We start from the raw sequence: 48,059 nt of genomic DNA on the forward strand, positions 1-48,059 counted from the left end.
TACCAGGCGCGGATGAACCGCTACATGGAGGCGCGCGGGATCGCGGACACGTCGAACTCGCACGTGTGGGCGTTCCTCGGCGACGGCGAGATGGACGAGCCGGAGTCGCTCGGCCAGCTGTCGATCGCCGCCCGCGAGGGCCTGGACAACCTGACCTTCGTGGTCAACTGCAACCTCCAGCGGCTCGACGGCCCGGTGCGCGGCAACGGCAAGATCATCCAGGAGCTGGAGTCGCAGTTCCGGGGCGCCGGCTGGAACGTGATCAAGCTGGTCTGGGACCGGACCTGGGACCCGCTGCTGGCGCAGGACCGGGACGGCATCCTGGTCAACAAGCTGAACACCACGCCCGACGGCCAGTTCCAGACGTACGCCACCGAGTCCGGCCAGTACATCCGCGACCACTTCTTCGGCGACGACCAGCGGCTGCGCGCGATGGTCGAGAACATGACCGACGACCAGATCCTGCACCTGGGGCGCGGCGGCCACGACCACCGGAAGATCTTCGCGGCGATGTCGGCGGCCAAGGCGCACAAGGGCCAGCCGACGGTGATCCTGGCGCAGACGGTCAAGGGCTGGACCCTCGGCCCGAACTTCGAGGGCCGCAACGCCACGCACCAGATGAAGAAGCTGACGGTCGACGACCTCAAGCACTTCCGTGACCGGCTCCACCTGCCGATCTCCGACCGCGAGCTGGAGTCCGGCGCCCCGCCGTACTACCACCCGGGCCGGGACTCGGAGGAGATCCAGTACATGCACGACCGGCGCAAGTCGCTCGGCGGGTACGTCCCGACGCGCCTCGTGCGCTCCGAGCCGCTGGAGCTGCCGGACGACAGTGCGTACGCGAGTGTGAAGAAGGGCTCGGGTCAGCAGTCCATCGCCACCACCATGGCGTTCGTACGGCTGCTGAAGGACCTCATGCGGGACAAGGAGATCGGCAGGCGGTTCGTGCTGATCGCGCCGGACGAGTACCGCACCTTCGGCATGGACTCGTTCTTCCCGAGTGCGAAGATCTACAACCCGCTCGGTCAGCAGTACGAGTCGGTGGACCGCGATCTGCTCCTCGCCTACAAGGAGTCCCCGACCGGCCAGATGCTGCACGACGGCATCTCCGAGGCGGGCTGCACGGCCTCGCTGATGGCGGCGGGCTCGGCCTACGCCACCCACGGCGAGCCGCTGATCCCGGTGTACGTCTTCTACTCGATGTTCGGTTTCCAGCGCACCGGCGACCAGTTCTGGCAGATGGCCGACCAGTTGGCGCGCGGTTTCGTCCTGGGCGCGACCGCGGGCCGTACGACCCTGACCGGTGAGGGACTCCAGCACGCGGACGGCCACTCCCAGCTGCTCGCCTCGACCAACCCGGCGTGCGTGGCGTACGACCCGGCGTACGGCTACGAGATCGCGCACATCGTGAAGGACGGGCTGCGCCGGATGTACGGCGGCGACGCCGAACACCCGCACGGCGAGGACGTCTTCTACTACCTCACCGTCTACAACGAGCCGATCAGGCACCCGGCCGAGCCGGAGAACGTGGACGTCGAGGGCATCCTCAAGGGCATCCACAAGCTCAAGGACGCCGACTCCGGCGCGATCCCGGCGCAGATCATGGCGTCGGGCGTCGCGGTGCCGTGGGCGCTCGAAGCGCAGCGGATTCTGGCCGAGGACTGGAACGTACGGGCCGACGTGTGGTCGGCGACCTCCTGGAACGAGCTGCGGCGCGAGGCGGTGGCCTGCGAGGAGCACAACCTGCTGCACCCCGAGGAGGAGCAGCGGGTGCCGTTCGTGACGCGGAAACTCGGGACCGGTGAGGGGCCGTTCGTGGCGGTGTCCGACTGGATGCGGTCGGTGCCGGATCAGATCGCGCGGTGGGTTCCTGGGCCGTATCAGTCGCTCGGCGCGGATGGGTTCGGCTTCGCCGACACTCGGGGGGCTGCTCGGCGGTTCTTCCATATCGACGCTCAGTCGATCGTGGTCGCTGTGCTGACCGAGCTGGCGAAGGAGGGGAAGATCGATCGGTCTGTGCTGAAGCAGGCGATTGATCGGTACCAGTTGCTCGATGTGAAGGCTGCGGCCCCTGGTGCAGCTGGTGGAGATGCCTAGGTGCTGATGTCTGTGGCCGCGCGATCGCCGTTATTGGTTCGGTGATCGCGCGGCCTCGGGCCCGTGGTGGCTTGTCGCGCAGTTCCCCGCGCCCCTAAAAGCATCACCAGCCCGACGAACTCAGATGTGGCCCACTCCCGCGCCCGCCTCCGCGTTCTCTCCTCGGCGGGTCAGCAGGGCCACCAGGATCGCCACCGCTGCCACGCCTGCCGCCACCAGGGAGGCGAGGCTCATGCCGGAGATGAAGGTGTCGTGGGCGACGTCGGTGATCTTGGCGATGAGGGCCGGGGGCATCTCCTTGGTCACCGGGGGGACGCCGACCTGGACGGCCTCGGAGGCCTGGCCGAGCTGGGCGGGGGTGAGCTTGGGGAGGCCGGCGGCGGCCCAGTTGCCCGCGAGGTCGTTGTCGACCTTGGAGGCCATCACGGCGCCGAGCACGGCGGTGCCGAGGCTGCCGCCGATCTGCATGGCCGCCTGCTGAAGGCCGCCCGCGACGCCGGACAGCTCCATGGGCGCGTTGCCGACGATGACCTCGGTGGCGCCGACCATGACCGGGGCGAGGCCGAGGCCGAGCAGGGCGAACCAGATCGACATGGTGGCGCTGCCGGTGTCCGCCTTCAGGGTGGACATGCCGTACATGGCGACGGCGGTGAGCGTCATGCCGCCCGCGAGCGGGATGCGCGGGCCGAGCTTGGTGATGGCGAAGCCCGCCAGCGGGGAGCCGACGATCATCATGCCGGTGAGCGGGAGCAGATGCAGACCGGCGTCGACCGGGCTGAGGCCGTGCACGTTCTGGAGGTAGAAGGTCACGAAGAACAGGCCGCCCATGAAGGCGATGGCCATGAGGACCATGAGCACCACGCCCGCCGACAGCGGGACCGAGCGGAACAGCCCCAGCGGGATCAGCGGCTCGGCGACCCTCGTCTCCCACCAGGCGAAGGCCACGAAGAGCAGCGCCGAGGCGGCGATGAAGCCCCAGGTGCGGCCGTCGCCCCAGCCCCAGGTCGGGGCCTTGATGAGGGCCCAGACCAGGCAGAACATGGCTCCGGAGAGCAGTGCGATGCCGAGCAGGTCGAAGGAGCGTGGCGCGTTCTCGGCGCGGTGGTCGAGCAGGATCAGCGTGCCGAGCAGCAGGGCGATCAGGCCGACCGGCACGTTGATGAAGAAGACGGACTGCCAGTTGACGTGCTGGACGAGGACGCCGCCGAGGATCGGGCCGCCCGCCGTGGAGGCGCCGATGACCATGCCCCAGATACCGATGGCCATGTTGAGCTTCTCGGCCGGGAAGGTGGCCCGCAGCAGGCCGAGCGCGGCCGGCATCAGCAGCGCGCCGAACAGGCCCTGGAAGACCCGGAAGGTGACGACCGCCGGGATGCTGTCGGACAGTCCGATGGCGCCGGAGGCGAGCGCGAAGCCCGTCACGCCGATGAGGAAGGTCTGCCGGTGGCCGAAGCGGTCACCGAGCTTGCCCGCCGTGATCAGGGACACGGCGAGGGCGAGGAAGTAGGCGTTGGTGATCCACTGCACGTCGGAGAAGCTCGCGTGCAGGTCCTTGGCGATGGCCGGGTTGGCGATGGCCACGATGGTGCCGTCGAGGGCCACCATCATCACGCCCACGGCGACGGTGATCAGGGTGAACCAGGGATGGCCGCGAAGTCCCGCCGGAGTCGGTGCAGACGCGTCCGCGGAGGCACCGTCCCCCGGACCCGCCTTGTCGATGGTGGTCTGACTAGTCATGAGATCGAGGCTAGTGACAGTCACTGACAGCTGACAAACCGATTCGCCTACCGGTCATCGGCGTGTCTCCCAGCGCATAGGCTGAGCTGGAAGGACGTTCACAGGAGAAGGCCCATGGAGACGCTGCGCGAGCGCAAGAAGCGGCGTACGCGCGAGGCGCTGGTGCGCGCCGCCCTCGAGCTGTTCACCACGCGGGGGTACGAGCAGACCACCGTCGACGACATCGCCGAGGCCGTCGACGTCTCGCAGCGCACCTTCTTCCGCTACTTCGCGGGCAAGGAGGACGCGGCCTTCGCGGTGCAGGACATGACCGAGGCGCACTTCGTGGCGGCCGTGCGCGACCGCCCGGCGCACGAGCCGCCGATGGTCGCGCTGCGCCAGGCGATCCTGGAGAACTGGGACGCCATCCGGGAGACGGTCGAGACGTCCGTGCCGGTCGAGCTGTATCTGCGGATGTACCGCATGATCGGCTCGACGCCCGCCCTGCTCGCCGCCCATCTGCGCCGCTCGGCGGCCACCGAGCAGACCCTCGCCCGGGTGCTCGCCGAGCGCGAGGGCGTGGACATGGACGCCGATCCCCGGCCCCGGCTGGCGGTGGCCGTGTTCTGCGGGGTGATACGGGTCACCGAGCAGCAGTGGAGCACGGGCGAGGACTTCAGCCTGGAGTCCATGCGCGAGCTGACCGCGTCGTACCTCGATCAGGTGGGACCGGCACTGGTCGGGAACTGGGCGACCGTCTGAATTCGTTTCCGGATCACCGAGATCGTTCCGGGATTTCGATCTCGATCCGTCCTACGATCCGCGAAACCCGTCCCTCGACTCGCGAAACGTGATCCCTGCCACTCGGTTCCCCCGAGACCGTCCCGTTCTCCTAGTGTGTCCTCCCAGTGACTTCCTTCGGCACCTCCCCCCAGCTCAATGTCTGGCGCGCGCTGCTCGCGCTGGCCGTCGTGTTCGTGATGCTCGCGACCACCGGCTGGACCGCGCTGCACACCCACCGGGACTCGACCGCGCTGCGGTCCTCGCTCGCCCGGTGGGAGCGCGACAGCATCGGCGGCCACCGGCTGCCCGACCCCACGGCCTCCTCCCCGGCGCGGCTCGCGGCGTTCTTCGCCTCGCTCACCGCGGCGGACCGCCTGATGCTCGCCGACCGCTATCCACTCGCGGTCGGCAACATGAACGGCGCCCCGGTGACCCTGCGCTACCACGCGAACCGTGTCGCCCTGGCCGAGGCCGGTGAGGCCGCGCGGCAGCGGATGCACGACAACCGGCTGAGTACGTACGGCCAGCAGGACGCCGCCCGCCGTATGCAGCGCTACGAGGCGCTCGCGCAGCCCGACCGGCACATCCTGGCCTTCGACCCCGACGGCTCCGGCCGGGTGGCCGAGGTGTTCGGGAACCTTGACCGGGCCCAGCGGATCTCCGTGGTGGTGCCCGGTGTGGACACCGATCTGTTCACCTTCCAGCGGACGAACCGCAAGTACAGCGCCCCGGTCGGCATGGCGCAGGCGCTGCACGCGGCCGAGCGCCTGGCGAGCCCGGGGACCCGGACCGCCGTGATCGCCTGGGCCGACTACACCTCGCCCGACGGGATCGGCGTGGACGCGGCGACCGCGATGCGCGCCGAGGACGGCGCCGTCCGGCTGAACGCGCTGCTCGACGCCCTGCCCGGCCGGTCCCCGGTGTCGATGTTCTGCCACAGCTACGGCTCGGTGCTGTGCGGCGTCGCCGCGCACGGCATGCCCAAGCGGGTGAGCGACGTGGCGGTGGCCGCGAGCCCCGGCATGCGGGTCACCAAGGCCGCCCAGCTGGGCACCCGGGCCCGGGTGTGGGCCATGCGGGACGCCACCGACTGGGTGCGGGACGTGCCGTATCTGGAGGTCGGCGGCCTCGGGCACGGGGCCGACCCGGTCTCCCGCGCCTTCGGCGCCCGCGTGCTCTCGGCGAGCGACGCGCAGGGCCACGCCGGTTATTTCCAGCCGGGCACGGACAGCCTGCGCAACCTGGCCAAGATCGGCGTGGGGGCGTACGACGCGGTCACCTGTGCCGGCGGGGACGCCGGGTGCCGGACCGGTCTGCCGGAGAAGTCCCCGGACGGACGCGCGTAGAAGACAGCAGGAAGTGCGGTCTGCGCGGATGGCGACGGAGAAGCACGTGCCGCATACGATGAGCCGCATGGGTGACGTACTGGCGGGTTTTCATGCCGTATGGGAGTTCGAGTCCGACTCCGTGCTCATCCGTTACGAACGGGGGATACGGACACCGAAACTGTTTCAGGCCCTGGGTGAGCGGCGCGTCCCGCTGGCTGCCCTTGAGGGCGTGACGCTGACGCGGGGCAGACGCGGCACGGTCGCGCTCCAGCTCCAGCCGCGCGCGGGCGCCGACCCGCTGATGGAGGCGGCCGCGGGCCAGCTGCCCGAGGACACCGATCCGTACCGGCTGGTGCTGCCCGCCGAGCGGGAGACCCTGGCCGAGTACTACGCGGACGAGCTGAAGGTGCTGCTGACCGAGTCCGGTCCCGCCGACGGCTACCTGGTCGCCGCGCCCGAGCCGCCGCTCCAGTTCAAGGCGTACGACGGCAAGGCGTCCTTCGACGGTACGAGCGTGCGGTTCCGCTGGTCCTGGACCGGCGCGTCCTCGGCCAAGTGGAAGGCGGGGGACCAGAAGTTCGCGGTGTCCGAGCTGACCGGGGTCGAGTGGCGTTCGCCGGAGGTCTTCGAGGGGCATCTGCGGCTGCTGCGGCCGGAGAGCGCCGGTGCGGCGCCCGCGCAGGCCGACCAGGACCCGGCGGCGGTCGTCTTCGGACTCGGCTACGGGCCGGTGCACGAGTCGCTGCCCTTCGCGGCGGCCGTGCTCGCGGCGGTCCGGGAGCACGGCACCGCGTCAGCGCCCGCCGCCGTGACGGCCCGGGCGGTGGACCCGGCCCGGCGCGACCCCGCCGACATCGCCGAACGCATCCGGCATCTCGGGGAGCTGCACCAGGCAGGGCTGGTGACGGACGAGGAGTTCGCGGCCAAGAAGGCCGAGCTGCTGGCGGAGCTGTAGGGGCCCCGCCGGGGCTCACCGGTCCTCGCGGCCCGCCGAGGTGAACGACATGTCCGCGTACCGGTCGCCCGCCACCCGGCCGGCGATCGGCTCCAGGAGGGCCAGCTCCTCCTCGCTGAGGACGAGGTGCGTGGCGGCCACGTTCTCGGTGATCCGGCTCGGCTTGCGGGTGCCCGGGATCGGGACGACCGGCAGGCCCCGGACGGCCGCCTGCTGCTGGACCCAGGCGAGGGCGACCTGGCCGAGGGAGACCCCGTGCGCCTCGGCGACCTTGCGCACCGGCGCCAGCAGGGCCGCGTTGGCGGCGGCGTTGTCGCCGGTGAAGCGGGGCTGGGCGCGGCGGAAGTCGTCGGTGGACAGCTCCTTGCCGGCGTCGGTGAAGGCGCCGGTCAAAAAGCCCCGGCCGAGCGGGGAGTACGCCACCAGGCCCACGCCCAGCTCACGGGCGGCGGGCACCACGTGGGCCTCGATGTCCCGGCTGAACAGCGACCACTCCGACTGCACGGCGGCTATGGGGTGGACGGCGTGCGCGGCGCGCAGCTCGTCGGCCGTCACCTCGCTCAGGCCCAGGTGCTTGACCTTGCCCTCGCGCACCAGCTCCGCCATGGTGCCGACGCTCTCCTCCAGGGGCACGTTCACATCGCGGCGGTGCATGTAATAGAGGTCGATCTCGTCGACGCCGAGCCGCTTCAGGCTCGCCTCGACGGCCTGGCGGATGTAGGGGGAGTCGTTGCGGATGATCCGCTTGCTCGGGTCGTCCGCCGGGATCGAGAGGGCGAACTTGGTGGCGATGACCACCTCGTCGCGGTGGGCCTCGAAGAAGGGGGCGAGGAAACGCTCGTTGTCCCCGGCGCCGTAGGCGTCCGCCGTGTCGTACAGCGTCACCCCCAGCTCCAGGGCGCGGTCGAGGGTGGCCCGCGAGGCATCGGCGTCGACCGGGCCGTAGGCGAAGCTCATGCCCATGCAGCCCAGGCCCTGGACGCCGACCTCCGGCCCGTCCGTGCCGAGCCGTACGGACGTCATCCGGTCGTCGCTCATCGGTTGTTCCCCTCCGTCGTGTAAATGCTGATCTTCAGGTCGAGCACGGCGAGCGTGTCGCGCAGTTCGGCGATCCGGCTCAGCACGTCCCTGCGGGTGTCCTCCAGCAGGGCCTTGCGCTGCGGATAGGTGTCCTCCCCCTCGCGGACCATTTCCGCGTACCGCACCATGTCGGCCACCGGCATCCCGGTCAGGCGCAGCTTGGTGACGAGGTCCAGCCAGTCCAGGTCGGGGTTGCGGTAGCGGCGCTGGCCGGTGTGCGACCGGTCGACGTGCGGCATCAGGCCGATCCGTTCGTACCAGCGCAGGGTGTGCGCGGTCAGTCCCGTGAAGGCGACGACCTCGCTGATCGTGTAGCGGTCCTGGCCGTCGGGCCTGGGATGGCGCCGCTGGGCCGCCGGAGCACAGATGTCGGGGGTGGTGACTTCCTCGGTGGCCGCTTGCATGGTCTGCATCACCGTCATGCCCCCACGCTATGACCTTCGAGCGCACTCCAGGCAAGCGCGCCCGGCCACAAATACCGGGACGGCGGCGGGAGTCGGCGATTAGCGTGCGGTGCCATGAGTCTCGTACGACGGGCCGGGCCCGAGGACGCGCGGGAAGTGCTGCGCCTGCGCCAGGTGATGATCGACGCCGTTTCCCCGCATCCCGCCGCCGGGTCCTGGCACGACCGGTCGCTGCCCACGCTGCGCGAGCGGCTGGCCGATCCGACGGGACCGTTCGCCGCCTTCGTGGTGGACCACCCGGAGCGACCGGGCGCGCTGGCCGCGCTCGCGGCCGGGACGGTCGAGTACCGGATCGGCCACGCCAACAACCCCACGGGCACCGTCGGCTTCGTCTTCAGCGTGGCCACCGACCCCGGCACCCGGCGCCGGGGGTACGCCCGCGCCTGTGTGGTGGACGGGCTGCTGGAGTGGTTCCGCGAGCGCGGCGCGGGCAAGATCCAGCTGACCGCCTCCGCCGAGGCCCTGCCGCTGTACGCGTCGCTGGGCTTCCGCCCGAAGCCGGACCCCTTGATGGAGCTGGTCCTGTGACCCGCATAGGCTCCTCGGCATGTCGTCGCAGAGCTTGGCATTGATCGAGAACTGGCCCGTTCCCACCGCCGCCGCGGGTGTCGTCCGCGCCGACGGGACGGTCCTCGGCACCCACGGCCCGGCCGGGCACCGCTTCCCGCTGGCCTCGGTGACCAAGCCGCTGGCCGCCTACGCGGCGCTCGTCGCGTACGAGGAGGGGGCCATCGAGCTGGACGAGCCCGCCGGGCCGCCCGGATCGACCGTCCGCCATCTGCTCGCGCACACCTCGGGCCTCGCCTTCGACGAGCACCGCAGCCTGGCGGCGCCCGGTGAGCGGCGGCTGTACTCCAACGCCGGTTTCGAGCAGCTCGGGGACCACATCGCCAAGGCGGCCGACATCCCCTTCGCGGAGTATCTGCGCCAGGCGGTCCTGGAGCCGCTGGGCATGACCGCGACCTCGCTGGAGGGCTCCCCGGCGAAGGACGGCGTCTCCACAGTCGAGGATCTGCTGCGTTTCGCCGCGGAGGTCCAGGCGCCCCGGCTGCTCGACCCACGCACGGTCGCGGAGGCGATGAGCGTGCAGTACCCGGGCACCAAGGGCGTGCTGCCGGGCTACGGCCACCAGAACCCGAACGACTGGGGCCTCGGCTTCGAGATCCGCGACGGCAAGTCCCCTCACTGGACCGGCAGTTCGTCCTCGCCCCGCACCTTCGGGCACTTCGGCCAGTCCGGCACCTTCCTGTGGATCGACCCGGACGCGGGCCTCGCGACGGTCGCCCTGGCCGACCGGGCCTTCGGACCGTGGGCCGTCGAGGCGTGGCCGCCCTTCACGGACGCGGTGCTGACGGAGTTCAGGGGCTGACCGGCTCCAGCTGCCACAGCAGGACCTCGGCCTGCGTGACCCCGGCCAGCTCCACGCCCCGCGCCTCGGTGATCCGCGCCGAGTCGCCGGGGCCGAGGGTGTCGCCGGGGCCGGGGGTGTCGCCGGGGCCGGGGGTGTCGCCGGGGCCGGGGGTGTCGCCGGAGCCGGGGGTGCCGTCCGCGAGCCGTACCTCGCCGCGTACGACATGGACGTAGCGCAGCGGAGCGTCGGGAAGCGCGGTCCGCTCCCCCGCCGCAGGACGCAGCACCCGCAGGGTCGCGCCCGCGCCGGGCACCGCGTACGGCCCGGCCAGGTCCCGGACGACCTCGTACGACGGCTCCCCGCCGGAGTCCCGGGGTGCCAGCCACATCTGGACGAAGGCCAGCGGCTCCGCGCCCTCGTTGCGCTCGGAGTGCCGCACCCCCGCCGCCGCGCTCAGGTGTTGTACGTCACCGGGGCGGACCACGCTCGCCCGGCCCGTGGAGTCGCGGTGGGTCAGCTCCCCCTCGGTCACCCACGTGACGATCTCGGTGTGGCTGTGCGGGTGTTCGGCGAAGCCCGCGCCGGGGGCGAGCCGTTCCTCGTTGCAGGCGATCAGCGCGCCGAAGCGCAGGTTGTCCGGGTCGTAGTGCGGGCCGAAGGAGAAGGCGTGCCGGGAGTCGATCCCGGCCTCCGGGTCGCCTCCGCGATGCCGCTCGTCCGCGCGCCGTACCTCGATCATGGGCCCCACGGTAGTCCCCGGTACAAGCGCCCCCGGCCCCGGTTCCGCGCCCTCGGCGGGACCCGGCGACGCACGGCCCCCGCCGGATAAGGCACTCTTGTCCCCGTGCCCGAACCCGAATCCCACAGCAGCGATCCCGCACGTCATGCCGCCCACCCGCACTCCGCGACCCTGAAGCGGCTGGAGAAGTCCTCCGGGCATCTCGCCGCGCAGGCCATCGCGCGCATGGACGACACCCTGCCGTGGTACCGGGCGATGCCACCGGAGAACCGCTCCTGGATCGGGCTCGTGGCCCAGGCGGGCATCGCCGCCTTCACCGAGTGGTTCCGGCACCCGGACGCACCCCAGGCGATCTCGACCGACGTGTTCGGCACCGCGCCCCGCGAGCTGACCCGGGCCATCACGCTGCGGCAGACCGTGGAGATGGTGCGCACCACCATCGAGGTCATGGAGAGCGCCATCGACGAGGTGGCCGCGCCCGGCGACGAGCGCGTGCTGCGCGAGGCGCTGCTCGTGTACGCCCGGGAGATCGCCTTCGCCACCGCCCAGGTGTACGCCCAGGCCGCCGAGGCACGCGGTGCCTGGGACGCGCGCCTGGAGTCCCTGGTGGTGAACGCGGTGCTCAGCGGCGAGGCCGACGAGGGCGCCGTCAGCCGGGCCGCCGCGCTCGGCTGGAACTCCCCGGACCATGTGTGCGTGGTGCTCGGCACCGCGCCCGAGGGCGACAGCGAACTGACCGTGGAGGCGATCCGGCGGGCCGCCCGGCACGCCAAGCTCCAGGTGCTCACCGGCGTGCTCGGGGACCGGCTCGTGGTGATCGCGGGCGGCAGCGCCTACCCGCTCGCGGTGGCCAAGTCGCTGATCGGCCCGTTCGCCGCGGGACCCGTGGTCGCGGGGCCCGTGGTGTCCGACCTCCAGGCCGCGACCCGCTCCGCGCAGGCGGCCGCGGCGGGCCTCAAGGCGTGCTCCGCCTGGCAGGACGCGCCCCGCCCGGTGCTGGCCGACGATCTGCTGCCGGAGCGCGCCATCGCGGGTGATCCGGGTGCGCGCGAGCAGCTGGTGGAGGAGATCTACAGACCGCTGGAGGAGGCCGGCTCCGCGCTCCTGGAGACGCTGAGTGTCTACCTGGAACAGGCGAGCAGCCTGGAGGGCGCCGCCCGGATGCTCTTCGTTCACCCGAACACCGTCCGCTACCGGCTCCGACGTGTGACTGACGTCACCGGCTGGTCACCTTCCGATGTACGATCCGCGTTCACGTTGCGGATCGCCCTGATCCTGGGGCGGCTGACCGATGGAGACGCCCAGCTCTAGCTTTTTGTCCAGGGTCCACAAAAGCCCCTCGTGTTCTTCGTCCCTGTCCTCACGGGCGGCCCGGGCCGTCCCCAAGAGAGAGTGTGAGAGTGCTCGTACTCGTCGCTCCCGGCCAGGGCGCCCAGACGCCCGGCTTCCTGACTCCCTGGCTCGAACTGCCCGGTGCCGCCGCCCGTGTCGCCGCGTGGTCGGACGCCATCGGCCTGGACCTGGTCCACTACGGCACCGAGGCCGACGCGGACGCGATCCGCGACACCTCGGTGGCGCAGCCGCTCCTTGTCGCCGCCGGAATCCTGTCCGCCGCGGCACTGGGTGACATCGCGTCGATCGCGCCGGGCGCGGTCGCGGGCCACAGCGTGGGCGAGATCACCGCCGCCGCCATCACCGGCGTGCTGGACGACACCGAGGCGCTGCGCCTGGTCCGTCAGCGGGGTCTGGCCATGGCCGAGGCCGCCGCGATCACGGAGACCGGCATGTCGGCGCTGCTCGGCGGCGACCCGGAGGTCTCCGTCGCGCACCTGGAGAAGCTGGGCCTCACCCCGGCCAACATCAACGGCGCGGGCCAGATCGTCGCCGCGGGCACGCTGGAGCAGCTGGCCGCGCTGAACGAGGACAAGCCCGAGGGCGTCCGCAAGGTCGTCCCGCTGAAGGTGGCCGGCGCCTTCCACACCCTGCACATGGCGCCCGCGGTGGAGAAGCTGGCCGAGGCGGCCGCCTCCCTGACGCCCGCCGACCCGGCGTTCACCTACGTCTCCAACAAGGACGGGCAGACCGTCGCGACGGGCACCGAGGTGCTCCAGCGGCTGGTCGGCCAGGTCGCCAACCCGGTCCGCTGGGACCTGTGCATGGAGACCTTCAAGGCACTCGGCGTCACCGCCCTGATCGAGGTGTGTCCGGGCGGCACCCTGACCGGTCTGGCCAAGCGGGCCCTGCCGGGCGTGCGGACGCTGGCGCTGAAGACCCCCGAAGACCTCGACGCGGCGCGCGCGCTCATCGCCGAGACCGTGACTCCTGCCGCCGACGCGGCGGGTGTCTGAGAAGGAGCCCATGGCAATGGCGAAGATCAGGCCCAGCAAGGGCGCCCCGTACGCGCGCATCCTCGGTGTCGGCGGTTACCGGCCGACCCGGGTGGTGCCCAACGAGGTGATCCTGGAGAAGATCGACTCCTCCGACGAGTGGATCCGCTCCCGCTCCGGCATCGAGACCCGGCACTGGGCGGGCCCCGAGGAGACGGTCGCCGCGATGTCGATCGAGGCGGCGGGCAAGGCCATCGCCGACTCGGGCATCGACGCCGACCGGATCGGCGCCGTGGTGGTCTCCACGGTCTCGCACTTCAGCCAGACCCCGGCCGTGGCCACCGAGATCGCGCACAAGCTGGGCACCGACAAGGCCGCCGCGTTCGACATCTCGGCGGGCTGCGCGGGCTTCGGCTACGGCCTGACCCTCGCCAAGGGCATGGTGGTGGAAGGTTCCGCCGAGTACGTGCTCGTCATCGGCGTGGAGCGGCTCAGCGACCTGACCGACCTGGAGGACCGCGCGACGGCCTTCCTGTTCGGCGACGGCGCGGGCGCGGTCGTGGTCGGCCCGTCCGAGGAGCCCGCCATCGGCCCCACGGTGTGGGGCTCGGAGGGCGACAAGTCCGGCACCATCAAGCAGACCGTCCCGTGGGACCGGTTCGCGATCGGTGACGTCGCCGAACTCCCCCTGGACAGCGAGGGGAACGTCAAGTTCCCCGCGATCACCCAGGAGGGCCAGGCGGTCTTCCGCTGGGCCGTGTTCGAGATGGCGAAGGTCGCCCAGCAGGCGCTGGACGCGGCCGGGATCACCTCGGACGACCTGGACGTCTTCATCCCGCACCAGGCCAATGTGCGGATCATCGACTCGATGGTGAAGACTCTCAAGCTGCCGGAGCACGTCACGGTCGCCCGTGACATCCGCACCACCGGCAACACCTCGGCCGCGTCGATCCCGCTCGCGATGGAGCGGCTTCTGGCGACCGGCGAGGCCAAGAGCGGCGACACGGCGCTCGTCATCGGATTCGGGGCGGGTCTGGTCTACGCCGCCACGGTCGTTACCCTCCCCTAGGCACTCCGTGCCGGACCAACCGGTCCGATACGGGGACTACTGCCATCAACCGTCTGAACATCGAAGAAGGAGAGCGCCTGACATGGCCGCCACCCAGGAAGAGATCGTCGCGGGCCTTGCCGAGATCGTGAACGAGATCGCCGGTATCCCCACCGAGGACGTCCAGCTGGACAAGTCCTTCACCGACGACCTCGACGTCGACTCGCTGTCCATGGTCGAGGTCGTCGTCGCCGCCGAAGAGCGCTTCGACGTGAAGATCCCGGACGAGGACGTCAAGAACCTCAAGACCGTCGGTGACGCCACCGACTACATCCTCAAGCACCAGGCCTGAGACTCGTAGGTCTCAAGGCCACCGGGCCCTGAGACCGCAAGGCCCCGCCACCCGGCGGTGGCGCCGTACATTCCCGCATCGTTGGAGAAAGAATTCCCGTGAGCCCGACCAATCGCACCGTGGTCGTCACCGGTATCGGCGCAACCACACCGCTGGGTGGCGACGTGCCCTCCACCTGGGAGGCCCTGCTCGCCGGCCGGTCCGGCGTCGGCCGTCTTCAGGAGGACTGGGCGGAGGAGCTGCCGGTCAAGATCGCCGCGCGTGTCGCGGTCGAGCCCGGCGAGATCATCCCCCGCCCGCAGGCCCGCAAGCTGGACCGCTCGGCGCAGTTCGCGCTGATCGCGGCCAAGGAGGCCTGGCAGGACGCCGGTTTCACCGCCAAGGCGGGCGAGGACCAGGCCGTCAACCCCGACCGGCTCGGCGCGGTCATCGCCTCCGGCATCGGCGGTGTGACGACCCTGCTCGACCAGTACGACGTGCTCAGGGAGAAGGGCGTACGCCGCGTTTCCCCGCACACCGTGCCGATGCTGATGCCCAACTCCCCGGCGGCCAACGTCGGTATCGAGCTGGGTGCCCGCGCCGGTGTGCACACCCCCGTGTCGGCCTGCGCCTCGGGCGCGGAGGCCATCGGGTACGCGATCGAGATGATCCGCACCGGTCGTGCGGACGTGGTCGTGGCCGGTGGTACCGAGGCCGCCATCCACCCGCTTCCCATCGCCGCCTTCGGCAACATGATGGCGATGTCCAAGAACAACGACGACCCCCAGGGTGCCTCGCGCCCCTACGACGCGGGCCGTGACGGCTTCGTGCTCGGCGAGGGCGCCGGTGTGATCGTGCTGGAGTCCGAGGAGCACGCCAAGGCGCGCGGTGCCCGGATCTACGTCGAGGCGGTCGGCCAGGGTGTCTCCGCCGACGCCCACCACATCACGCAGCCCGAGCCCTCGGGCAACGGCATCGCGCACGCCCTGCAGAACCTGCTGGACTCCACCGACCTGAAGCCGTCGGAGATCGTGCACGTCAACGCGCACGCCACCTCGACGCCGCAGGGCGACGTGGCCGAGATCAAGGCGCTGCGCAAGGTGTTCGGCGACGACGTCGACCACATGGCGATCTCCGCCACCAAGTCGATGACCGGTCACCTCCTGGGTGGCGCGGGCGGCGTCGAGACCGTCGCGTCGATCCTGGCCCTGGTCAACCGCACGGCCCCGCCGACCATCAACGTCACGGAGCTCGACCCCGAGGTCAACGCGGACGTCGTCGTCGGCGAGCCCCGTACCCTCCCCGAGGGCCGTATCGCCGTGCTGAACGACTCGTTCGGCTTCGGCGGCCACAACGTGGTCCTGGCGTTCAGGACCGTCTGACGGCGGGACCGTCCGACGGCAGGTGAAAGGGCCCCCACCGGCTGGTGGGGGCCCTTTCACGTGTCCGTGGGGATCTCGGGCCGACGCGGGCCCGTACGGCGCTCAGACGACCTGGTGCAGCCAGCGGACCGGGGCACCCTCGCCCGCGTAGCGGAAGGGTTCCAGTTCGTCGTCCCAGGGCTTGCCGAGGAGCTTGGAGAGTTCGGACTCGAGGTCGGTCTCGCCGTGCTTGCTGCGCAGCAGGGCCGCGCGGAGGCGGTCCTCGGGGATGAGGATGTCGCCGTGGATGCCGGTGACGGCGTGGAAGATGCCGAGGTCGGGGGTGCAGCTGTAGCGCTCGCCCTCGGCAGTGGCGCTGGGCTCGGCGGTGACCTCGAAGCGGAGCATCTGCCAGCCGCGCAGCGCGGAGGCGAGCTTGGAGGCGGTGCCGGCCTCGGCCTTCCAGGAGAACTCGGAGCGCCAGGTGCCGGGGGCGGCGGGCTGCCGGATCCAGTCGAGGTTGACGCGCGTGCCGAGCACCCCGGCGACGGCCCACTCGACATGCGGGCACAGCGCGCGCGGCGCGGAGTGCACGTACAGAACTCCACGTGTCGTCACCGGAACCTCCGGGCTGAGCGGGACATCTTGCGGACTGACTGGGCGGCAGTGGGGCGACGGCCGCGTTGATGGCGAGGCTACCGTGCGGCGGTGCAAGGAGTGTGACGTACCGTCGGTCCCGGTGCCAGGAAACCGTCGCCATTCACCCAGGGGGACGCCTGTACGGGGGTGTGCCGTTCCCCGGGGGCGGGGCGGGAACTCCGGCACGTTGTCAGGAGAGGGGCACACCTGCCGGAGCTGCGTCGACGAGCGAGGGGATCAGCCAGGATGCGGAAGCGAGGCCACCGGGTGCGGGCCGCCGTCGTGGTGCTGACGGCGGCCGTGCTGGCGACGGGGTGTGACTCCATCCGGGGTGATCACGCGGGTACGGGCGTGTCCCGGGCCCCCGCGAAGCCCGCGCCGGTGTGGGACCGCAGCCCCGGTTCGATCGCCGCGGTCGGGGACTCCATCACCCGGGGCTTCGACGCGTGCGCGGTGTTCTCCGACTGTCCGGAGGTGTCCTGGGCGACGGGCAGCGACGCCGGGGTGGAGAGCCTCGCGGTGCGTCTGCTCGGGCCCGTGAAGGCGGCGAAGTCCAGCTGGAACTACGCGGTGACCGGCGCCCGGATGGCCGACCTGCCCGGACAGCTGGCCCAAGCTGCCTCCCACAGGCCCGAGTTGGTGACGGTGATGGCCGGGGCCAACGACGCCTGCCGGGCCTCGGTGTCCGCGATGACCCCGGTGGCGGACTTCCGCGCGGACTTCGCGAAGTCCCTGCGCACGCTGCGGACGGCACTGCCGAGGACGCAGGTGTACGTCGCGAGCGTGCCCAATCTCCAGCGGCTGTGGTCGAAGGGCCGCACGGACCCGCTCGGCAAGCAGGTGTGGAAGCTCGGCATCTGTCCCTCGATGCTGGGCGGCGCGGACGACCTGACGGCGGCGGCCACGCGGCGGCGCGAGACGGTCCAGCGGCGGGTGGAGGACTACAACACGGCGCTGAAGGAGGTGTGCGCGACCGACGTGCGCTGCCGCTTCGACGGCAACGCGGTCTTCGACTACCGGTTCGGCACCGGCCAGCTCAGCCGCTGGGACTGGTTCCACCCGAGTCGCAGCGGTCAGGCCAGGCTCGCGGAGATCGCGTACCGCACGGTCACGGCGGAGCGACCTTGACCTAAGGTTTCCCACATGGGCGAACTTTTCGGCACACTTTCCGACGGAGCCCCGGTGCACCGCTGGACGCTGGAGCGCGGCGGGACGCGGGTGCGCGTGCTGTCGTACGGCGGGATCGTGCAGTCCGTCGAGATCCCGGACCGGGAGGGGCGCCCGGCGGACGTGGTCCTCGGATTCCCTTCCCTGGACGGCTATCTGACGCACCGGGGGCCGTATCTGGGCGCCCTGGTCGGGCGGTACGCCAACCGCATCGGGGGCGCCCGCTTCCCGCTGGACGGCCGGACGTACGCGCTGGCGCCCAACAACGGCCCCAACTCGCTGCACGGCGGCGAGTACGGCTTCGACCGGCGGGTGTGGGACGTGGCGCCGGTCGAGCACGGGGTGCGGCTCAGCCGGGTCAGCCCGCACGGCGAGGAGGGCTTCCCGGGCCGCCTGGAGGTGACGGCCACGTACACGCTGGACGCCTCGGGCGGGCTGCGGATCGCCTACGAGGCGGTGACCGACGCGCCGACGGTCGTGAACCTCACCAACCACACGTACTGGAACCTCGGCGGTCCGGGCTCCGGGCACGCGGGCGGCCATGAACTGCGGCTCGCCGCCTCCCGGTACACACCGGTGGACGCGGACCTGATCCCCGAGGGCGAGCCGCTGGACGTGACCGGCACCCGCTTCGACTTCCGCGCGGCCCGCAAGACCGGCTCGGGCTACGACCACAACTTCGTGCTGGACAAGGGCGTCACGGCCGCCGCCGAGGAGGTGGCCGAGCTGCACGACCCGGCCTCGGGCCGCACGCTCACGGTGTCCACGACCGAACCCGGCCTCCAGCTCTACACCGCCGACCACCTGGGCGCCCCCTTCGCCCCCGGCGGGGGCATCGCCCTGGAGACCCAGCACTTCCCCGACTCCCCCAACCGCCCCGACTTCCCGACCACCCGCCTCGACCCGGGCGAGGTCTACCGCTCGGAGACGGCGTACGGCTTCTCGGCGCGCTAGGCCGTGTCCGGGGCGGCGGGATGCGACGAGCCCCGGTCCAGTTGTCAGGTTCCGGACCGGGGCTGCTCGTCGAGGGGCGTGCCCCGGTTCCGACGGTAACCGGCGGGGGCGGCTCGGGGGCCGCCGGGAGGGGGTGCGGGCGCGGTTCCGTACGAACCTTTCACACACCCGCACGACTTCACCGTGGGCCGCTCAGGCGGTGACCGGGCGGTCCGCCTCGGGCTGCTCCGCTTCCGGGCGGTCCTCCGTGGTCTCCTCGCCGAGGAGGTCGCGGGCGAGGAGGGTGGCGCCGGCGACCGCGCCCGGCATCAGGAAGACGGCGACGACCGGCACCAGGAAGGCGAGGCCGAGCGGGACGCCGAAGCCCCAGACCAGGCTCTTGCGGGAGCGCAGCAGGGCGAGCCGGGAGCGCAGGTCGACGCCCCGGCGCTGGAGGGCGACGGAGGCCAGTTCCTCGGTGAGGAAGAAGCCGGTGACGAAGAAGCCGACGACCGGGACCACGGTCTGGCCGACCACGGGCAGGAAGCCGAGCGCGAAGAGCAGGACGCCCCACACACAGGCCCGGACCAGGATGCGCAGGCTGTCGCGGGCCGAGATCCACAGCTCGCGCCACAGGGGCAGCTCGGAGCGGGGCGCGGTGCCGTCGGGCGAGACGTCCGCGTCGCACCGCTCGGAGAGGCTCTCGTAGAAGGGCTGGCCGACGAGCAGGGTGACCGCGGTGAAGGTGAGGACCGCGAGCAGCAGGGCGAGGGCGAAGAGGACGACGGCGAGGACGTCGCGGAACAGGTCCTGCCAGGGGCTCGACCAGTCGTCGGCGAACGGGGTCGCCCAGGCGACGGCGTCGTATCCCCACACGGCGAGCGCGACGAGCGCGGCCGAGTAGAGGACGAGGGTGATCAGGCCGGGCAGCAGCCCGAAGCCGTACCGTCCGCCGTGCCGGGTCACCCAGCGCTGGCCGCGCAGCAGATGACGGAACCCCACCCCGAGATCGCGCATGACGAGGACTTTACCCAACCCGGGCCGCGGGGCCACGCCCGGATCGGGCCGTCGGGAGATCGGGGGCCGCGCTCCGGTCAGGCCGAGAGCATCCGGCGCAGCAGGTCCCGCAGGGAGCCCCGCTCCTCGTCCGAGAGCCCGGCGAGCGGTTCGCGGGCGAAACGCAGGCCCTCGCGCAGGTCGCGGGCGACGCTCAGCCCCTCCTCGGTGGCGGCGGCGAGCTTGACCCGGCGGTCGCCGCTGTCGGGGCGGCGCTCGACCAGGCCGCGCGCCTCCAGGCGGTCCACGATCCCGGTGACGTTCGACGGCTCGCACTTGAGCTTCTGCGCCAGGCGCCGCATCGGCAGCGGCTCCAGCGCGAGCAGGCTCAGCAGACGGGCCTGCGGCCCGGTGAGGGCGTGGGCGGCGGCCGCTTCCTCGTAGTCCGCGTAGAAGCGGGCCACGACGTCACCGATCAGCTCGACGACCTCCATGGTCAGGGGGTCGGCGGCGCGGTTGCCCGGGGCGGGCGGCGGGGTGGACATGCGCTCCAGGATACCTGGTTACTTGACATCATGAAATATTCAGGAGCATGGTTATTTCAGGTTCTGAAACATCCTGGAAGGTCAGCCCCATGCCCGACTCCCCCGCCCTGCCCGCCATGAGCCGCGAGTGGCACCTGCTCAGCCGTCCGGTCGGCTGGCCCGAGCCCGAGGACTTCGCGCTGGTCGAGGTCCCCATGCCGGTGCCCGGCGAGGGCCAGGTCCTGGTACGGAACGAGTACCTCTCGGTGGACCCGTACATGCGGGGCCGGATGAGTGCCGCCAAGTCCTACTCCGAGCCCTTCGCCCTCGGCGAGCCCATGCAGGGCGGCGCCGTCGGCGTGGTCGTGGCCTCCAACGCCGAGGGCGTCGAGGTCGGGGACCATCTGCTGCACTTCCTCGGCTGGCGCGAGTACGCGGCCGTGGACGCCAAGAGCGCCGCCAAGGTCGACCCGGAGGCCGCGCCTCTCTCCGCCTACCTCGGCGTCCTCGGCATGACCGGCCTGACCGCGTACGCCGGTCTGCTGCGCGTGGCCTCCTTCAAGGAGGGCGACACCGTCTTCGTCTCGGGCGCCGCCGGTGCCGTGGGCAGCGAGGTCGGGCAGATCGCCCGGCTGAAGGGCGCCGCGCGGGTCATCGGCTCGGCCGGGTCCGACGAGAAGGTGCGGCTCCTGGTGGACGAGTACGGCTTCGACGCCGCGTTCAACTACAAGGACGGCCCGGTGGGCGAGCAGCTCCGCGCGGCCGCCCCCGACGGTATCGACGTCTACTTCGACAACGTCGGCGGCGACCACCTCCAGGCCGCCCTCGGCTCGCTCCGGCTGCACGGCCGGATCGCCGTCTGCGGCATGATCTCGGTCTACAACAACACCGAGCCCGCCCCCGGCCCGAACAACCTCGCCCGGCTGATCCAGACCCGGGGCCGCATGGAGGGCTTCCTGGTCGGCGACCACTACGACCTCCAGCCCGAGTTCGTCCGCGAGGTCGGCCCCTGGGTCGCCTCGGGCGAGCTGAAGTACGGCGAGACGGTCGTGGACGGCATCGACAACACGGTGTCGGCCTTCCTCGGCCTGCTGCGCGGCGAAAACATCGGCAAGATGGTCGTCAAGCTCTGAAGCCTGTGCCGGTACGCGCCGGAGGCCGCACCCCACGTTCACGGGTGCGGCCTCCGCCGTACGGTCTGTCAGCGCCCCAGCGCCGCCCGGTGCACCGCCGCCACCAGGCGGTCGTTCTCCGGGGCCGCGCCGCCGGGGTAGGCGAAGCGGCGGCGGGTGTAGCCGTAGGCGAGGCCGCCGCGCGGGTCCGCGAAGGCCTGGGAGCCGGCGGCTCCGCTGTGGCCGATGGTGCCCGCGCCGAGGAAGGGGTAGTGGGTGTCGGCGGTGATCTGGAAGCCGAGGCCGAACGATTTGTGGACGCGGCCGACCAGGTCGTAGCCGACCGAGTGCGGCTGCCCGAACTCCGCGACCGTGTCCGCCTTCAGCAACGGCGCCTTCTCGCCCACCTCGCTGATCATCGCCGCGTACATCCCGGCGAGACCGCGCGCCGAGGCGACACCGCCCACGGAGGCGGGCCCTCTGGCGCGCAGGGCGCGGTCGTTGGGCACGGACTCGAGGTCGGTGGGCTCGGCGGCGTGCCGGTTGTAGGCGATGGCCTCCAGGGTGTGCGGGCCGGACGGCTGCGCGTCGGACTCGGCCTGCTGCACGGGGGTGAGCACCATCGGCAGGGTGGTGCGGAAGCGGGGCTCGCGGGAGGCCGGCAGGCCCAGGTGGAAGTCGAGGCCGTAGGGGACCCGGACCCGCTCCTCGTACAGCTCCTGGAGGGTGCGGCCCGTCGCGCGGCGGGCGACCTCGCCGGTCAGGGCGCCGATCACCATCGCGTGGTAGCCGAAGGCGGTGCCGGGGCGCCAGAACGGCCGCTGGTCGGCGAGGCGTTCGGCCAGCGCGCGGTCGTCGGCCAGCTCCGCCGGGCTGAACCCGGTGTCCGTGCCGATCAGTCCGGCGCGGTGGGCCAGCAGATCGCGCAGGGTGAGCGCGCCCTTGCCCTCGACGCCGAACTCCGGCCAGTAGTAGGTGACCTTGCGGTCCAGCTCCAGCGTGCCGTCCTGCACGAGCAGGGCCACGACGAGATGGGCGGCGCCCTTGGTGGACGAGTAGACGCCATACAGCGTGTTCTCGTCGACACCGTCGCCCGCCCACAGGTCGACGACCCGCCTGCCGTGCACGTACGCGCACAACTGCCCTTCGTAGTCCGCACGTTCACCGGAGACGAAGGCGGCGAACTCCTCGCGTACCGCCTCGAAGCCCTCGGCGACCGTGCCCTGGACGGTGATCTCCTGACTCATCCGTTCTCCTCCACTGAGCCGCTGCCGACGCCCGCTCCCCGTCCGGGGCGCGCTCCACGAGTTCGTGTACGGCGGGATGTACCTCTTCGACTCAACCGCCCCGGACCCCGGTTGGTGTCACCGATACCCCGGATGGCCGATGGCACGGGGGTGGTACGGGGTGGCGGGGGCGTGCGGAAGCGGGGGGCGCGTCCTTCGGCGGAGCGGCGTCAGGTGCACCACCACAGGAAGCGGTCGCAGGACTTGGACGGCTCCGGGGCCGGGGTGGGGGCGGAAGTGGGTTTGCCGTGGGTCGCGGTCGCCGTCGGGCGGGCGGGAGGCGGGTCGGCGGGGGCCGGGGCCTGGGCGGGCGGGGCCGTGGTGGCGGCCCGGGTCGCCTGGGCCGGGGCCTCGGCGGACCGGGACGCCTCGGGCTCGGAGGTCTTGGACGCGGACGCGGAGGGCGAGGCGTCCGGGGAGGCCGACGCCGACGCGCGAGCGGCCCCGGCACCCGCGGTGGCCTGCGAGGTCGCGGCCGTGGGGTCGGGGCGGGCCGAGCCCGCGCCGCCGTCCGGGGAGGCGTCACCGGAGGCGGCGGGGCGGTCTGTGGAGAAGGGCGTGTCGGAGCCGAGTTCGACGAGGCTCAGCGCACCCGCCGCCAGGACGAACCCCGTGGCGATCAGGAGGGTGCGGCGGCGGCGACGGCGATGCGCGGCGGCCTTGCGGTCGCGGCGGCTGAGGTCGGAGTCGGGGTCCGCGTCGACATCGTCGTCGGGGTCGGCGTCGAGGGCTTCGTCGCGCGCTTCGGCGGGGACGTGGTCGGGGCCGGAGTCGGGGGTGCCGTCCGGGGCGTACGGCTGCTCCGGGCCTTCCGGGCCTTCCGGGACGGCGGGCTCGGCGCGGCGGTCGGCCTGCCGGGGAACCCTGACCTGGGCCGGTGTCTCCGGATGGAAGGGCGCCGGAGGTGTGGCGTATCCCTGGGCGGCCTGAGGTGTCGCGCCGGAAGCACCGGGCGCAGCGGGCGCACCGGCGTACCCCTGAGGCGCACCGGCGTGCCCCTGAGGTGTCGTCCCGTAGGGGTCGGGGCCCGCCCCCACCGGGGCCGGTGCGACGGTCACGTCCACGGGCGCGACGGCGGAGGGCGCGGGGGCGCCGCAGCCTGGGCAGGCCAGGGCGCCATTGAGGTGCCGTCGGCACGGGTGGCAGTAGTCCATGTCGCGGGAAGACTAGATTCCAGCGGGGTCACGTTCCTAGGCGCGGCTGTGAAGGTTTCGTGCGGGACCGGCAGAGTTTCCGCGCGCCATGTTCGATCGGGGGGTATTCGGGGGAGACGTCGCGTCCGCGGAGTGAAGTGGCTCACGTGGCAGGCGAGTTGAACGCCACCCCCGTCAGTTCCGTATGCATGAGTGGCCCCTGTCCCCACGGGCCGCCCTTCGACGGAGGTTTCCTTGCCTGACAACGTCACCTCGTTGTTCCGCGGCACCGCCGCGCACAGCCCCTCGATGGCGGCACTCAGGCGGGGCAGTGACGGTGCGGGCCCGGTGGACTTCTGCATCCCGTGCAATCCGTACTTCCCGACGCCCGAGATGTTCGAGGACATGGCGGTCCGGCTGCGGGACATCATCACGTACTACCCGAGCAGCGCCGACACGATCACCGCCGAGCTGTGCCAGCTGCTCCAACTCCCCCCGCAGTGCGTGGCGATGGGCAACGGCTCGACGGAACTCATCACCTGGATCGACCATCTGCTGGTCCGCGAGTCGCTGGCCGTGCCCGTGCCGACGTTCGGCCGCTGGACCGACCAGCCGATGGAGACCGGCAAGCGGGTCGACATGTTCCCGCTCCAGGAGGCGAACGGCTTCGCGCTCGACCTGGCCCACTACGGCGAGTTCATCCGCAAGCGGGGCACCAGGGTCGCCGTGATCTGCAACCCCAACAACCCCGACGGCGGCTTCCTGTCCCGGCAGTCGGTGGTGCAGTTCATGGACGCGATGGCGGACCTGGACCTGGTGGTGATCGACGAGTCGTTCCTGGAGTTCGCGGACGCGGAGGCCGAGCCCAGCGTCGTCCAGGAGGCCATGCTGCGCCCGAACGTGATCGTGCTGCGCAGCCTCGGCAAGAACTTCGGGCTGCACGGCATCCGCTTCGGCTATCTGGTCGCCAACCCCGCGCTCGCGGGCAAGGTCCGCTCGATGCTGCCCAAGTGGAACCTCAACTCCTTTGCCGAGCACGTGGTGTTCATGCTGAAGGAGCACGGCACCGAGTACGCGCGGAGCCTGCTCCAGGTGCGCCGGGACCGGCTGGAGATGGCGAGCCAACTGGCCGGGCTGCCCGGTCTGACCGTCTACCCCTCGCAGGGCAACTTCCTCTTCGTGCGCCTCCCCCTGGGCGCCGAGGGCACCGTGGTCCGCGACCGGCTGCTCACCGAGCACCGGGTGCTGGTCCGCGAGTGCGGCAACAAGATCGGCTCGTCCAGCCGCTTCGTACGGCTCGTGGTGCGCCCCGAGCCCGACGTACGCCGTCTGGTGACCGGTCTGGAGCACGTGCTCTACGAGACCAGGAAGAAGACGGCCGTCCCCGAACTGAGCGCCGGGAACGGCTACAGCTCGGGCACCCCTGCCGTGGACCGGCTGATCAACGAGACCAACGGGGCCGGGATGCGACTGCCCGCACAGGCGATCGCCGCGGCTCCTTCCCCGGGGCTCCCCACAGCCCCGGCCGCCGGCACCGGTATGCCGCTCCCCGCCGCCGCAGCGCCGGCCGGCGGCGGGATGCCGGTGCCGGCGGCGGCTCAAGCGGGCCCGATGGCTCCGGCGCCCGCGGCCGCCGCCGTTCCCCAGCAACAGCAACTGCCCCCGGCCCAGCCGCTCCCGCCCGCGCCCCAGCAGATCCCGGCTGCGGCCCGGATACCCGCCCAGCCGCAGCCGCTCGCGCCGCAGCCCGTCGTACCGCAGCAGTTCCCGGCGCAGCCGCAGATGCCGCAGGTCCCGCAGCCGATGGCTCCGGCCGCGATGGCACCCGCCGCGCCCATGGCCCCGGCGGCGATGGCTCCGGCGCCCATGGCTCCGGCCGCGATGGCCCCGGCGGCGATGGGCCCCACCCCGCCCGGTGTCCCGGCCCGGGGCGGTCTCACCGCCGCCCAGGTGCGCGGCATGACGGCCCCCGGAACCCCGGCCCCGGCGCCGCCCGCCGGGCTGACCCCGGCCCCGGCGACCGGCTGGCCCAGCGCGCAGAGCTGGCCGAACGCGGCGGGGATGGGCCAGCCGGTCTGACGGGACGGGCACCGGGTCCCGCCGCGGAGGGCGCGCCCGGTGGCCCGCTCAGACGCTCAGCTCGCGGGGCACTGCTGCCACGCCATGTGGTAGACGGTGCTGATGTCCCCGTCCGTCGAGTCCATCGTCATGAAGCTCACCTTGCCGGGCGAGGTGGTGCCCGCGTTCACCCGCAGCTCGGTGTTGATGTTGAAGTTGCGCTGGACCCCGCAGGGCGCCCAGATCAACTGGGCCCAGTCCGTGGTGTCGGTGGCCTGCCAGTCGTCGTTGTACGCGCCGCTGAAGGGGTGGGTGCGGGAGGCGGTGCTCGGGGAGCCCTGGAAGTAGTACGACGCCTTCTGGGTCGCGCTCGCGCCGGGCTGGAGCGAGAGGAAGCCGCGGTAGTCGGCGCTGGCGATGGCGTAGGTGAAACCCTGCGGCACATGCACGACCAGGTTGAGCTGGCAGTTCTTGCGGAAGGCCGTCGGATCGGACCCGCCGCCGGCCTGGGCGAGGTAGTCGCTGTAGGTGACGGTGAAGGCGGTGTTGTCCGGGGAGACGGCCACCGCGGCGGTGCCCTGCGGACAGCCGGAGCCGTTCACCGTGGCGATGTCGATGACGATCTTGTCCGGGGGCGGGTTGTCGAGAACGGAGGAGGAGGGAGCGTGCGCGGGCAGTGCGGTGGTCAGCAGAGCGGCGACGGCGCCGCTCAGGAGGAGTCCGCCGGTCATGTCTCTCCCAGGGTCGCGAGGGCGTGGAGCCCCGCCCGCCGGTTGAGCCTTGAAGAACCTGTGTGACAGCTGTGAAGGCGGGGAGGCACGGGAAGCGTAGGGAGCGCCCCCGGCCTGCGGCAGGGCGCGCTCCGGCCATTCACACCGGCCTGTTCACGCACCTGGGCCCGCCACGTGCCGTACGGCTCACGGGTTCTCCCAGGCCGCCGGTTCCGCCGCGAGGGCCCGCACCGGCTCGGGCAGGGCGTCCGCCGCGAGGTCGGCGAGCGTGACGCCCTCCAGCACCTGCCGTACCCCGGCGCGCAGGGCGATCCACAGCGGGAGCAGCGGCCGGGCCGTACCGGTGTAGGCGAGTTCGGTCGGGCGTTCGCCGCGGACGGAGACGATCGGGCCGTCCACCGCGCGGATGACGTCCGCGACCGTGATGGCGGCGGCGTCCCGCGCGAGACGGTAACCGCCGCCCCCGCCACGCCTGCTGTCGACGATCCCGGTCCGCCGCAGATCGCCGAGGATGCCCTCCAGGAACTTGTGCGGAATGTCCTGGACACCCGCGATCTGCTCCGCCTTCACCGGGCCTTCGTCCTGCCGTACGGCCAGCTCCAGCAGCGCCCGTACCGCGTAATCCGCCCGCGCCGAGATCCTCATGCGTCCATTGTGGGTCGCCGGGGCGTGGAGAATGGCCGGACCCACGCCCCGCAGGATCGCCCGGGAGGATCCACCTTGCCGCTCAGCAGACGTACGTTCAGCGCCCTCACCGGCTCGGCCGCGCTCGGCCTCGCCCTGGGCGGCAGCGGCGGCACCGGAGCACCCTCGGCCTACGCGGCGCGCTCCGCGACCACGGGCCCCGCGCCCGAACCGCCGCGCGCGGACGGCCACCGGCACACGATCGGTTACGACCGCCACTCGCTGCTCGTGGACGGCAGGCGCCTGGTGGTGTGGTCCGGCGAGATGCACCCGTTCCGGCTGCCGAGCCCGTCCCTGTGGCGGGACGTGCTGCAGAAGATGCGGGCGCACGGCTTCAACGCCGTGAGCATCTACGTCTCGTGGAACTACCACTCCCCCGCGCCCGGACAGTACGACTTCACCGGCATCCGCGACCTGGACCTGTTCCTGCGCACGGCCGCCGAGACGGGGCTGTACGTCATCCTGCGGCCCGGCCCCTACATCAACGCCGAGATCGACGGCGGCGGCTTCCCGGGCTGGCTCACGGTGACGAAGGGCAGCGCCCGCACCGCCGACCCGGTCTATCTGGGGCACGTGGACGAGTGGCTGACCCACGTCAACAGGATCGCCCGCGAGCACCTGTTCACGCACGGCAAGGGCACGGTGCTGCTCTACCAGATCGAGAACGAGTACTACGCCCACGTCACCGAGCCGACGGGCCGGGACTACATGTCCCACCTGTACAAGAAGGTGCGCGCCGACGGGATCGACGTCCCTCTCTTCCACAACGACAAGGGCCGCTTCGGGCATTGGACGCCGGGCTCCTTCGACACCGGTGGCGAGAAGGGGGGTTGGCTGTACGGCTTCGACGGCTACCCGTCGCCCTCTCAAACCCCGCCGGACTGGGGAACGTTCGGTCCGGGCGGCGCGACCGGGGGCGCCTCGGCCTCGCCGCACACGCCCGGTTTCGTGCCCGAGTTCGGGGGCGGCTGGTTCGACCCGTGGGGCGGGGCCTGGTTCGACGGCAAGGGGTACCCGGAGGCGCGGCGCACCCGCGACTCGGCGTACGAGCGCCGGTTCTATCTGACGAACCTCGCCAACGGCCTCACGCTGCACAACATCTACATGGCCTTCGGCGGCACCTCGTGGGGCTGGCTGCCCGCGCCCGTGGTCTACACGTCGTACGACTACGGCGCCGCGATCGACGAGGCCCGCAACGTCACCGAGAAGATCGCCCCGCTGCACCAGCTCGGCCATCTCTTCCAGCGCGTACCGGACTTCGCCCGGCTGGACCGGGCCGAGCCGGTCAAGGCCGAGGGGCTCAAGGTCTACCACCTGACCAACCCGGACACCGGCGCGCACGTGTACATCGCGCGCAACGACGGAACGCGGCCGGTCACCACCGAACTGCCCACCACGGCGGGCAGGTTGCAGATCACCGTGCCCCCGCACGACGCCAGGATGCTCGCCACCGAACTCTCGCTGGGCAAGCGCAGGCTCAAGTACACGACGACGCAGCCGGTGTTGCGGATGACGACCGGACGGCAGGACGTCGCCCTGTTCGCGGGCCGCGCGGGCGACATGGCCGAACTGGTCCTGCACTGCCCGGCGGAGCCCGTCACCACCCGGCTCGACCCCGAGGCCGGCTGGGCCTTCTCGGGCGACGAACTGCACGTCAACGCGCCGCTGGGCCCGGAGGCCGGGCTGAGCCGGGTCCTGGTCGCGGGCGGCGAGACCGAGACCCCGCTGCTGCTGCTCTTCGCGGACGACGCGACGAGCACCAAACTGTTCCCCTACGACACCCCGTCCGGCAGCCTGCTCGTCTACGGCCCCGAACTGCTGCGCCACGCCGAGGTGCACGGCTCGGAGGTACGGCTCACCGGCGACCTCGCCTCCGACTCCATGCTGGAGGTGTGGGGTCCGCGCGGGATCTCCTCGGTGGTGTGGAACGGGCGCCGGGTGCCGACCCGCGTCACCCTCTCCGGCAGCCTGATCACGACCGTCACGCTGCCCGGTGTGCCCGAGGTGAGGCTGCCCGAGCTGAGCGGCTGGCGGATGCGGACCGAAAACCCGGAAGCGGGGCCGAACTTCGACGACCGCGACTGGAAGACCGCCGACCGCACCACCTCGTACAGCACCACCCCGGTCCCCAAGGGCGGCCCGGTGCTGTTCGCGGACGACTACGGCTTCCACTACGGAGACGTCTGGTACCGGGGCGAGTTCGACGGCACCACCGGGATGGAGGAGGTCGCGCTCGCGTACAGCACCGGTACGCAGGGGATGTTGATGGCCTGGCTGGACGGCGATCCCCTGGGCGCCCACCGGATGCCGGTGCCGGACAAGACCACCACGATCCGCAAGGGGACCTGGGAGGCCACGGCCTCCTTCCCGGTGCGGGAGCGGCTCCGCTCGCCCGGCCGGCATGTGCTGTCGGTGCTGGTCCGGCGGATGCAGCACGACCAGGACGGCGCGTCCCTCGACACCCACAAGGCGGCGCGGGGTCTGCTCTCCGCCTCCTTCAAGGGGGCCTCACCCGAGGTGACTTGGCGCCTCCAGGGCGGCACCCCCGACCCGGTGCGCGGGCCGCAGAACAACGGCGGCCTCTACGGCGAGCGCGAGGGCTGGCATCTGCCCGGCTTCCGCGACCGCGACTGGGAGACGGTGGAGTTCCCCCGCGCCGAGCGGCGGCAGGGCGTCACCTGGTACCGGACCGGCTTCCGGCTCTCGGTACCGGCCGACATCGACGCCTCGGTGGGACTGACCCTGGAGGACGATCCGCACCGGGCCTACCGGGCGCAGATCTTCCTCAACGGCTGGAACCTGGGCCAGTACATCAACAACGTGGGCCCGCAGCACACCTTCGTCCTGCCCAACGGCATCCTGCGCACCCGGGGCACCAACACCCTGGCGCTGGCGGTGCTGTCGGAGTTCACGACGCTGTCGGGGCCGGGGAAGGTGGGCCTGACGCTGATGGGGCGGTCGCTGGGCGGGGTGCCGGTGCGGGAGGTGCCCTCGCCGGGGCGGCACTGACCGCCAAGTCGGCTGTGTACGGCCGGAGTCGGGCCCGCCGAAATTTTCGGGGCGCGCGACCCGGGATCGGCATGACGTGGACACACTGGTCCGCGTAGGCTCGGACGGTCCGGCCGACGGGGTGCTCCGGCGGTCCGGAACCACCGGCTTACGCGGACGGCGCGGTCGGTGCGGATGGTGCGGTCGGCGCCGACGGCGCGGTCACCGGCGGGTGCGAAGGGGAACAGATGGTCGTCGCGGGCGCGCGGGAGCGGCTGGCACGCGTGGCCGCCCGGCTCGGCCCGTCCCGGCCGCGCCGGTCGATGCGGACACTGGCCGCCGGCCTGGCCGACGCCGTGCACGACCGGCCTCAACCCGTGCACGGAATACGGGACTTGTGCGGCGCCCTGTGCGAGGCGATGAGTGCGCGCCGCGACGGCCGCCCGGTCGAGCTGCGCTTCGAGCGCTTCCCGGACGAGATCGAAGTCACCGGCCTGTGCGTGGAGTTCGAGGACTTCGACCTGGTCATCGTGGAGGAGCGGGCCGAGGCCGTGCAGCAACTGGTGATCCTGGGGCACGAGTTGTGGCATCTGCACGCCGGGCACCGGCATCATCCCCCGGCCGGTGCGGCGGCCCGCGCGCTCGCCGGTGAGCCCGGCCGGCAGAGCCTCGCGCTCACGGTGGCCGCGCGGGACGGTTCGCGCGAGGACGAGGAGGCCGCCGCCGACGACTTCGGGCACCGGCTGGCCACCCTCTTCCGCGGCCGGCTCACCGCGCCCGTGGCGCCCCTCGACCCGGTGCAGCGCTCCCTCGGCTACCGGGGCCGCGGCGGGGCCGCCCGGTGAGCGGCACGGTCCTGGCCGACCCGGCCTCGCTGAGGGACTTCTCGATCTCCTTCTGGATACCGACGGCGGTGCTCGCCGCCGCCCTGGTCATCAAGCTCCCCACGATCGTCCGGCTGTGGCGCGACCCGCTGCTGCGCGCGGTGGGCGGACTGCTGCTGCTGGCCTGCGGGGTCTTCGTCTTCTGCTCGCCGTCCACCATCGCCCGGGTCAACCGGCTGACCGGCGTGCCCAACATCTCGGCGCCCTGGTGCTACTCGCTGCTCACCGCGTTCTGCGGCTCCTGTCTGCTGCTGATCATCACCTGGCGCAACGGCCCGGCCGACCGCTCGGCGGTCACCCGGCGGGCCCGGCGCCGGGTGGTGTCGGTGTATTGCGGGGTCATCGTCCTGCTGTGGGTGCTCTTCCTGCTGGCCGACGTGCCGGTGGAGCGGCGGCGGGACCTGGACACCTACTACGCGAACACCCCGTTCATGCGCGAGGAGATCCTGCTCTACCTCTGCGCACACGCGGTGGCCTGCCTGATCACCTCGCGGCTGCTGTGGAACTGGGTGCGCGCGGAGGGGCTGGACGCGTGGCTGCGGTGGGGGCTGAAGCTGCTGGGCGCGGGCTACGTACTGAACCTGATCTTCGACGCGACCAAGCTCGTCGCCGTCGCCGCGCGCTGGCTGGGCCGGGACCTGGACTGGCTGAGCACCGATCTGGCGCCGCCGATCGCCGCGATGTCCGCGATCCTGATCGCCGTCGGCTTCATCCTGCCGCACGCCGGCCAGTACGCCCGCGACCGCTGGCGGGTGCGGCTCGCGCACCGTGAACTGCGGCCGCTGTACCTGCTGTTGCGGTCCGCGACCGGCGAGGGCGTGCCGTTCGTGCTGCGGGCGACGCCGGAGCTGCGGCTGACCCGGCGCGAGACGTTCATCCGGGACGTGCTGCTGCCGCTGGCCCGGCACATCGACCCCGCCCTCGGCGCGCGGTCGTACGCCGCCGGACTCGCCCTCGGCCATCCGCCGGAGCGGGCGCGGGCACTGGCGGCGGCGGTCGGCATCCTGGACGCCGTCGGGGCGAAGGCCCGTACGCCGGAACCGGCCGCCGCGGCCTCCGGCCCCGACACCACGAGTCTGCTCCAGGAGATCGGGGCCGTCTCCCGGGCCCTGCGCAGTCCCGAGGACATCGAGGCGGTCCGCGTCCGTGCGGCCGCCGAACCAGCAGAGAGCGTTGCCGTCCATGAGTGAACGCAAGTCCGCCGTCGTGCTCGGCGGCTCCCTCGCCGGTCTGCTCGCGGCCCGCGCGCTCGCGTCGACGGGCGCGCGGGTGACCGTGGTCGAGCGCGACGTGCTGCCGTCGGGGCCCGAGCCGCGCAAGGGGCTGCCGCAGGCCCGGCATGTCCACCAGCTGTGGTCGGGCGGCGCGCGGGCCCTGGAGGAACTGCTGCCCGGCGCGGAGGCCCGGCTGCGGGCGGCCAGGGTGAACCGGGTGCCGATGACGACGGGCATGGTCGCGCTGTCGCCGTACGGCTGGTACCGCCGCTGGGCGGAGTCGGCGTACATGCTGCCCGCCGGGCGCGACCTGCTGGACTGGGTGATCCGCGAACTGGTCCTGTCCGACGGGGACATCGAGCTGCTGGACGGCTCCGAGGCGGTGGCCCCGACCGGTACGGCCGACGCGGTGACGGGCGTACGCGTCCTCGTGCACGGCGAGGAGCGCGCCCTCGCGGCGGACCTCGTGGTGGACGCCACGGGCCGCGCCTCCCGCGCGACGGCCTGGCTGACCGCGCTGGGCCTGCCCGCCCCCGAGCACCGCGAGGTGGACTCCGGCCTGGTGTACGCGAGCCGTCTCTTCCAGGCGCCCCCGGAGGCCGGGAAGGACTTCCCGGTGGTCAACATCGAGCCGGACGTACGGGGTTCGGGAACGGGTCGCGGTGGCGTGCTGATGCCGGTGGAGGAAGGCCGCTGGATGGTCACGCTGTTCGGCACGGCCGAGGACGAACTCCCGCGCACGGCAGCCGACTTCGCCCCCTACGCGCTGACGCGCCTGCGCCACCCCCTGATAGGCGAACTCCTGGCGAACGCCACCCCCCTGACCGACGTCACCCTCACCCGCACCACGGCCAACCGCCGCTGCTACTACGAGCGCATGCCCCACTGGCCGGACAACTTCACCGTCCTCGGCGACGCCCTGTGCGCCCTCAACCCGGTCTACGGCCACGGCATGTCCGTGGCGGCCCGGTCGGCCGTGGCCCTGCGCGAGACGGTGAACCGCCGGGGCGGCCTGGGCACCCCCGCCCTCTCCCGCCACATCCAGAAGGCGGTGGCCCGCACGACGACCGCCGCCTGGGACCTCGCCACCGGCGCCGACGTCTTCTACCCCGACGCCACCCCCACCGGCCCCACCCTCCGCGACCGCCTCCTCGCCCCCTACCTCACCCGTCTCCTCCGCACCGCCACCGGCAACGGCCGAGTGGCCCGCCGGATGACCGACGTGACCTCCCTCCAACGAGGCGCGGAAACCCTCCTGACCCCGAGCATGCTCCTGGCAGCGGCGATGGGCCCCCTGAAACCCCCGCTCACCCAGCCACCGCTGACGACGGAGGAACGGAAGGCGGCGGGGCTGGTGTAGGACGCGCACCGGTCACGGGTCAGAGGGTTCCGTCGGGATCGAAACCCTGGTCGCGCAGTGCCTGGTCGATTCGGGTGCGGTGGGTCTTCTCCCAGTCGTCCAAGGTCTCCGCGGCCTCCTTGGCCAGTTTCGCTCGGGCCGCGGTCAGGGTTTCCGGGGCGCGGGCGGCGGGGACGACGACCACGCCCTCCTCGTCGGCCACGACGATGTCGCCGGGGCCGACCGTGACGCCCGCGCAGCGGATGTCGGTGTTCAGGGGCTCGGCCGCCTTCTTGGTGCCGGGGATCGGGATGACGCCCCGGGCGAAGACGGGGAAGCCCGCGTCGCGGACCTCGGCGAGGTCGCGGATCAGGCCGTCGGCCACGAAGGCGGCCACGCCCCGGCGCTGGGCCACCGCGCAGACGTTGCCCCCGGCCAGGGCGTAGTCGAGGTCGCCCGACTCGACCACGATCACAGAGCCCGGGGCGGCGCGGTAAATCGCGGCGTGGAGCATCAGGTTGTCGCCCGGAGGACAGCGCACGGTGAACGCCGGTCCGGCCACCCGGGGGACCGGCTCCCACAGCGGGCGTATGGACACGTCCATCACCTGCGCGCGGCCGAGGACGTCCGCGAGGGTGGTGGTCGGGATGTCCGTGAAGTCGAGGTCCTGCGGGGTGTTGTGGGCCATGTCTCCCTCGTTCTCTTCAGTCGGTGTTCAGCCGGCTCAGGATGTCCTCCGCCGGTGTCGCCCCCGGCTCACGGCCCGCCGCCGCCGATTCGTCGACCAGCCGCAGTACGGCCTCGTTCGCGGGCGTCGGTACGCCGTGCAGTCGACCCAGGAGGACGAACTCGCCGTTCAGATAGGCCACTTCGGCCGATCCCGCACCCCGCGCCAGGCTCTGCCAGGTCGAACCCAGCGCCGCGCCCCCGTCCGGAGCGGGGCGCGGCTGCACCGACTCCGCCCGCAGCGCGGCCAGTTCGGCGGCGGGGGCGAAGTCGATCCCGGCGGCCCTGAGCACCGCCGTGCCCTCGTCCCGTACCCGGTCGAGCAGTTCGGCCGCCGCGCCGCCCGGCGCGACCGGACCGCACACCGCCTCCACGGTCTGCGCGAGATTCCCCAGCAGCTTGGCGTACTTGAAGCGCGGCACGTCCGCGACGACCGGCGCCCGGAACACCGCGCCCTCCAGATCGGCGGCGATCCGGCGGACGGTGTCGTCGGTGCCGGACGGGTGGCGGCCGAGGACCAGTACGCCGGTGTACGGGGCGGAGGAGGCGGTGACCTCGCCGGGCCGCAGGAAGGTGGACGGCAGGATCACGCACACGCCGTACACCCGGCGGAACAACCGCAGGGCGAGGCGCTCGTTCTCGACACCGTTCTGCGCGCAGAGCAGCGGCAGCAGGTCGCCCGCCGTACCGCCGCCCGCGACCGGACGGCCCGCCCACTGGGCCAGGGCCGCCGCCGTGTGCTGGGTCTTGACGGCCAGGACGAGCACGTCGTCGGGGCGCAGGGACACGTCCTCGGGACCGCCCGCCACCGCGATACGCAGGGTCCGGGTGCCCTCGGGCGTGGTGAACCGCAGACCGTGCTCCCGCAGCGCGGCACCGTGCGCGCCGCGCGCCACCAGAACGACCTCGTGACCGGCCTCGTACAGCCGCGCCCCGACCGAGCCGCCGACCGCACCGGCCCCGACGACCACGTAACGCATCGCATTCCCCCCGTGTCTCACCCGTATCCTCGTGTCTCACGGCTCAACAGGCCAGACGGCGCCGGAATTTCTCACCGATCTCGTACCGGCGGCGCGCGGAATCCGTGATCCGTTACGAAGTCACCCGCTTCAACCTGCCCCGTTCTGGGCACCGTCCCCCTAACCGGCGCTCGCCGCCGGCAACGGGAGGAGGGCGTCATGGAACGTCGTATCCGGGTACGGGTCAGCCGTCGCCCCGCGGCACCGCGGGGGCAGGAGATCGACCGCAGGACGCCGTCGGGGCGCATCCTGCCGTACTGAGTGCCGTACCAAGGGTCATACCGAGTGCCGTACCAAGGGCCTGACCAAGTGCCCGACCGACTGCCGAATTGAGCCGCCCGCCCCCGAACGCCGTCAGGCGGCGAGGGGGTTGAGGACCAGCGGGGCGATCCGCCCCTCCAGCATGGCGCCGAGACCCTGTACGGCGCACACGTCCGGCCGCTCCGCGATGTGCACCGGAACTCCCGTGGCGTCGCGGAGCATCTGGTCGAGGCCGGGCAGCAGGGCCGAGCCGCCGACCATCATGATCCCCCGGTCGGCCAGGTCCGCCACGAGGTCGGGCGGGCACTCGCGCAGCACCTTGCCGATGCCGTCGAGGACCGCCAGGAGCGGGGTGTGGATCGCGTCGCGCATCGCGGCGGTGTCCACCCGGACGCTGCGGGCGAGCCCGGTCGCCACGTCACGGCCGTGGATCTCGGTGGTCACGGGCCCCTGCGGGGTCAGCCCGTTGTCGGAGAGGGCGATCTGGAGCGGCCGTACGGACTGGCTGGGCAGCAGCAGTTCGTGTTCGTGCCGCAGGTGCTGCACGATCGCCCGGTCCACCGCCTCGCCGCCCACCGGAATGCGCTCGGCGGTGACGATGGAGCCGAGGGAGAGCACCGCGACCTGCGTGGCCGCCGCCCCGCACACCATGATCATGGACGCCTCGGGCCGCTCCACCGGCAGCCCGCACCCCACGGCGGCCGCGATGAGCGTGTCCACCAGCTCCACGCGCCGCGCGCCGAGCCCGACCAGCGTCTCGATCGTCGCCCGCTGGGCCAGCGGGTCGGCCTCGTGCGGGGTGCAGGCCGCCGCGCGCAGCCGGGGCTTGCGGCGCAGCGCGCGCCGCATCTTGTCGCCGAGCAGATGCCGCAGCATCCGCTGGGCCATGTCGATGTCGACGACCGTGCCGCCGGACACGGGCCGTACGACGCGGATGTAGGACGGCGTCCGCCCGGTCATCTGCTCCGCGAACTCACCGACCGCGATGAGCGCGCCGGTCCGGGTGTTCACGGCCGCCACCGAGGGCTGGTCCACGACGAGTCCGGCGCCCTTCACATACACGCGGGTACGCGCCGCCCCCAGGTCGACGGCGACGTGGCAGCGGCGCAACTGCTCCAGGCTGACGGTCACGGCGGTTCCTCCCGAGTGCGATGCGCAGGCCATGGAGGTCCGCCCGGTCCGAGCGGGCCCCACTTGGAATCCTGCGGGGGCCCGGCACCGGGTGCCTTCTGGAGGGGGCCGGGCGGGGTGCCGCTGAACGGGGGGTTCCGCGCGACGCGCCGGGCGGGGTCCAGGACAACGGCGTCGCGGGTCGCCATGAACAGGCGTTCAGGAACCCGCCCCCAGCGACCGCTTCATCACCTTGCCCATGTCGTTGCGGGGCAGCGCGGACAGCAGCCGCAGCACCCTCGGCCGCTTGTGCGGCGCCAGCCGCCGGGCCACATGGGAGGCCAACTCCTCCAGCGAGGGCGGCGACTGAGGGTCCGCCGGTACGACCCAGGCGACCACGCGCTCGCCCAGATCCGGGTCCGGCTCCCCCGTCACCGCCGCCTCCCGCACGGAGTCCAGCTCAAGGAGCGCATTCTCGATCTCGCCCGCCCCGATCTTGTAACCGCCGCTCTTGACGAGATCGGTGGCCTTGCGGCCGACGATGCGGACGTACCCGTCGGCGTCCCGCACCGCCACGTCACCGGTGCGGAACCAGCCGTCGGCCGTGAACGCGGCGGCCGTCGCGTCGGGCCGGTTCAGATACCCGGTGAACAGGTTCGGGCCGCGCACCTGGATCTCGCCCACGCTCTCCCCGTCGAGCGCGGTCACCTCCGTGCCGTCGTCCTCCACGAGACGCAGCTCCACGCCGGGCAGCGGCACGCCCACGGTGCCGGGGCGGGCCTCGCCGTCCGCGCGGACACTGGTGTTCATCAGGGTCTCGGTCATGCCGTACCGCTCAAGGACCCGGCGCCCGGTCGCCGCCGCGATCCGCTCGTGGTCGTGCACGGGCAGCGCGGCCGAGCCGGAGACCAGCAGCCGGGCCCCGGCGAGCGCCTTGGCCAGCTCGGCGTCGCCGGGCAGCGCCTCGGCCAGGCGGTGGTACATCGTCGGCACCCCGAACAGCATGGTCGCGCCCGACCGCAGCTCGCGGGCCACGCCCTCGGGGTCGAACCTGCCCAGGTGCCGGACCTCGCCGCCGCGCCGCAGCGGGCCGAGGACGCCCAGGACGAGTCCGTGCACATGGAAGAGGGGCAGCGCGTGGGTCAGCACGTCGTCCCCGGTCCACTGCCAGGCGTCGGCCAGCGCGTCCAGGGTGGTGGTGAGGGCGCGGCGCGGGAGGACGGCGCCCTTGGGCGGGCCCGTGGTGCCGGAGGTGTAGACGACGAGCGCCGGGTCCTCGTCGTCGTACGCGTCGTACGCGTCCTCCGGGACGGTGCCGGTGGCGTACGCGTCCACCTCCAGGAGGGGCAAGTCACGTACGCCTGACGGCAGTTCGGCACCCGGAGCCGCGAGCAGCAGGCTCGGCGCGCTGTCCGCCAGGATGTGCGCCAGCTCCCGCTCGCCCGACTTCGGGTTGAGCGGTACGGCGGCCACCCCGGCGAGCAGCGCCCCGGTCACCGCGACGGCGGTCTCCAGCTCGGGCGTGGCCCACACGGCGACCCGCCCCGCCCCCCGCAGCCGGGCGGCGAGGGCGCCGGAGGCGGCGGCGAGCCCGGCGTAGGTCAGCGACCGTGGGCCGAAGCGGAGGGCGGAGCGCTCCGCCGCCGCCGGGGACGACAGGGCCGGGAACAGGGAGGACACGCCACGCACTCCTTCACCACGGGGGACGCGCTGGGGGGCGCGCCACGAGAGACGCCCCACAGGGGACGACCCCACCTACCTACCCCGGCCGGACCGCTCAGACCCGCCGGGTCCGCCGCAGAACCCGCACGGCGGGCCAGGACACCAGCGCCGTGAAGCCCCACATCACGATGACCGTGATCAGCCAGTCGGTGAACCCGAACTCCGCGTCGTAGCCGAAGGCCGTGAACAGCAGGGAGACCAGCGCCGAGAGGCCGCCGAACAGGCCGAAGAGGATCAGTACGACCGTCTGGAGAGCGGTGCGCCGGATCGGCGCGGGGCGTCCGGAATCACCGGAGCCGGCGGCCGCCGGGGTCGCGGGGCTCTCCGGCCTCGGGACCTGCTGCCTCGGCGGCAGCGGGACGACGGCGGCGCGCGGCACGGACCCGTCGATGCCCGCCATGGCGGCCGCGTCGACGCCGTGGAGCGTGGGCTCGACCTCGACGACCATGCCGTCGGTGCCGATGAGCCGCCGTCCGCCGTCGGGCCAGGCGAGCATCGCGGCGCACTCCCCGTACCGCACCGTCGCCACGCACTCCGGGCCGCTCCCGTGCGGACCCTTCACGCTGACGCCGTCGGCGCCGATGACGAGCGTCGACCCGCCCGCGCCCAGCTCGGCGAACTTCCGCCCGGTCACGGTGTACGGCGAGGTGGTGGGCGCCGCCGTGTACCCGGCCCAGTCGGCCGAGAGGCCGCCCGGCACCTGCATGAGGGCCGTCGCGGCGGCCTCCAGGGCGACCGCGTGGACCTGGTGGAGGGTGACGGCCGCCAGCTCGGCGCTCAGCTCCGCCGGAGTCCGCACCGGGAGGCCCGCGAGCAGGTCCTCGGCGAGCGCGGGCAGCCGCCGCGCGGCGGCGTCGGGCGCGGCGAGCGCCGACTCGTACCGGCCGCGCACCACGTCCAGGGCGGCCTGGTCGATCCGGCCCGCCTGGAATCCGGCGAGCACGTCGACGAACCCGCCGAGCACCGCGTCCTGCTTGGCGGGCAGCGCGTCGGCGAAGGCGGTCAGGACCGCGTAGCCGTCGCGCCGGGGGAGGTAGTCGGTGGCCGCCGTGTACGAGTAGCCGCCCTCCTGACGCAGGGCGCGGGTGAGTTCGCGCTCCAGGATGCCCGCGTACAGCCGGGCGGCGGCCGTGTCGGTGACGACGGCGTCGAGCAGCACGCCGCCCTTGCCGTCGGAGAAGTAGGCAGGGGTCTGCGGCAGCGCGGAGGTGACGGCGGGCATCGGGTGCCGCCCGCCCTCGGGCAGCCCGAGCGACAGGCCGGCCGGCATCCGCTCGCCCGCGATCCACAGCACGGCGTTGCCCCGGGTGAACCAGGTCCACGCCCAGTCGCGTACGGCGTCCGGGCCGAGGTCGCGCACGCCCCACTCGGGGTAGCTGGCCAGGCCGTACCCCTGTGCGCCGTAGCGCCAGAGCGGGAGTTGGGGCGAGGAGCGGCGGGACTCCTCGGTGCGCAGGATCTCCTTCTCGGTCTCCAGGCGCTCCATGGGCAGTTCGCGCAGGGAGGCGGCGACGGTGTGGAGGTACGTCGTCACCTCGTGCTCGGCGCCCTCGATGGAGAAGTGGGTGAACGCCGACTTGGTCTCGCCGTTGAAGTGGTAGTCGCTCACGCCGAGCCGGTGCAGGGCGAGGTGCTCGACCAGGTGGGTCACACCGGTGCGGGCCAGCGTCTCGTCGGCGACTCCGACGCGGAAGACCAGCCCGGCGCGCAGAGGCCCGGGGGTCTCGGCGAAGAGCGTGGGTATGCCGTCGACCTCGGTGTGGAGGAGGGGGGTCTGGAGGTTCATGTCCGGATCTCTTGGGGCTGGTCGGTCTTCGGGGTACCGCGGAGTTCGGGAGCGCGGTGTTCGGGTACCGCTCAGCCCTTGGACAGGGCGGCGTTGCGGTGCCTGATGTAGGAGTCCGCGGCGTTCACGCCGTCCAGCTCGACCCACGGGTACTCGGCGGCGAGGTTGTTCAGCGAGCGGAAGCAGGCGGCGGCGCGCGGGTGGTCACCGATCAGGGAGAACATCGCGGCGAAGTAGCCCTGGACGGTGACCCATTGGTAGTCGGGCCGGAAGTACGGGCTCAGCGTGGACCGTTCGGCGGCCTCGACCAGCTCGGCATGCACCTCCGGGCGGCGCAGGTACTCCTGCCGCTCGCGCGCCTTCAGCGAGACCCAGTGCTCCATGTGGACCTCGGCCACCATGCCGCCGCTCAGCGAGCCCTCGGGAGCGTTGGTCAGGCACTCGCGCGCGAAGGCGTGCGCCGCCTCCCAACTGCCGCTCCACTTGGGGCACAGCTGCTGGAGCAGCCGGGCCTGGCCGGTGATGTGGTGCGGGTGGACGGCGGACAGCCGGTCGTACCGGCGGCGCGCCTCGGCCTGGCCCAGCTGCAGCCCCTTCGCGGTGGTCAGGCGCTCCGCCCAGGCCGCGTCGAACGTCGGGTCGAGCGCGGTCGCCCGGATCAACGCCTGTTCGGCCAGCCGCAGATGGGCGTGCAGGCCCTCGAACTGCTTGCGGCTGACGTGCTTCGCGGAGGCGGCGGTGCGTATCTCCCAGCCGATCTTCACCTCGCGGGCGCCGAGCACGGTGAGCGCGAGCACGTCGTCCGGCGTGGCGGCCAGGACCTGGCGCATCCACTCCTCGGTCCCGCGCACCTCGGCCAGGATGCCGACCGCGAAGCTGCGGTTGGTCCCCTGCGGCAGCCCGTCGACGTACCCGCGCACGGACGCCCAGTCCCGCGCGGCCGCCACCTGCCGCAGCCAGGCGGCTTCGGGGTGGGCCGACACGATGTCGAAGTCGGGGCGCGCCAGACGGGACGCGAAAGAGCCGGGTGTGTGCTGCATGTGCGGATCGTAAGCGGAAGGTATGACAAGGGGGCGGCCGGGGGACTTGCGACGGGCCCCCCGGCTCCACGGGGACGGCCGTCAGGCCGCCCGCCCGGCCCCCGGTACCGCGTCCGCGACCACGCAACCGATGTTGTCGGGCCCGCCCGCCGCGTTCGCCGCGTCGATCAGCGCCTCGACGGCGTCGGCGGGTCGGGATGCCGCGGCGAGGAGTTCCGCGATCCGCTCGTCCGTTACGACGCCGGTCAGCCCGTCCGAGCAGAGCAGATACCGGTCCCCGGCCCGCGCCTCCTGGAGCCGCAGCTCGGGCACGGGGACGGTGGCGCCGCCAAGTGCCTTGAGCAGCAGGGAGCGTTGGGGGTGGACGGCGGCCTCCTCGGGGGTGAGCCGTCCCTCGTCCAGCAGGGACTGGACGACGCTGTGGTCGTGGGTGACGCGGAACAGCTCGCCGTCGCGCAGGAGATAGGCGCGCGAGTCGCCGATGTGGACGAGGGCGAGCCGGGAGCCGGTCCGGAGCAGCGCGGTCAGGGTGGCGCCGGAGCCGTCGGCGCCGTCGCCGCCGTCCCCGAGGTCCCGTATCGCCTCGTTCGCGCCGCGCACCGCGTCCTCCAGGAGGTTCAGCACACTGCCCGCGCGGAGTTCCTCCGCCTCGTCGAGGAAGCGGAGCGCTTCCACGGCGGCGCCGCTCGCGGGTGCCCCGGCGGGGCCGAACCCGTCGGCCACGGCGAGGAGCCGTCGCCCGGCGTACACGGTGTCCTGGTTGACGGTGCGGACGTGCCCGCGGTCGGCGCGGGCTGCGTAACGGAGTTCCAGCATGTCGGTGTGGTCCCTTCCGGACTCGGCGGTCAACTGGTCCACGAGGAACGCGGCGAGATCCCGCCGCGCGGCCGTCTCCGCCTCGACGCGGGCCCAGTACGCCCGGACCTCGCGCGCCGCGTCCGCCCCCTCCAGAGCGCTCACGGCACGGATCTCCGTGAGCGGCATCCCGAGCCTGCGCAGCCACGCCACGAGCCGGGCGCGCTCCAACTGGCTTACGGCGTAGTAGCGGTAGCCGGTGTCCGGGTCCACTCGGGCGGGCCGCAGCAACTCCAGTTCGTCGTACAGTCTGAGCGCCTTGGGCGACAGCCTGCTCGCCCGCGCGAAGGCGCCGATCGTCAGCAGTTCCATGCGAACTCCGCCTCCGTGGACTGGTGTTCCTCGCTTCCCCACCGATGCTGGGGCTTCCCCGAAGGTGAAGGTCAACAGGGCTGTCCCGGTTTCCGCGCGGTTGCTAGCCTCGCCGTTGATCGAATTGCCGTACGACAGGACGCCCGCCGTGCCCCGCATCGCCCTCGCCACCTACGACGCGACGAACGGTCCCGCCCGGGACACCGATCTGCCCGATCTGGTACGGGAGTTGAGGGAGGCGGGCGCCGACGCGGAGAGCCGTTTCTGGGACGACCCGGACACGGACTGGGCCTCGTACGACCTCGTCCTCGTCCGCTCGACCTGGGACTACGCCTGGCGCACCGCCGAGTTCGCGGCCTGGGTGGACCGGGTGGACGCGACGGCCCGGCTGCTCAACCCGGCCGAGGTGATCCACTGGAACTGCGACAAGCGGTACGTGGGCGATCTCGCGGCGGCGGGGGTCCGCACGGTGCCGACCCGGTACATCGCCCCCGGCTCCCCGGCCGAGCTGCCCTCGGACTACGAGTACGTGATCAAGCCCGCCTCGGGCGCGGGCGCCCGTTACGCCGCCCGCTACACCCCGGCCGAACAGGACGTGGCCGTACGGCACGTGGCCCGCCTGCACACCGAGGGCCTCACCGCCATGGTCCAGCCGTACATGCGCGCCGTGGACACCGGCGGCGAACGCGCCCTCCAGTACTTCGGCGGCCGGCTGCTCCACGCCAGCCGCAAGGGCGCGGTCCTGACCCCGGGCACGGCGTACGACGCCCCGCGCACCCCGCACCCCGGCCTGGAGCCGTGGCAGCCGACCGAGGCCGAACTCGCGGTCGCGCAGTCGGCGTTGGCGGCGGTGCCGGGCGGTCCGGACCGTCTCCTCTACGCCCGTGTGGACCTGGTGGACGGCGAGGACGGTCTGCCCCGGCTGATGGAACTGGAGCTGGTGGAGCCGAACCTGTTCCTGTTCCTGCACCCGGAGTCGCTGCCGGAGGTGGCGCGGGAGATCATCGCGGCCGCGTCCTGAGGACGGTGGGCGGTCGGGCGGTCAGTCCCGCAGGGCCGTGCGCTGGAGCAGCCCCCAGGTGAACTCGGCGGCGACCTCGTGGGGCGTCCCGTCCCGGTCGGGGGCGGTGAAGACGAGCGCCTGCCGGGTCGGCGCGGTGCTCTGCACGGGCCGTACGGGCGCGAAGGCCCTGGCGACCTCGTCCAGCGTGTACGACCAGCCGGTGAGGTCCTCCAGCGTGCGCGGCAGCGGAACGGCCGCCTCGGGCCGCCGCACCAGCCACTCGGTGAGTACGGCCCCGCCCTCCCCCACCAGCACCTCGAACCGCAGATCCGGCCACAGCGACAGCCCCCACTGCCACGCCTCGCACGCCATGCCGCCCACTTCCCGCGCCTCGACCACCTCGGGCGCCCCCAGCACCACCCGGTAACGCTCCGCCGCCGACCGCCACTTCCCCGACCGCGCCATCGCCTGCCACCGCCGGTTGACCTCCCGCATCTCGGTCAACGACACCCCGAGCCGCAACCGGGCGTCCTCCGCCAACTCGGGATGATGATCGGCCAGCCGCCGCAGCAGCACGAGCTGAAAATCGAGATCCATGGGGCCATGCTGCCGCGCCCGACGCGAACTGCCGGGCAACTCACCCGGAGGAACGAGCCGCGACGCCTGCCCCCCCCTCAGCACCGACTCGCACGCGCTCAGCCCCCGAGCTCCTCGATCAGCCCGCTCACGCGCCCCCGTATCTCGTCCCGGATCGGCCGGACCGCCTCCACCCCCTGACCCGCCGGGTCGGGCAGCTGCCAGTCCAGGTACCGCTTGCCGGGGAAGTACGGGCAGGTGTCGCCGCAGCCCATGGTGATCACCACGTCGGAGGTCCGGACGGCCTCGGGGGTGAGGATCTTGGGGGTCTCGGCGGAAATGTCGATGCCGACCTCGGCCATGGCCTGGACGACGGCCGGGTTGACGGTGTCGGCGGGGGCGGACCCGGCGGAGCGGACCTCGATGCGGCCCTGGGTCAGGTGAGCGAGGAAGGCGGCGGCCATCTGGGAGCGGCCGGCGTTGTGCACGCAGACGAACAGCACGGAGGGGACGGAGGAGTGGGACACAGGTGTTCCTTCGAGGGGGTCAGGGGCGGGCGACGGCGGAATCGTGCGCGGCACGCGGCGGGACGACGTCCCGGGCGGCGGGCGACGGGCGCCCGAACAGCGCGGCGGCCAGCGCGACACCGACCGCCGTACCGGCGAACTGGGCGCCGATGAAGGGCAGTACGGAGGCGGGCGCGATACCCGCGAAGGAGTCGGTGAAGGCCCGGCCGACCGTGACGGCCGGGTTGGCGAAGCTGGTGGAGGAGGTGAACCAGTATGCCGCGCCGATGTACGAGGCGACCGCGACCGGCGCGACGTGCGCGCGCCCGGTGCGGGTGAGGCCGAGGATCAACAGGACGAGTCCGGCCGTGGCGACGACCTCGCTCAGCCACAGATGCGCGCCCCAGCGCGCGTGCCCGGACCACCGCACCAGCTGCTCCGCGAACACCGCGTTGGCGAGTACGGCGCCGCCGATCGCCCCCGCGACCTGCGCCGTGACGTAGACGGCCACCTGGCGCAGCCGCGAGGCCCCCTCCCGGCGCCCGGTCCACCAGGCCGCCAGCGTGACCGCCGGGTTGAAGTGGGCGCCGGAGACGGGCCCGAGCAGCGTGATCAGGACACCCAGACCGAATACGGTCGCCAGCGAGTTGGCCAGGAGCTGCACGCCGACGTCCCGGGACAGCTCGGTCGCCTGGATGCCGGAGCCGACCACGACCGCGACGAGCGCCCCCGTCCCGACGAACTCCGCGGCGGCTCGGCGGGCGAGCGGGGCCTCGTCCGTCACCGGGAGGTCCCCGGCGCCTGGAGCAGGGAGGAGAGCCGGGCCAGGGCGGCGGGCAGCACCCAGTAGTAGACCCAGGTGCCGCGCCGCTCCGAGCCGACGAGGCCGGCCTCGCGGAGCACCTTCAGATGGTGGGAGATCGTCGGCTGGGACACCTCGAACGGCCCGGTCAGGTCGCAGACACACGCCTCCCCGCCCTCGTGCGAGGCGATCAGCGACAGCAGCCGCAGCCGCACCGGGTCCGACAGGGCCTTGAACATCCGGGCCAGGTCGACGGCGGCCTCCTCGCCCAGCGGCTCCCGCACCAGCGGTGAACAGCACACGCCGGTGTCGTCCCGCATTCCGGTGTCGTCCTGCCCCAGCACGACGAGCTCAGATTTCGACATGCGTCTATGTTGACACTCATCGAATCAACAAGGCAAGCTCGCCATATCGACATCCGTCGAAACAAGACCTCGGACAGGGAGACCGTCATGTCCCGTGTTCAGCTCGCTCTGCGCGTCGCCGACCTCGAAGGCTCCGTCGCTTTCTATTCGCGCCTCTTCGCCACCGAACCGGCCAAGCGCCGCCCCGGCTACGCGAACTTCGCCCTCACCGAGCCCCCGCTCAAGCTCGTCCTCATCGAGGGCGAGCCGGGCGAGGACACCCGCCTGGACCACCTCGGCGTCGAGGTCTCCAGCACGGAGGAGGTGACCGCCGCGGCCGCCCGTCTCCAGGACTCCGGCCTCACCACCCTGGAGGAGACCGACACCTCCTGCTGCTACGCCCTCCAGGACAAGGTCTGGGTCCACGGACCCGGCAAGGAGCCGTGGGAGGTGTACGTCGTGAAGGCCGACGCGGACACACGCGACAAGAGCACCGCCGCCCCGGCGGCCGGATGCTGCGGCACCTGACGAGCCCTCAGCGACTCTCCGCGACGGCCACCCGCCCCGACCGCAGGGAGGTGCGCCCCCGGGTCGGACTGCAGAGGCCCACCGCGAGGGCGAGAAGGGAGTCGTCCGAGGTCACATGGAAGCCGTACTCGGCGAGCAGGGAGGCCATCCGCCGGGGCTTCCACAGGGAGCGCCAGGGTTCGCCCGCCATGACGGCGCTGCCGAGGAGGCGGGCCAGGAGGCGGCCTGCGGCGGCTTTGACCGAGGGCGACTGGTAGTTGAGGACGAGGGTGCTGCCGGGGGCCGTCCGGGCGGCGAGGGCGGACAGGGTGGCGCGGACCTGGTCGCGGGTCAGATAGGGGACGACGCCTTCCCAGAGCCAGACGGTCGGCAGGGCGGGATCGTGACCGGCGGCGTCCAGCGCGGCACCGAGGTCGTCCGTGGCGAAGTCGACCGGGGTGAAGCGTACGGAGCGGGCGGTGGTCTCCGGCGCGGCCTCGGCCAGGCGGGCGCGTTTGTCCTGCTGGGAGGCGGGGTGGTCGACCTCCCAGACGTCGGTCTCCGCCAGCTCGGTCAGCCGCCAGGCACGCGTGTCGAGACCCGCGCCGAGAATCACGAGCCGGCCGGCGACACGGGCGCGCAGGGCGTCGTCGATCGCGACGGTACGCGGCACGACCACCTCGGCACAGGCCCGCACACTCTCGTACACCGTGCGGGCCCGCCAGCCCTCCGGCGGCATCCCCGCGCGCACCTCGTCCACGGCCTCCCGCTCCGCCGCGCGCAGCAGCCGTACCGCCACCGCATCACCGAAGCGCCCCACGGCGAACCTGCCGTCCGCCGCCGCCCGCCCCTGACAGACCAGCACCGCCGTCCGGCTGGCGGCGCGCTCGTTCTCGCTCATGGGGCTCCATTCAACATCACCCCGAAAAGCGAGAAGGCCCCTCCGGGAGGGAGGGGCCCGCGTCGTCCCGCAGGTGAGAACGTTCCTGCAGTACGGCCTTGTTGGTGGGGCGGGTGGGACTCGAACCCACGGCCGACGGATTATGAGTCCGCTGCTCTAACCGGCTGAGCTACCGCCCCTCGCGGCGTGTCGCGTACATGTGTGCGCGCCGTCTGCCGCAGCATAGCCGCTCATACGATCTCCTGCTTCGGATGGTCGGCTTCCGCGCTGCTTCCTGACCTTGAGGACTTCGCCCAGGCCAGAGCGGTTCCCACGGACATGAAAAAGGACCCCCAAGGGGTCCTCGTTCAGCGCGCTCCCCCGACTGGACTCGAACCAGTAACCTGCCGGTTAACAGCCGGCTGCTCTGCCAATTGAGCTACAGGGGATCGAAGCTCCCCCGACTGGACTCGAACCAGTAACCTGCCGGTTAACAGCCGGCTGCTCTGCCAATTGAGCTACAGGGGATCGCTTCGTCTGCATCGAACGCATCCACCTGGGTATTCGCCAGGGGGCGGGCGGTCGCTGCGACACATACATTAGCGCAAGCAGGGGGGTGCTCCGCCAATCGGTACCCCTCGGCCCCCACACAGCACCATGAATCCGGGCAGGAACTACGGAAGGGAAGGGTGGCCGCCATGCGCTATCGGCTCACGTTCGTCGCCGGACTGGCCGTCGGCTACGTGCTCGGCACGCGGTCCGGGCACGAGCGGTACGAGCAGATGAAGAAGGCCGCTCGCGGGATCGCGCAGAACCCGGCCGTGCGCAACACCGCCGAGACCGCCGCCCACCAGGGCCGCGTCTACGCCGGCAAGGCGCTGCACACGGTCGGCGAGAAGGTCGGCGAACACGTCCCCGAACCGGTCGCCCAACGCGTCCGCTCCCTCCGCGAGCGCAACGGCCACACCCGGACGGAGGACGACTGGGGCACGAGCAACACGTAGCCCTCGGCAGGGGGCCCGGCCGTGTACCACCTCGGCACCGACCCCATTCCCCTCGCCGCCCGGAGCCCGGGCCCACCCTCGGGGGACAGGGCCCGGGCCCACTCATGCGGCCACCCGTCCGGGTGCAGCAAGGCTGCCACCCCGCCCCCGGCGCCGCCGACCTCGGCCTGCCCGGACCCCGGGCAGCCGCCCCGGCTCGATCGCGGCAGGGCCCCTTGCCCGTGCCTCACCGCCGGCTCCGAAGGGCTACCGCCACGCGCTGCTCGCCCACCGGGACGGCGCGGCCGTCGTCGGCGGGACGTACGCGCCGGAGCCCGCCACACTCACCCTCGCGGAGA

45 protein-coding genes and 3 tRNA genes (1 of these 48 cut by a window edge) are annotated in these 48,059 nt (G+C 72.5%); 22 read left to right on the plus strand and 26 right to left on the minus strand.

Translation table 11 applies throughout. The features are described from left to right. Positions 1–2,097 carry the 3' portion of a pyruvate dehydrogenase (acetyl-transferring), homodimeric type gene (gene aceE, locus AB0E91_RS20260; protein WP_361783412.1) on the plus strand. 651 nt of this gene lie to the left of the window's left edge, so 2,097 of the gene's 2,748 nt are visible here — the last part of the coding sequence; the start codon falls outside the window, past its left edge; the stop codon is at positions 2,095–2,097. 120 nt (positions 2,098–2,217) lie between these two features. Here aceE and AB0E91_RS20265 read toward each other — a convergent pair whose 3' ends face one another. Beyond that, the gene (locus tag AB0E91_RS20265; protein WP_361783415.1) at positions 2,218–3,834 is read right to left on the minus strand and encodes an MFS transporter; all 1,617 of its coding nucleotides are present in this window, start codon (positions 3,832–3,834) and stop codon (positions 2,218–2,220) included. Positions 3,835–3,948: 114 nt separating this feature from the next. Between AB0E91_RS20265 and AB0E91_RS20270 the strand changes: the two genes are divergently transcribed. The 3 genes from AB0E91_RS20270 to AB0E91_RS20280 all read left to right on the plus strand — a co-directional run bounded on the left by AB0E91_RS20270 (position 3,949) and on the right by AB0E91_RS20280 (position 6,879). Beyond that, a complete protein-coding gene (locus AB0E91_RS20270) occupies positions 3,949–4,575 on the plus strand; it encodes a TetR family transcriptional regulator (protein WP_361783418.1) in 627 nt (208 codons plus the stop codon). A gap of 146 nt (positions 4,576–4,721) precedes the next feature. Next, positions 4,722–5,942, plus strand: coding sequence for an alpha/beta hydrolase (locus AB0E91_RS20275; RefSeq protein ID WP_361783421.1), 1,221 nt, complete (start codon positions 4,722–4,724; stop codon positions 5,940–5,942). A 67-nt stretch (positions 5,943–6,009) separates the two neighbouring features. Continuing rightward, positions 6,010–6,879, plus strand: coding sequence for a DUF4429 domain-containing protein (locus AB0E91_RS20280; protein ID WP_361783424.1), 870 nt, complete (start codon positions 6,010–6,012; stop codon positions 6,877–6,879). 15 nt (positions 6,880–6,894) lie between these two features. Here AB0E91_RS20280 and AB0E91_RS20285 read toward each other — a convergent pair whose 3' ends face one another. After that, positions 6,895–7,917: an aldo/keto reductase gene (locus tag AB0E91_RS20285; RefSeq protein WP_361783427.1), complete on the minus strand. Its 1,023-nt coding sequence runs from the start codon at positions 7,915–7,917 to the stop codon at positions 6,895–6,897. Then, entirely contained in the window at positions 7,914–8,381 is a 468-nt protein-coding gene (locus AB0E91_RS20290) for a MerR family transcriptional regulator (RefSeq protein WP_361783430.1), read from the minus strand. The genes AB0E91_RS20285 and AB0E91_RS20290 overlap by 4 nt, the downstream gene beginning before the upstream one ends. Positions 8,382–8,477: 96 nt before the next feature. On the opposite strand from AB0E91_RS20290, the gene AB0E91_RS20295 reads away from it, so the two are divergent. Together AB0E91_RS20295 and AB0E91_RS20300 are read left to right on the plus strand one after the other, a co-directional pair. Continuing rightward, entirely contained in the window at positions 8,478–8,951 is a 474-nt protein-coding gene (locus AB0E91_RS20295) for a GNAT family N-acetyltransferase (RefSeq protein WP_361783433.1), read from the plus strand. 19 nt (positions 8,952–8,970) lie between these two features. Then, the gene (locus tag AB0E91_RS20300) at positions 8,971–9,792 is read left to right on the plus strand and encodes a serine hydrolase domain-containing protein (RefSeq protein WP_361783436.1); all 822 of its coding nucleotides are present in this window, start codon (positions 8,971–8,973) and stop codon (positions 9,790–9,792) included. Here AB0E91_RS20300 and AB0E91_RS20305 read toward each other — a convergent pair. Continuing rightward, on the minus strand, positions 9,782–10,513 hold the full coding sequence (locus AB0E91_RS20305; RefSeq protein ID WP_361783439.1) for a pirin family protein: 732 nt from the start codon (positions 10,511–10,513) through the stop codon (positions 9,782–9,784). The two genes, AB0E91_RS20300 and AB0E91_RS20305, sit on opposite strands and share 11 nt — an antisense overlap. Positions 10,514–10,618: 105 nt before the next feature. On the opposite strand from AB0E91_RS20305, the gene AB0E91_RS20310 reads away from it, so the two are divergent. From AB0E91_RS20310 to fabF, 5 genes are all read left to right on the plus strand, one after another. Beyond that, positions 10,619–11,824 carry a helix-turn-helix domain-containing protein gene (locus AB0E91_RS20310; RefSeq protein ID WP_361783442.1) on the plus strand — a complete coding sequence of 402 codons (1,206 nt, stop codon included), beginning with the start codon at positions 10,619–10,621 and terminating at the stop codon, positions 11,822–11,824. A gap of 89 nt (positions 11,825–11,913) precedes the next feature. Continuing rightward, positions 11,914–12,861 carry an ACP S-malonyltransferase gene (locus tag AB0E91_RS20315; protein WP_361783445.1) on the plus strand — a complete coding sequence of 316 codons (948 nt, stop codon included), beginning with the start codon at positions 11,914–11,916 and terminating at the stop codon, positions 12,859–12,861. A 16-nt stretch (positions 12,862–12,877) separates the two neighbouring features. Next, positions 12,878–13,909, plus strand: coding sequence for a ketoacyl-ACP synthase III (locus tag AB0E91_RS20320; RefSeq protein ID WP_161181636.1), 1,032 nt, complete (start codon positions 12,878–12,880; stop codon positions 13,907–13,909). An 82-nt stretch (positions 13,910–13,991) separates the two neighbouring features. Further along, positions 13,992–14,240, plus strand: coding sequence for an acyl carrier protein (locus AB0E91_RS20325; protein WP_018545314.1), 249 nt, complete (start codon positions 13,992–13,994; stop codon positions 14,238–14,240). Positions 14,241–14,338: 98 nt separating this feature from the next. Further along, positions 14,339–15,601, plus strand: coding sequence for a beta-ketoacyl-ACP synthase II (gene fabF, locus AB0E91_RS20330; protein WP_361783449.1), 1,263 nt, complete (start codon positions 14,339–14,341; stop codon positions 15,599–15,601). Between the two features lie 102 nt (positions 15,602–15,703). On the opposite strand, the gene AB0E91_RS20335 is transcribed toward fabF, so the two are convergent. After that, positions 15,704–16,198 carry a DUF3145 domain-containing protein gene (locus AB0E91_RS20335; RefSeq protein ID WP_161181638.1) on the minus strand — a complete coding sequence of 165 codons (495 nt, stop codon included), beginning with the start codon at positions 16,196–16,198 and terminating at the stop codon, positions 15,704–15,706. Between the two features lie 267 nt (positions 16,199–16,465). On the opposite strand from AB0E91_RS20335, the gene AB0E91_RS20340 reads away from it, so the two are divergent. Then, positions 16,466–17,347, plus strand: a complete 882-nt coding sequence (locus tag AB0E91_RS20340) for an SGNH/GDSL hydrolase family protein (protein ID WP_361783452.1) — start codon at positions 16,466–16,468, stop codon at positions 17,345–17,347. 15 nt (positions 17,348–17,362) lie between these two features. Then, the gene (locus AB0E91_RS20345; RefSeq protein ID WP_361783454.1) at positions 17,363–18,340 is read left to right on the plus strand and encodes an aldose epimerase family protein; all 978 of its coding nucleotides are present in this window, start codon (positions 17,363–17,365) and stop codon (positions 18,338–18,340) included. Between the two features lie 192 nt (positions 18,341–18,532). On the opposite strand, the gene AB0E91_RS20350 is transcribed toward AB0E91_RS20345, so the two are convergent. Both AB0E91_RS20350 and AB0E91_RS20355 read right to left on the minus strand, forming a co-directional pair. After that, positions 18,533–19,336 (minus strand): EI24 domain-containing protein, encoded by an 804-nt coding sequence (locus AB0E91_RS20350; RefSeq protein WP_361783457.1) that lies wholly within the window; start codon positions 19,334–19,336, stop codon positions 18,533–18,535. A 77-nt stretch (positions 19,337–19,413) separates the two neighbouring features. Continuing rightward, on the minus strand, positions 19,414–19,860 hold the full coding sequence (locus tag AB0E91_RS20355; protein WP_361783460.1) for a MarR family transcriptional regulator: 447 nt from the start codon (positions 19,858–19,860) through the stop codon (positions 19,414–19,416). Between the two features lie 89 nt (positions 19,861–19,949). Between AB0E91_RS20355 and AB0E91_RS20360 the strand changes: the two genes are divergently transcribed. After that, on the plus strand, positions 19,950–20,972 hold the full coding sequence (locus tag AB0E91_RS20360; protein WP_361783463.1) for an NADP-dependent oxidoreductase: 1,023 nt from the start codon (positions 19,950–19,952) through the stop codon (positions 20,970–20,972). A gap of 68 nt (positions 20,973–21,040) precedes the next feature. On the opposite strand, the gene AB0E91_RS20365 is transcribed toward AB0E91_RS20360, so the two are convergent. Then, entirely contained in the window at positions 21,041–22,198 is a 1,158-nt protein-coding gene (locus AB0E91_RS20365) for a serine hydrolase domain-containing protein (protein ID WP_361783466.1), read from the minus strand. A 209-nt stretch (positions 22,199–22,407) separates the two neighbouring features. Then, positions 22,408–23,391 carry a hypothetical protein gene (locus AB0E91_RS20370; RefSeq protein WP_361783469.1) on the minus strand — a complete coding sequence of 328 codons (984 nt, stop codon included), beginning with the start codon at positions 23,389–23,391 and terminating at the stop codon, positions 22,408–22,410. Positions 23,392–23,625: 234 nt separating this feature from the next. Here AB0E91_RS20370 and AB0E91_RS20375 point away from each other — a divergent pair, with 234 nt between their 5' ends. Further along, positions 23,626–25,449 (plus strand): histidinol-phosphate transaminase, encoded by a 1,824-nt coding sequence (locus AB0E91_RS20375; protein ID WP_361783472.1) that lies wholly within the window; start codon positions 23,626–23,628, stop codon positions 25,447–25,449. Positions 25,450–25,505: 56 nt separating this feature from the next. Here the strand turns inward: AB0E91_RS20375 and AB0E91_RS20380 are convergent, their stop codons facing one another. Together AB0E91_RS20380 and AB0E91_RS20385 are read right to left on the minus strand one after the other, a co-directional pair. Beyond that, complete coding sequence (locus AB0E91_RS20380) at positions 25,506–26,159, minus strand: DUF4360 domain-containing protein (protein ID WP_361783475.1); 654 nt, start codon at positions 26,157–26,159, stop codon at positions 25,506–25,508. Between the two features lie 186 nt (positions 26,160–26,345). Next, complete coding sequence (locus AB0E91_RS20385) at positions 26,346–26,804, minus strand: Rrf2 family transcriptional regulator (protein ID WP_361783478.1); 459 nt, start codon at positions 26,802–26,804, stop codon at positions 26,346–26,348. A gap of 75 nt (positions 26,805–26,879) precedes the next feature. Between AB0E91_RS20385 and AB0E91_RS20390 the strand changes: the two genes are divergently transcribed. From AB0E91_RS20390 to AB0E91_RS20405, 4 genes are all read left to right on the plus strand, one after another. Then, on the plus strand, positions 26,880–29,852 hold the full coding sequence (locus tag AB0E91_RS20390) for a beta-galactosidase (protein ID WP_361783481.1): 2,973 nt from the start codon (positions 26,880–26,882) through the stop codon (positions 29,850–29,852). Between the two features lie 227 nt (positions 29,853–30,079). Continuing rightward, positions 30,080–30,676 carry a toxin-antitoxin system, toxin component family protein gene (locus AB0E91_RS20395; protein ID WP_361783484.1) on the plus strand — a complete coding sequence of 199 codons (597 nt, stop codon included), beginning with the start codon at positions 30,080–30,082 and terminating at the stop codon, positions 30,674–30,676. Further along, on the plus strand, positions 30,673–31,905 hold the full coding sequence (locus tag AB0E91_RS20400; RefSeq protein ID WP_361783487.1) for an MAB_1171c family putative transporter: 1,233 nt from the start codon (positions 30,673–30,675) through the stop codon (positions 31,903–31,905). Before AB0E91_RS20395 ends, AB0E91_RS20400 begins: the two co-directional genes overlap by 4 nt. Continuing rightward, entirely contained in the window at positions 31,898–33,289 is a 1,392-nt protein-coding gene (locus AB0E91_RS20405) for an FAD-dependent monooxygenase (protein ID WP_361783490.1), read from the plus strand. The genes AB0E91_RS20400 and AB0E91_RS20405 overlap by 8 nt, the downstream gene beginning before the upstream one ends. 19 nt (positions 33,290–33,308) lie before the next feature. Here the strand turns inward: AB0E91_RS20405 and AB0E91_RS20410 are convergent, their stop codons facing one another. The 7 genes from AB0E91_RS20410 to AB0E91_RS20440 all read right to left on the minus strand — a co-directional run bounded on the left by AB0E91_RS20410 (position 33,309) and on the right by AB0E91_RS20440 (position 42,099). Next, positions 33,309–33,956, minus strand: a complete 648-nt coding sequence (locus AB0E91_RS20410; RefSeq protein WP_361783493.1) for an RraA family protein — start codon at positions 33,954–33,956, stop codon at positions 33,309–33,311. 16 nt (positions 33,957–33,972) lie between these two features. Further along, the gene (locus AB0E91_RS20415; protein WP_361783496.1) at positions 33,973–34,974 is read right to left on the minus strand and encodes a 2-dehydropantoate 2-reductase N-terminal domain-containing protein; all 1,002 of its coding nucleotides are present in this window, start codon (positions 34,972–34,974) and stop codon (positions 33,973–33,975) included. Between the two features lie 393 nt (positions 34,975–35,367). Then, complete coding sequence (locus AB0E91_RS20420; RefSeq protein ID WP_361783499.1) at positions 35,368–36,405, minus strand: rod shape-determining protein; 1,038 nt, start codon at positions 36,403–36,405, stop codon at positions 35,368–35,370. 198 nt (positions 36,406–36,603) lie between these two features. Next, the gene (locus tag AB0E91_RS20425) at positions 36,604–38,064 is read right to left on the minus strand and encodes an acyl-CoA synthetase (protein ID WP_361783502.1); all 1,461 of its coding nucleotides are present in this window, start codon (positions 38,062–38,064) and stop codon (positions 36,604–36,606) included. 97 nt (positions 38,065–38,161) lie between these two features. Beyond that, complete coding sequence (locus AB0E91_RS20430; protein WP_361783505.1) at positions 38,162–39,892, minus strand: insulinase family protein; 1,731 nt, start codon at positions 39,890–39,892, stop codon at positions 38,162–38,164. A gap of 71 nt (positions 39,893–39,963) precedes the next feature. Further along, positions 39,964–40,932 (minus strand): hypothetical protein, encoded by a 969-nt coding sequence (locus tag AB0E91_RS20435; RefSeq protein WP_361783508.1) that lies wholly within the window; start codon positions 40,930–40,932, stop codon positions 39,964–39,966. Between the two features lie 81 nt (positions 40,933–41,013). Further along, positions 41,014–42,099, minus strand: a complete 1,086-nt coding sequence (locus tag AB0E91_RS20440; protein WP_361783511.1) for a MerR family transcriptional regulator — start codon at positions 42,097–42,099, stop codon at positions 41,014–41,016. Positions 42,100–42,247: 148 nt separating this feature from the next. Between AB0E91_RS20440 and AB0E91_RS20445 the strand changes: the two genes are divergently transcribed. Further along, on the plus strand, positions 42,248–43,120 hold the full coding sequence (locus AB0E91_RS20445) for a hypothetical protein (RefSeq protein WP_361783577.1): 873 nt from the start codon (positions 42,248–42,250) through the stop codon (positions 43,118–43,120). 21 nt (positions 43,121–43,141) lie between these two features. Here the strand turns inward: AB0E91_RS20445 and AB0E91_RS20450 are convergent, their stop codons facing one another. The 4 genes from AB0E91_RS20450 to AB0E91_RS20465 form a co-directional block, all read right to left on the minus strand. Next, positions 43,142–43,699, minus strand: coding sequence for a hypothetical protein (locus AB0E91_RS20450; RefSeq protein WP_361783514.1), 558 nt, complete (start codon positions 43,697–43,699; stop codon positions 43,142–43,144). A 98-nt stretch (positions 43,700–43,797) separates the two neighbouring features. Beyond that, on the minus strand, positions 43,798–44,205 hold the full coding sequence (locus tag AB0E91_RS20455) for an arsenate reductase ArsC (RefSeq protein ID WP_361783517.1): 408 nt from the start codon (positions 44,203–44,205) through the stop codon (positions 43,798–43,800). A 19-nt stretch (positions 44,206–44,224) separates the two neighbouring features. Beyond that, positions 44,225–44,968 carry an MIP/aquaporin family protein gene (locus tag AB0E91_RS20460; RefSeq protein WP_361783520.1) on the minus strand — a complete coding sequence of 248 codons (744 nt, stop codon included), beginning with the start codon at positions 44,966–44,968 and terminating at the stop codon, positions 44,225–44,227. Then, positions 44,965–45,351 carry a metalloregulator ArsR/SmtB family transcription factor gene (locus tag AB0E91_RS20465; RefSeq protein ID WP_361783523.1) on the minus strand — a complete coding sequence of 129 codons (387 nt, stop codon included), beginning with the start codon at positions 45,349–45,351 and terminating at the stop codon, positions 44,965–44,967. The genes AB0E91_RS20460 and AB0E91_RS20465 overlap by 4 nt, the downstream gene beginning before the upstream one ends. 87 nt (positions 45,352–45,438) lie before the next feature. Between AB0E91_RS20465 and AB0E91_RS20470 the strand changes: the two genes are divergently transcribed. Continuing rightward, positions 45,439–45,858, plus strand: coding sequence for an ArsI/CadI family heavy metal resistance metalloenzyme (locus AB0E91_RS20470; protein WP_361783526.1), 420 nt, complete (start codon positions 45,439–45,441; stop codon positions 45,856–45,858). 7 nt (positions 45,859–45,865) lie between these two features. Here AB0E91_RS20470 and AB0E91_RS20475 read toward each other — a convergent pair whose 3' ends face one another. From AB0E91_RS20475 to AB0E91_RS20490, 4 genes are all read right to left on the minus strand, one after another. After that, complete coding sequence (locus AB0E91_RS20475; protein WP_361783529.1) at positions 45,866–46,738, minus strand: class I SAM-dependent methyltransferase; 873 nt, start codon at positions 46,736–46,738, stop codon at positions 45,866–45,868. Between the two features lie 102 nt (positions 46,739–46,840). Further along, positions 46,841–46,917, minus strand: a tRNA-Ile gene (locus AB0E91_RS20480). Positions 46,918–47,093: 176 nt separating this feature from the next. Next, positions 47,094–47,166 (minus strand) — tRNA-Asn (locus AB0E91_RS20485). Positions 47,167–47,172: 6 nt separating this feature from the next. Continuing rightward, positions 47,173–47,245 (minus strand) — tRNA-Asn (locus AB0E91_RS20490). A gap of 170 nt (positions 47,246–47,415) precedes the next feature. Here AB0E91_RS20490 and AB0E91_RS20495 point away from each other — a divergent pair. After that, on the plus strand, positions 47,416–47,721 hold the full coding sequence (locus AB0E91_RS20495; protein ID WP_161182250.1) for a YtxH domain-containing protein: 306 nt from the start codon (positions 47,416–47,418) through the stop codon (positions 47,719–47,721). The last annotated feature ends 338 nt before the right edge of the window (positions 47,722–48,059 follow it).

This window comes from Streptomyces sp. NPDC026659 (genome assembly GCF_040638245.1).
Classification (GTDB): Bacteria; Actinomycetota; Actinomycetes; order Streptomycetales; family Streptomycetaceae; genus Streptomyces.

Bases quoted from the DNA above. Each gene is read 5' to 3' on its own strand.
- AB0E91_RS20265 (WP_361783415.1), bottom strand. From the start codon at position 3,834: ATGACTAGTCAGACCACCATCGACAAGGCGGGTCCGGGGGACGGTGCC.
- AB0E91_RS20270 (WP_361783418.1), top strand. From the start codon at position 3,949: ATGGAGACGCTGCGCGAGCGCAAGAAGCGGCGTACGCGCGAGGCGCTG.
- AB0E91_RS20280 (WP_361783424.1), top strand. From the start codon at position 6,010: ATGGGTGACGTACTGGCGGGTTTTCATGCCGTATGGGAGTTCGAGTCC.
- AB0E91_RS20285 (WP_361783427.1), bottom strand. From the start codon at position 7,917: ATGAGCGACGACCGGATGACGTCCGTACGGCTCGGCACGGACGGGCCG.
- AB0E91_RS20290 (WP_361783430.1), bottom strand. From the start codon at position 8,381: ATGACGGTGATGCAGACCATGCAAGCGGCCACCGAGGAAGTCACCACC.
- AB0E91_RS20295 (WP_361783433.1), top strand. From the start codon at position 8,478: ATGAGTCTCGTACGACGGGCCGGGCCCGAGGACGCGCGGGAAGTGCTG.
- AB0E91_RS20300 (WP_361783436.1), top strand. From the start codon at position 8,971: ATGTCGTCGCAGAGCTTGGCATTGATCGAGAACTGGCCCGTTCCCACC.
- AB0E91_RS20305 (WP_361783439.1), bottom strand. From the start codon at position 10,513: ATGATCGAGGTACGGCGCGCGGACGAGCGGCATCGCGGAGGCGACCCG.
- AB0E91_RS20320 (WP_161181636.1), top strand. From the start codon at position 12,878: ATGGCGAAGATCAGGCCCAGCAAGGGCGCCCCGTACGCGCGCATCCTC.
- AB0E91_RS20325 (WP_018545314.1), top strand. From the start codon at position 13,992: ATGGCCGCCACCCAGGAAGAGATCGTCGCGGGCCTTGCCGAGATCGTG.
- AB0E91_RS20340 (WP_361783452.1), top strand. From the start codon at position 16,466: ATGCGGAAGCGAGGCCACCGGGTGCGGGCCGCCGTCGTGGTGCTGACG.
- AB0E91_RS20345 (WP_361783454.1), top strand. From the start codon at position 17,363: ATGGGCGAACTTTTCGGCACACTTTCCGACGGAGCCCCGGTGCACCGC.
- AB0E91_RS20350 (WP_361783457.1), bottom strand. From the start codon at position 19,336: ATGCGCGATCTCGGGGTGGGGTTCCGTCATCTGCTGCGCGGCCAGCGC.
- AB0E91_RS20355 (WP_361783460.1), bottom strand. From the start codon at position 19,860: ATGTCCACCCCGCCGCCCGCCCCGGGCAACCGCGCCGCCGACCCCCTG.
- AB0E91_RS20360 (WP_361783463.1), top strand. From the start codon at position 19,950: ATGCCCGACTCCCCCGCCCTGCCCGCCATGAGCCGCGAGTGGCACCTG.
- AB0E91_RS20365 (WP_361783466.1), bottom strand. From the start codon at position 22,198: ATGAGTCAGGAGATCACCGTCCAGGGCACGGTCGCCGAGGGCTTCGAG.
- AB0E91_RS20370 (WP_361783469.1), bottom strand. From the start codon at position 23,391: ATGGACTACTGCCACCCGTGCCGACGGCACCTCAATGGCGCCCTGGCC.
- AB0E91_RS20380 (WP_361783475.1), bottom strand. From the start codon at position 26,159: ATGACCGGCGGACTCCTCCTGAGCGGCGCCGTCGCCGCTCTGCTGACC.
- AB0E91_RS20385 (WP_361783478.1), bottom strand. From the start codon at position 26,804: ATGAGGATCTCGGCGCGGGCGGATTACGCGGTACGGGCGCTGCTGGAG.
- AB0E91_RS20395 (WP_361783484.1), top strand. From the start codon at position 30,080: ATGGTCGTCGCGGGCGCGCGGGAGCGGCTGGCACGCGTGGCCGCCCGG.
- AB0E91_RS20405 (WP_361783490.1), top strand. From the start codon at position 31,898: ATGAGTGAACGCAAGTCCGCCGTCGTGCTCGGCGGCTCCCTCGCCGGT.
- AB0E91_RS20410 (WP_361783493.1), bottom strand. From the start codon at position 33,956: ATGGCCCACAACACCCCGCAGGACCTCGACTTCACGGACATCCCGACC.
- AB0E91_RS20415 (WP_361783496.1), bottom strand. From the start codon at position 34,974: ATGCGTTACGTGGTCGTCGGGGCCGGTGCGGTCGGCGGCTCGGTCGGG.
- AB0E91_RS20430 (WP_361783505.1), bottom strand. From the start codon at position 39,892: ATGAACCTCCAGACCCCCCTCCTCCACACCGAGGTCGACGGCATACCC.
- AB0E91_RS20435 (WP_361783508.1), bottom strand. From the start codon at position 40,932: ATGCAGCACACACCCGGCTCTTTCGCGTCCCGTCTGGCGCGCCCCGAC.
- AB0E91_RS20440 (WP_361783511.1), bottom strand. From the start codon at position 42,099: ATGGAACTGCTGACGATCGGCGCCTTCGCGCGGGCGAGCAGGCTGTCG.
- AB0E91_RS20450 (WP_361783514.1), bottom strand. From the start codon at position 43,699: ATGGATCTCGATTTTCAGCTCGTGCTGCTGCGGCGGCTGGCCGATCAT.
- AB0E91_RS20465 (WP_361783523.1), bottom strand. From the start codon at position 45,351: ATGTCGAAATCTGAGCTCGTCGTGCTGGGGCAGGACGACACCGGAATG.
- AB0E91_RS20470 (WP_361783526.1), top strand. From the start codon at position 45,439: ATGTCCCGTGTTCAGCTCGCTCTGCGCGTCGCCGACCTCGAAGGCTCC.
- AB0E91_RS20475 (WP_361783529.1), bottom strand. From the start codon at position 46,738: ATGAGCGAGAACGAGCGCGCCGCCAGCCGGACGGCGGTGCTGGTCTGT.
- AB0E91_RS20495 (WP_161182250.1), top strand. From the start codon at position 47,416: ATGCGCTATCGGCTCACGTTCGTCGCCGGACTGGCCGTCGGCTACGTG.